This is a genomic window from Streptococcus oralis ATCC 35037 (assembly GCF_900637025.1).
GTDB lineage: Bacteria > Bacillota > Bacilli > Lactobacillales > Streptococcaceae > Streptococcus > Streptococcus oralis.
In genome coordinates, this window is record NZ_LR134336.1 from 1,868,529 (window position 1) to 1,926,199 (window position 57,671).

Annotated in this window: 48 protein-coding genes, 2 tRNA genes and 1 pseudogene (2 of these 51 cut by a window edge); 10 read left to right on the forward strand and 41 right to left on the reverse strand. The window is 40.2% G+C overall.

All coding sequences use genetic code 11. The features are described from left to right. Positions 1 to 926, forward strand: partial view of a tRNA dihydrouridine synthase DusB gene (dusB, locus tag EL140_RS09280; protein WP_000183305.1) — the 3' portion only. 55 nt of this gene lie to the left of the window's left edge; the window shows 926 of its 981 coding nt (coding positions 56-981); the start codon falls outside the window, past its left edge; its stop codon occupies positions 924 to 926. Positions 927 to 982: 56 nt separating this feature from the next. Here the strand turns inward: dusB and EL140_RS09285 are convergent, their stop codons facing one another. Further along, on the reverse strand, positions 983 to 1,669 hold the full coding sequence (locus EL140_RS09285) for a YoaK family protein (RefSeq protein ID WP_000752820.1): 687 nt from the start codon (positions 1,667 to 1,669) through the stop codon (positions 983 to 985). Positions 1,670 to 1,794: 125 nt separating this feature from the next. Then, complete coding sequence (locus EL140_RS09290) at positions 1,795 to 2,478, reverse strand: hypothetical protein (RefSeq protein WP_000730911.1); 684 nt, start codon at positions 2,476 to 2,478, stop codon at positions 1,795 to 1,797. 265 nt (positions 2,479 to 2,743) lie between these two features. On the opposite strand from EL140_RS09290, the gene EL140_RS09295 reads away from it, so the two are divergent. Beyond that, positions 2,744 to 2,974 carry a hypothetical protein gene (locus tag EL140_RS09295; protein WP_000933125.1) on the forward strand — a complete coding sequence of 77 codons (231 nt, stop codon included), beginning with the start codon at positions 2,744 to 2,746 and terminating at the stop codon, positions 2,972 to 2,974. A gap of 44 nt (positions 2,975 to 3,018) precedes the next feature. Here EL140_RS09295 and EL140_RS09300 read toward each other — a convergent pair whose 3' ends face one another. From EL140_RS09300 to EL140_RS09400, 21 genes and pseudogenes are all read right to left on the reverse strand, one after another. After that, positions 3,019 to 3,792: an NUDIX domain-containing protein gene (locus EL140_RS09300; protein ID WP_000763399.1), complete on the reverse strand. Its 774-nt coding sequence runs from the start codon at positions 3,790 to 3,792 to the stop codon at positions 3,019 to 3,021. Between the two features lies 1 nt (position 3,793). Continuing rightward, positions 3,794 to 4,573 carry a nicotinamide riboside transporter PnuC gene (gene pnuC / locus EL140_RS09305; protein WP_000860151.1) on the reverse strand — a complete coding sequence of 260 codons (780 nt, stop codon included), beginning with the start codon at positions 4,571 to 4,573 and terminating at the stop codon, positions 3,794 to 3,796. Between the two features lie 9 nt (positions 4,574 to 4,582). Then, positions 4,583 to 5,641 (reverse strand): AAA family ATPase, encoded by a 1,059-nt coding sequence (locus EL140_RS09310; RefSeq protein WP_000730569.1) that lies wholly within the window; start codon positions 5,639 to 5,641, stop codon positions 4,583 to 4,585. Between the two features lie 146 nt (positions 5,642 to 5,787). After that, a pseudogene (locus EL140_RS09315) lies at positions 5,788 to 8,220 on the reverse strand (ATP-dependent Clp protease ATP-binding subunit). A 1-nt stretch (position 8,221) separates the two neighbouring features. Then, positions 8,222 to 8,680 (reverse strand): CtsR family transcriptional regulator, encoded by a 459-nt coding sequence (locus tag EL140_RS09320; protein WP_001211261.1) that lies wholly within the window; start codon positions 8,678 to 8,680, stop codon positions 8,222 to 8,224. Positions 8,681 to 8,852: 172 nt separating this feature from the next. Further along, positions 8,853 to 13,310 (reverse strand): Spy0128 family protein, encoded by a 4,458-nt coding sequence (locus EL140_RS09325; RefSeq protein WP_000239559.1) that lies wholly within the window; start codon positions 13,308 to 13,310, stop codon positions 8,853 to 8,855. Positions 13,311 to 13,511: 201 nt separating this feature from the next. Next, positions 13,512 to 14,240, reverse strand: coding sequence for an ABC transporter ATP-binding protein (locus tag EL140_RS09330; protein WP_000136195.1), 729 nt, complete (start codon positions 14,238 to 14,240; stop codon positions 13,512 to 13,514). Then, positions 14,240 to 15,247: an ABC transporter substrate-binding protein gene (locus EL140_RS09335; protein WP_000754538.1), complete on the reverse strand. Its 1,008-nt coding sequence runs from the start codon at positions 15,245 to 15,247 to the stop codon at positions 14,240 to 14,242. Before EL140_RS09335 ends, EL140_RS09330 begins: the two co-directional genes overlap by 1 nt. Positions 15,248 to 15,285: 38 nt before the next feature. After that, positions 15,286 to 16,044, reverse strand: a complete 759-nt coding sequence (locus EL140_RS09340) for an ABC transporter permease (RefSeq protein WP_078232932.1) — start codon at positions 16,042 to 16,044, stop codon at positions 15,286 to 15,288. After that, positions 16,007 to 16,297, reverse strand: coding sequence for a thiamine-binding protein (locus EL140_RS09345; RefSeq protein ID WP_000647669.1), 291 nt, complete (start codon positions 16,295 to 16,297; stop codon positions 16,007 to 16,009). Before EL140_RS09345 ends, EL140_RS09340 begins: the two co-directional genes overlap by 38 nt. Positions 16,298 to 16,574: 277 nt before the next feature. Continuing rightward, positions 16,575 to 19,208, reverse strand: coding sequence for a DNA polymerase I (gene polA / locus EL140_RS09350; RefSeq protein WP_000358444.1), 2,634 nt, complete (start codon positions 19,206 to 19,208; stop codon positions 16,575 to 16,577). 129 nt (positions 19,209 to 19,337) lie between these two features. Next, complete coding sequence (locus tag EL140_RS09355; protein ID WP_042903068.1) at positions 19,338 to 22,400, reverse strand: SIALI-17 repeat-containing surface protein; 3,063 nt, start codon at positions 22,398 to 22,400, stop codon at positions 19,338 to 19,340. Positions 22,401 to 22,515: 115 nt separating this feature from the next. Continuing rightward, positions 22,516 to 23,637, reverse strand: coding sequence for an SH3 domain-containing protein (locus EL140_RS09360; RefSeq protein ID WP_000142559.1), 1,122 nt, complete (start codon positions 23,635 to 23,637; stop codon positions 22,516 to 22,518). 99 nt (positions 23,638 to 23,736) lie between these two features. Then, the gene (locus EL140_RS09365; RefSeq protein ID WP_001278165.1) at positions 23,737 to 24,003 is read right to left on the reverse strand and encodes a Veg family protein; all 267 of its coding nucleotides are present in this window, start codon (positions 24,001 to 24,003) and stop codon (positions 23,737 to 23,739) included. Position 24,004: 1 nt separating this feature from the next. Continuing rightward, on the reverse strand, positions 24,005 to 25,357 hold the full coding sequence (gene dnaB / locus EL140_RS09370) for a replicative DNA helicase (protein ID WP_000852477.1): 1,353 nt from the start codon (positions 25,355 to 25,357) through the stop codon (positions 24,005 to 24,007). Positions 25,358 to 25,400: 43 nt separating this feature from the next. Continuing rightward, positions 25,401 to 25,853, reverse strand: a complete 453-nt coding sequence (gene rplI / locus EL140_RS09375; RefSeq protein WP_000864211.1) for a 50S ribosomal protein L9 — start codon at positions 25,851 to 25,853, stop codon at positions 25,401 to 25,403. Beyond that, the gene (locus tag EL140_RS09380; RefSeq protein ID WP_000739979.1) at positions 25,850 to 27,823 is read right to left on the reverse strand and encodes a DHH family phosphoesterase; all 1,974 of its coding nucleotides are present in this window, start codon (positions 27,821 to 27,823) and stop codon (positions 25,850 to 25,852) included. The genes rplI and EL140_RS09380 overlap by 4 nt, the downstream gene beginning before the upstream one ends. 145 nt (positions 27,824 to 27,968) lie before the next feature. After that, positions 27,969 to 29,147, reverse strand: a complete 1,179-nt coding sequence (locus tag EL140_RS09385) for an acetyl-CoA C-acetyltransferase (RefSeq protein WP_000656055.1) — start codon at positions 29,145 to 29,147, stop codon at positions 27,969 to 27,971. Positions 29,148 to 29,228: 81 nt separating this feature from the next. Continuing rightward, positions 29,229 to 29,777: a ribosome hibernation-promoting factor, HPF/YfiA family gene (gene hpf / locus EL140_RS09390; RefSeq protein ID WP_000599114.1), complete on the reverse strand. Its 549-nt coding sequence runs from the start codon at positions 29,775 to 29,777 to the stop codon at positions 29,229 to 29,231. A gap of 79 nt (positions 29,778 to 29,856) precedes the next feature. Then, complete coding sequence (locus EL140_RS09395) at positions 29,857 to 30,519, reverse strand: ComF family protein (RefSeq protein WP_000995723.1); 663 nt, start codon at positions 30,517 to 30,519, stop codon at positions 29,857 to 29,859. Beyond that, positions 30,516 to 31,814 (reverse strand): ATP-dependent helicase ComFA, encoded by a 1,299-nt coding sequence (locus EL140_RS09400; protein WP_000867712.1) that lies wholly within the window; start codon positions 31,812 to 31,814, stop codon positions 30,516 to 30,518. The genes EL140_RS09395 and EL140_RS09400 overlap by 4 nt, the downstream gene beginning before the upstream one ends. Before the next feature lie 56 nt (positions 31,815 to 31,870). Here EL140_RS09400 and EL140_RS09405 point away from each other — a divergent pair, with 56 nt between their 5' ends. The 3 genes from EL140_RS09405 (at position 31,871) to cysK (ending at position 33,987) form a co-directional block, all read left to right on the forward strand. Next, positions 31,871 to 32,506, forward strand: a complete 636-nt coding sequence (locus EL140_RS09405) for a YigZ family protein (RefSeq protein ID WP_000395765.1) — start codon at positions 31,871 to 31,873, stop codon at positions 32,504 to 32,506. 14 nt (positions 32,507 to 32,520) lie between these two features. Next, the gene (locus EL140_RS09410; RefSeq protein ID WP_000863903.1) at positions 32,521 to 32,964 is read left to right on the forward strand and encodes a PH domain-containing protein; all 444 of its coding nucleotides are present in this window, start codon (positions 32,521 to 32,523) and stop codon (positions 32,962 to 32,964) included. Between the two features lie 96 nt (positions 32,965 to 33,060). Continuing rightward, positions 33,061 to 33,987, forward strand: a complete 927-nt coding sequence (cysK, locus tag EL140_RS09415; protein ID WP_001029449.1) for a cysteine synthase A — start codon at positions 33,061 to 33,063, stop codon at positions 33,985 to 33,987. A gap of 103 nt (positions 33,988 to 34,090) precedes the next feature. Here cysK and tsf read toward each other — a convergent pair whose 3' ends face one another. The 12 genes from tsf to yfmF form a co-directional block, all read right to left on the reverse strand. Further along, the gene (tsf, locus tag EL140_RS09420) at positions 34,091 to 35,131 is read right to left on the reverse strand and encodes a translation elongation factor Ts (protein ID WP_000808057.1); all 1,041 of its coding nucleotides are present in this window, start codon (positions 35,129 to 35,131) and stop codon (positions 34,091 to 34,093) included. A 78-nt stretch (positions 35,132 to 35,209) separates the two neighbouring features. Continuing rightward, positions 35,210 to 35,989, reverse strand: a complete 780-nt coding sequence (gene rpsB / locus EL140_RS09425) for a 30S ribosomal protein S2 (protein ID WP_000268475.1) — start codon at positions 35,987 to 35,989, stop codon at positions 35,210 to 35,212. A 224-nt stretch (positions 35,990 to 36,213) separates the two neighbouring features. Beyond that, the gene (gene pcsB, locus EL140_RS09430) at positions 36,214 to 37,422 is read right to left on the reverse strand and encodes a peptidoglycan hydrolase PcsB (RefSeq protein ID WP_000726991.1); all 1,209 of its coding nucleotides are present in this window, start codon (positions 37,420 to 37,422) and stop codon (positions 36,214 to 36,216) included. Positions 37,423 to 37,515: 93 nt separating this feature from the next. Next, positions 37,516 to 38,010 (reverse strand): rod shape-determining protein MreD, encoded by a 495-nt coding sequence (gene mreD, locus EL140_RS09435; RefSeq protein WP_001237915.1) that lies wholly within the window; start codon positions 38,008 to 38,010, stop codon positions 37,516 to 37,518. Between the two features lie 2 nt (positions 38,011 to 38,012). Further along, entirely contained in the window at positions 38,013 to 38,828 is an 816-nt protein-coding gene (gene mreC, locus EL140_RS09440; protein ID WP_001078972.1) for a rod shape-determining protein MreC, read from the reverse strand. A 60-nt stretch (positions 38,829 to 38,888) separates the two neighbouring features. Further along, positions 38,889 to 39,683: an energy-coupling factor transporter transmembrane component T family protein gene (locus tag EL140_RS09445; RefSeq protein WP_000377881.1), complete on the reverse strand. Its 795-nt coding sequence runs from the start codon at positions 39,681 to 39,683 to the stop codon at positions 38,889 to 38,891. After that, a complete protein-coding gene (locus EL140_RS09450; protein WP_000513207.1) occupies positions 39,676 to 40,515 on the reverse strand; it encodes an energy-coupling factor transporter ATPase in 840 nt (279 codons plus the stop codon). Before EL140_RS09450 ends, EL140_RS09445 begins: the two co-directional genes overlap by 8 nt. After that, a complete protein-coding gene (locus EL140_RS09455) occupies positions 40,500 to 41,327 on the reverse strand; it encodes an energy-coupling factor ABC transporter ATP-binding protein (protein WP_000835732.1) in 828 nt (275 codons plus the stop codon). The genes EL140_RS09450 and EL140_RS09455 overlap by 16 nt, the downstream gene beginning before the upstream one ends. Then, positions 41,324 to 41,869: a CDP-diacylglycerol--glycerol-3-phosphate 3-phosphatidyltransferase gene (gene pgsA, locus EL140_RS09460; RefSeq protein WP_000712147.1), complete on the reverse strand. Its 546-nt coding sequence runs from the start codon at positions 41,867 to 41,869 to the stop codon at positions 41,324 to 41,326. Before pgsA ends, EL140_RS09455 begins: the two co-directional genes overlap by 4 nt. A gap of 10 nt (positions 41,870 to 41,879) precedes the next feature. Further along, positions 41,880 to 42,701 carry a cytoskeleton protein RodZ gene (gene rodZ, locus EL140_RS09465; protein WP_001227974.1) on the reverse strand — a complete coding sequence of 274 codons (822 nt, stop codon included), beginning with the start codon at positions 42,699 to 42,701 and terminating at the stop codon, positions 41,880 to 41,882. Positions 42,702 to 42,736: 35 nt separating this feature from the next. Beyond that, positions 42,737 to 44,020: an EF-P 5-aminopentanol modification-associated protein YfmH gene (yfmH, locus tag EL140_RS09470; protein ID WP_000170121.1), complete on the reverse strand. Its 1,284-nt coding sequence runs from the start codon at positions 44,018 to 44,020 to the stop codon at positions 42,737 to 42,739. After that, entirely contained in the window at positions 44,017 to 45,267 is a 1,251-nt protein-coding gene (gene yfmF / locus EL140_RS09475) for an EF-P 5-aminopentanol modification-associated protein YfmF (protein WP_000424568.1), read from the reverse strand. The genes yfmH and yfmF overlap by 4 nt, the downstream gene beginning before the upstream one ends. A gap of 160 nt (positions 45,268 to 45,427) precedes the next feature. Between yfmF and yaaA the strand changes: the two genes are divergently transcribed. Beyond that, complete coding sequence (gene yaaA, locus EL140_RS09480) at positions 45,428 to 45,796, forward strand: S4 domain-containing protein YaaA (RefSeq protein ID WP_000455876.1); 369 nt, start codon at positions 45,428 to 45,430, stop codon at positions 45,794 to 45,796. Between the two features lie 2 nt (positions 45,797 to 45,798). After that, positions 45,799 to 46,890, forward strand: coding sequence for a DNA replication/repair protein RecF (recF, locus tag EL140_RS09485; RefSeq protein WP_000266691.1), 1,092 nt, complete (start codon positions 45,799 to 45,801; stop codon positions 46,888 to 46,890). A gap of 58 nt (positions 46,891 to 46,948) precedes the next feature. On the opposite strand, the gene guaB is transcribed toward recF, so the two are convergent. Together guaB and trpS are read right to left on the reverse strand one after the other, a co-directional pair. Beyond that, positions 46,949 to 48,427: an IMP dehydrogenase gene (gene guaB, locus EL140_RS09490; RefSeq protein ID WP_000073416.1), complete on the reverse strand. Its 1,479-nt coding sequence runs from the start codon at positions 48,425 to 48,427 to the stop codon at positions 46,949 to 46,951. A 159-nt stretch (positions 48,428 to 48,586) separates the two neighbouring features. After that, on the reverse strand, positions 48,587 to 49,615 hold the full coding sequence (gene trpS, locus EL140_RS09495) for a tryptophan--tRNA ligase (RefSeq protein ID WP_000165452.1): 1,029 nt from the start codon (positions 49,613 to 49,615) through the stop codon (positions 48,587 to 48,589). 195 nt (positions 49,616 to 49,810) lie between these two features. Here trpS and EL140_RS09500 point away from each other — a divergent pair, with 195 nt between their 5' ends. Both EL140_RS09500 and EL140_RS09505 read left to right on the forward strand, forming a co-directional pair. Beyond that, complete coding sequence (locus tag EL140_RS09500; RefSeq protein ID WP_000958789.1) at positions 49,811 to 51,433, forward strand: ATP-binding cassette domain-containing protein; 1,623 nt, start codon at positions 49,811 to 49,813, stop codon at positions 51,431 to 51,433. Between the two features lie 61 nt (positions 51,434 to 51,494). After that, positions 51,495 to 54,047: a YfhO family protein gene (locus EL140_RS09505; RefSeq protein WP_000834495.1), complete on the forward strand. Its 2,553-nt coding sequence runs from the start codon at positions 51,495 to 51,497 to the stop codon at positions 54,045 to 54,047. A gap of 21 nt (positions 54,048 to 54,068) precedes the next feature. Here EL140_RS09505 and EL140_RS09510 read toward each other — a convergent pair whose 3' ends face one another. Beyond that, positions 54,069 to 56,723, reverse strand: a complete 2,655-nt coding sequence (locus EL140_RS09510; protein WP_000472066.1) for a YhgE/Pip domain-containing protein — start codon at positions 56,721 to 56,723, stop codon at positions 54,069 to 54,071. 127 nt (positions 56,724 to 56,850) lie between these two features. On the opposite strand from EL140_RS09510, the gene EL140_RS09515 reads away from it, so the two are divergent. After that, complete coding sequence (locus EL140_RS09515) at positions 56,851 to 57,393, forward strand: TetR/AcrR family transcriptional regulator (RefSeq protein WP_000665080.1); 543 nt, start codon at positions 56,851 to 56,853, stop codon at positions 57,391 to 57,393. Positions 57,394 to 57,428: 35 nt separating this feature from the next. Here the strand turns inward: EL140_RS09515 and EL140_RS09520 are convergent. From EL140_RS09520 to comE, 3 genes are all read right to left on the reverse strand, one after another. Beyond that, positions 57,429 to 57,502, reverse strand: a tRNA-Asn gene (locus EL140_RS09520). 5 nt (positions 57,503 to 57,507) lie between these two features. Then, positions 57,508 to 57,579 (reverse strand) — tRNA-Glu (locus tag EL140_RS09525). A 51-nt stretch (positions 57,580 to 57,630) separates the two neighbouring features. Next, positions 57,631 to 57,671: the 3' end of a competence system response regulator transcription factor ComE gene (comE, locus tag EL140_RS09530; RefSeq protein ID WP_000866079.1), read on the reverse strand. It continues 712 nt past the right edge of the window; the window shows 41 of its 753 coding nt (coding positions 713-753); its start codon lies off the right edge, out of view — the gene reads right to left on this strand; its stop codon occupies positions 57,631 to 57,633.

Below are 57,671 nucleotides of genomic sequence, written 5' to 3' on the forward strand. Positions count from 1 at the left end.
CTGTTTTAGCGCCCATGGCTGGTGTCACCAACTCAGCCTTTCGTACCATCGCAAAAGAGCTCGGAGCTGGACTCGTTGTCATGGAAATGGTCTCTGACAAGGGAATCCAATACAACAACGAAAAAACCCTGCACATGCTTCATATCGATGAAGGCGAAAACCCTGTCTCTATCCAACTTTTTGGTAGCGATGAAGACAGCCTCGCACGCGCAGCAGAATTCATCCAAGAAAACACCAAGACCGATATCGTCGATATCAACATGGGTTGCCCAGTTAACAAAATCGTGAAGAATGAAGCTGGCGCTATGTGGCTCAAGGATCCAGACAAAATCTACTCTATCATCAACAAAGTCCAGTCTGTCCTTGATATCCCACTTACTGTCAAAATGCGTACCGGCTGGGCTGACCCATCTCTGGCAGTAGAAAATGCTCTCGCCGCTGAGGCTGCTGGTGTCTCTGCCCTTGCTATGCACGGTCGTACCCGTGAGCAAATGTATACTGGTCACGCTGACCTCGAGACCCTTCACAAGGTCGCTCAAGCTTTGACCAAGATTCCATTTATCGCCAACGGTGACATTCGTACGGTTCAAGACGCTAAACAGCGTGTCGAAGAAGTTGGTGCTGACGCAGTTATGATTGGCCGAGCAGCCATGGGAAATCCTTACCTCTTTAACCAAATCAATCACTACTTTGAAACGGGAGAAATACTCCCTGATTTGACTTTTGAAGACAAGATGAAAATTGCTTACGAACACTTGAAACGCTTAATTAACCTCAAAGGGGAAAACGTAGCCGTTCGTGAATTCCGCGGCCTCGCCCCTCACTATCTCCGGGGTACATCTGGTGCAGCCAAACTTCGTGGAGCCATTTCACAAGCTAGCACCCTAGCAGAGATTGAAGCCCTCTTGCAATTAGACAAAGCATAGTCTTACATCTACAACTCAAAAAAACGGCAAAGCTCAAAAATGAGTCTTGCCGTTTTTTATATATTTTCATCTTGTAAATCTAATTGCTTCACTCTAGCTATATAATAGGACATAATCAAAAACAAATTGAGGCTGACAATCCATATAGACCATTCATGAAGAAAATGCATCAATACAGCCAAGCTGATTGCGCCCACTATGAAACTTCCCACAACAATCCCATAATTTAAGGCCTGACGACGGTATTCTTGGATATTTCCTTCTCTTCTAGCAATGCGATACAAAGCAGTCAACATCTTTCGGTAATTTCCAGACGTCATAAAAATGACATAGGGATGATCTTCAATCAAACTGCCCGTAAATGTTAACATCATCATTCCTGTTCCAAAAGCGATGCAAGGAACTTCTAATAGAGGAAATCGTGAAAAGAAAGGGAGAATAAGAGTTCCAATAAATAAAGGGAGCAGCATCTTAACCCGCCAGTAAGCCGTTTTGCGGTATTCTTTCATGTGCAATGCAAACAGAAATCCTAGAGAAAAGAAAATAATGGAGCAGAATCGTAGCATCGTATTGATGACATTTGAGTCGTGCCAATCAGATATCAGTAGGAGAATATTCCCTGTCTGTGTCGCTACCAAACTATGGTATTGAATATGGCAAAACACATCCAAAGAACCACCTACAAATCCAAGAAATACTCCCATCAATCGTGTGTTTTGAGGTAAGATTAATTCATCTGCCATGTATTATCACTCGTTCTCCTTTGATTTTTTATTATACCACTTTCTCTTGGAGAAACTAAGTGAAAAACAGTTGACTCACTCTTTTACAGAACGATTTCTAGTAAGAGTTAAAACACCAAATTTTATTATTGAATCAAGGCAACGCTTGAAACTTTACCATCCGCACCTGTTGTAATTTGAATGATTTTTCCGCCACCGATTTTGGCATTATACTTGCCATCATCAAGAGTGTAAGAGTAGCCTCTGATAGAATAGTTTTCTTTCTTTCCATCTGCAGTTTCTACTGTAAACTGGCCCCCTGATGAAACCGTAATAGTTTCGCCATTTGCTCCCTTCCAGTTGCCTGCAGCTGCTGAGAAATCACCATCGACCATGGTTAAAACACCCTTGTAGCGTTTGTTGTGTTCTGCTTGCTTGTCTTGAAGTTGGCGGTCAGTTGTTGGATCATAGCCTGACTGGTTAGACTGAGCTTGAGAACCTTGCTGAGTTGAAGGTGCCTGAGATGGAGCTTGTTGACTAGGAGCTGCTTGTTCTTGTCTTGATTCAGGTGCTGGTTTCGCTTGTGACTGATCTGGCGTTGTAGAAGACTGACCTGAAGATGCCTGAACCTTTTCAGATGAAGCTGAGCTTGAAGATTTTTGTGTCTTGCTTTCTTTGCTAGAAGAGGCTGCTTTAGAACTTGATGATTGACTTGTCTTGGCAGAGCTACTGGTTTGAGTGGTTTCATTTTTATTTCCACAAGCTCCTAGTAGCAAGGTAGAAGCCAATACAGTCGCTGCCATCAATTTGATATAGGTTTTCTTTTTCATTTTTCTACTCCTTTGTAACATTTTTGAAATATTAAGAAATCTTTTTGTAATATAATTGTAACATTGGACTTTGAATCTGTCAACTATTTAGAGAAACTATTTTAAAAAATTTCTCTCTACTATTTCTATTCGTAATCGAAACGAAAAAATAGAAAATTTTTTAGATAAGAGTCCTATTTTTTACATCATCTTTGTGTAATCGCTTGCATTGTATTAGACAAAGGAATATAATAACATCGAAATAGAATATAGGAGGTGCACTCTTATGCTAAATAAGTATTACAAGTATCTTCCTTGGTTGATTTTGGGAGCTATTGGCTCTTATCAATCAGCCACTTACTATGCGCGAACTGCATTTGATGTCTTCTATCTGACTGCAATCTTTTTGATTGTTTATATCGCTTTGTTATTTTTACATGAGATCTATCTCAAGTATCGATACAAAGACTTCTTTACTCACATGTTGAGTAATCCTAAGAAAGATAGCCATTCATAAAAAATGATGATAAATAAAGAGGTCGGGAACTCTTCCCGACCTCTTTATTTCAATCGATAGGTTTTTCTTGGTTTCTTTTTGGGTACTCGTTTGAGTCCAACTTCTTCTACGTATTCGCCGTATTTTACGAGAAAGTTATTGCTGACAATTGGGCGACCGGGATTGATGAGATTGACCAGTTCAGTCCCTTCGTAGACAGTGAATTCCTCCTCCAGCAGATAGAGGAAGGTCGGATTCCAGTCGAGACGGCCTTGAATTCGTTTGATGGATTCTTGGATAATGGCATAATGGTCAAAGGCGAAGGCTTGCTCGTCCAGCTCCACTCCCTCTAGGAAACATTTGCCTGTCTGAAAATTGACATCTACAAAAACGACATCCTTGGCATCATCACCCGCCTGAACGAGGTCTAAGGCACGACTAGGTAGGTACACTAAGTGGGCAATGGTCACTGTCCAGCCCCGTGGATCACGACCGGGGGTCGATACCGTCATCAATTGCTCGATTTTCTCCAAAGGTAGATCGAGATTGACTTCTTCTCTCACCTCGCGCTGACAGGCATGCGCAGCATCTTCTCCCTTGTCCATAAAGCCTCCAACTAAGGCCAAACAGTTTTGATAAGGGTGGGCCTTGCGACGGATTAGCAAGAGTTTAATTTTTCCTTCGACAAAGCAGTAGGCTACCATATCCACTGTCACACTTGGTTTTTCATATTGAGGGAGTTCCTGCTTGTAGTACCAGTCTAAAAACTCCTCCTGACTGGCATGGATTTCATAATATTCTTTTTCCGTCATCCCGGCTGGAATCTTTATGTCTGCCATCTTATGCCTCCTTTCGAACTGCCTTGGTCCATTGGTACCATCCCACTAGACTATTGAGTGTGTAAACCCAGTACATCCCTTGGATGTGGATATTTTCACCCCACCAGAGATAAATACTAAAGAGATTGGTGGCAATCCAGAAAATCCATTGCTCACGGTAGAGACGTGTCATCAAAAGCTGACCAACGCCATTGGTCGCATCGGTAACACTATCACGGAAAGGGCGAGCACTATTGATACTTTGATAAGCCAAGCCCATACCAATCCAGATAATAGCAGTCAAGGCCAAGTACTTGAGCCAATCAAGAACAGATAATTTCTTAGCTTCAAAGTGGGATTCTTCTGGTTTTCCTTGGTCGTTGATACGATTGGACAACCAAGCATAGAGACCAATCGGCTGCATGACAAAGAAGTAAACGGTCGTCAAAACTTCTCCATAAAAAGTCGCGTTCATGGCCAAGATCAAGTAGATAGCAGAGTTAATGGCCCCAAAGAGATAATTGCTTGCACGCCCTTCTGCTACCAAGATAACACAGACAATACCAGTCCAAGATGCAAACAAGCTTAGCCAGTCATGACTTTCCGTATTTTGTGTGAATTCCAAGATCAAGGGAACACTTGACAAGGCGATGAGATACAACCACTGGAAAAGACTACGGCCGACAAAGAGATCTTTCCAGAGCAAACGCATGATTCCTACAAAACCAATCTTGCGGGCTTCCGCATGGACGTTTTTAAAGTTTTCGATAAATTGTGTGATTTTTTTAGTTACTGTTTTCATAATTTTCTCCTAATCTGCTTGGTAAATGGCATCAATAGCCACTTTGGCTACTTCATAATTGCCTAGGTAATCCTCCGCTAGATAAACTAGTGGAATAGTGGTTAAGTATCGCTCTCTCATCTGGTCCAAATGCTGGGAAAAACTGTAGCGAATGTGGTCCTCTGCCATGGTCATATCTCTAAATCCGTCATTGACATAGGAGCCGACAGGTTGCACGAAGAGAATCAAATCCCATTTTTCCTTGGCCAAGATAGAGGCAAAGAGATTGTCAAAGGTTTCTCCTGATAAGTCCTCTTGGTCCTCAGTCTCCATGTAATAGTCATAGTAGCCCTTGGTTACCAAGGAGTTGGTATCGGCTATCACAAGGCCTCGATTGGCATTACTATCGATTAACTTGGAGGTCTGGTCATACTGCCCTAAAAGGAGATAATAATAATCCTTTGGAGTCAATTCATCGTCGCGGACATTGTTTTTGATCTGGTACTCACGCGCGTATTCCAGACTAACGGGTGCATCGTAATACCTTGCCAAATCCTTGGCCAGAGTGGTCTTCCCATTGCTAGCACTTCCCATGATCAACACTTTCTTGGTAAACTGACGACGGAAGGGTTGAGCGATATATTTCCAATATTTGCTTGGATTTTCTCGAATCATAGTCGCTGAGATACCAAACTTTCTTTCTTGCAAGACGGTGCCAAATCCACGTTTAGCTAGTTCTTGCTGGTAGTCTGCTTCTCCCACAAAGAAAATCAGTTCTTGCTGGTTTTCATCATAGGAAATCTCCGCTAACATCTGGTCCAACCACTCCTGCCAGCCCATAGGGTAACGGGGAAGGTTGGTCTCATCCAGCTTGCAGACAGAGGTCAATTCGTCATCACGAAAAGCCTCTCGGATATAGCGAAATCGTTTTTGAAGACTTAAACCTACCTGCTCCCCTCTGTCTCCCTCATAGCCTGAAACGACTACCCAGACCTGGTCACACTGACGCTTCGCTCGCTGGATCAGATCGATATGACCCTGATGAAGAGGGGCAAAGGTCCCAAATACCACTGCTGTTTTCTTTTTCATAAACGTTTTACCTTTTTATAATTTTTGATATTTTTATTTTCTATGTTTTTATTATATACTATATTTTTGTTTTGTCAATAGTTTTTTATCATTTTTTATAAAAAAGTAGCAAAAAAAGAATCAGGACTGCTCCTGACTCTCCATTTTTAAGCAATATCAAATTTTAATTGACCTGCTTTGACACCAATCTTGAGAGTCTTGCCTGCCACTAATTCTCCCTTAAGAAGAAGTTCTGCCAACTTGTCCTCCACTTCTGTTTGCAGGGTTCTGCGAAGTGGGCGAGCTCCCATTTCTGGATTGTAACCGTGACTAGCTAGCAACTTCAGGGCCGAAGCTTGCAGTTTCAAGTCGATGCCTTTCTCTGCCAGGCTAGCAATCAATGGTTTAACCATAATCTTGACAATTTCCTGCATATGTTCGCTATCCAAGCTATGGAAGACTACCTTTTCATCAATACGGTTGATAAACTCTGGTCGATAAGTTTTTTTCAGCTCTTCAAAGATGCGTTTTTCTATATTTTCCTGGTCAAAACGAATGTCTTTCGCGCCAAAGCCGACCGTCTTGTCATCACGAAGGGCTGTTGCACCAAGGTTTGACGTCATGATGATAATGGTATTTGAAAAATCCACCTTGCGTCCCTTGCTATCTGTCAAGACACCGTCGTCCAGAACCTGCAAGAGGACATTAAAGATATCTGGGTGAGCCTTCTCTACCTCGTCAAAGAGGAGCACAGAGTAAGGTTTGTTGCGAACTTTCTCGGTCAACTCCCCACCTTCCTCGTAGCCCACATAGCCAGGAGGTGCTCCATTGAGACGGCTAGCCGCAAATTTCTCCATATACTCACTCATATCAAAGCGGATAAGGGCTGATTCGTCATCAAAGAGGACTTCTGCCAGAGCCTTGGCCAATTCGGTCTTACCGACTCCTGTCGGCCCTAGGAACATAAAGGAACCAATCGGACGCTTGTGACTACGAATACCTGACTGGTTGCGGCGAATGGCACGGCTAATGCTTGAAACAGCTTGATCTTGGCCAATGACACGTTTGTGCAATTCCGCTTCCAAATTAAGGTATTTCTTGGCATCCGTTTGCGTCAGTTTTTGGACTGGGATACCTGACAAGCGACTCAAGGTAGTCAAAATTTCAGATTCTGTTACCAAGTCTTTATAGACAGGGACTTCCTGCTCTTTTGCGATTAGCTGAGCAGCTTGTTTCCACTTGCCATCCATCAAGGCCTTGTCAGCTGGAGTCAAGTCGGATTCGTCTGTTTTCACATGCTTGGATTTGTTTTGCACTGTTGCTGCTGCTTCATCTAAGAGGTCGATAGCAGAGTCTGGCAAGTGACGACTGGTCAAGTAACGATGCGCCATCTTAACAGCTGTTTCAACAGCTTCATCTGTGATTTGCACACGATGGTGTTTCTCATAGGTAGCCTTCAAACCTTGCAAAATGATCATGCTGTCAGCTAAACTTGGCTCTTCAATCGTCACTTTGGCAAACCGACGAGAAAGGGCAGCATCTTTTTCGATGTGTTTTTGGTATTCTTCCTGAGTGGTTGCACCAACCGTTCTCAAAGTTCCACGAGCCAAGGCTGGCTTCAAGATATTAGCCGCATCCAGAGTCGAGTCAATACCGCTACCAGAACCCATGATGGTGTGGAGTTCATCGATAAAGAGGATCACTTTGCCATCTTCCTCTATATCCTTGATGATATTGTTCATGCGCTCTTCAAAATCTCCACGGAAACGTGTCCCCGCAACAACATTCATCAAATCAAGCTCTAGAACACGCATCTTGGCCATTTCCGCAGGCACATCCCCACTAGCAATACGCTGAGCAAGTCCAAGTGCTAGAGCTGTTTTCCCGACACCCGCATCTCCAACCAAGACCGGATTGTTCTTGGTCTTCCGACTCAAAATCTGAATCATACGTGAGATTTCCTTGTCTCGACCTATAACTGGCTCTAACTTGCCAGAGCGCGCTTGCTCCGTCAGGTCATGCGTGTAGTCCTCTAGACCACCACTTTGAGCTTGAGGCATGCCCATCATATTGGCCATGGAATTTTGCTTGTCAGTTACTGTGCGATGACGTTGACGCAAAGCCTTAAGATCTTCTCTTGTCCATCCTGCACGCTCTTCTAGATTGCGACGAAGAGCAGCAATTCTGACCTGATCTTTCTGGTCTTCATAAGAAAAGCCTGCTCTCTCCAAGATGCGAGTCGCCAAGGCATTGCCATCATGCAAGATTGCATATAATACATGCTCTGTCCCTAGCACCTTTGCATGGACCACTGAGGCCACATACTCTGCTTCTGCAAAGAGAACCTCCAAACGATGGGAAAAGGGTAATTCCGTAAAGGTTTCGTCTTGGCTATAGTCCGTTTCAGTCAGTTCCAACGCAACCTCTTCTAAACGATCCATTTCATAAGGATAATCATTTAGAGTTGCACCTGCCACACTGTAACTGTGATTGGACATGGCAATCAACAAATGTCATGACTCTAGATAACGGGCTCCAAAATGGCTCGCAACCATGTAGGCACTTTCGATACATTCATTCAATGCTTTTGAATAGTTCATCTTACTTCTCTTTTCTATCTACCTCTTGTAATAGCTGTCGGAGCATATTGGCACGGACAACTGAGGATTCTTCCCCTAGGACACGATCTGTTGCCACAGATGCCAGCAAGGTCATCTCCTGCTTGGTCATCAAGTCCTGCTCCACCAAAAGCTGGAGAATATCCTCATAGATCTCCTGACTAACTCGCTCACCAATCGAGTAAAGCAAATCGCGGAGCATCTCATGATGACTGGAAAATTCAATCCGCCCTATGCGAATGTAGCCTCCGCCACCACGCTTGCTCTCAACCAAGTAACCTCTGCTTTCCGTAAAGCGGGTCTTGATGACATAGTTGATCTGGCTCGGTACAACCTGGAAGGTATCTGCTAACTGGCTCCGTTGCAATTCCACAATACCAGACTGGTCTAAAATCGCCTTGATGTAGGCTTCGATATGATCTGATGTATTTTTAAATCTCATAGTAAATCAAACTCCTTCTTTGAACCTTGACCATCTTTGACTATTATACCGAAATTTTTGATTTTTTTAAAGGAAAAGGGAGCAAGTTGCGAAGATTATTATAAAATATCCAAAAACAAAAAGATGGGACCGTAAAACGGTCACCATCATTTTGCTTTATTCAAAGTTAAGATTAGTCAACTTTTTTAGCACGGTATACAAGTCCTGCCAAAGCTGCAAGAACTAGACCAAGAATAGTAGAGAATGCTGTAAAGTCTGCTCCACCAGTGTTTGGCAAATCTTTCTTAGGTTGTTCACCCTTAGGACCTTCCTTAGGTTCTTCTTTTTTCGGTTCAGTATACGTGTTAGTGAAGGTTGGGTTGTTACCTGTAACTGTTGTTACAAGTTGGCCTGTACCGTTGTCAACCACTTCAACTGTCACTTCATGTTTAGCAGTATCGTATGTCACATTTTCTTCCTTACTATCTACTTCAGTAATAGTGTAAGTGTGCTTACCTGCTTCGTTGTACTTAATAGCTTTGAAAGTAACAGTACCGTCTGCAGCGTTTGTAGCTGTCTCAACGACTTTATCACCTTCTTTAAGTTCAAACTTAAATTGACCTTCTACAAGCTTTTTATCACCTTTCAAGACTTTCTTAGCTGTGAAAGTTACTTGTGTTGAAGATGCAACATAAGTGTTGGTGAAGGTTGGGTTGTTGTCAGTTACAGTCGCAACAAGTTTGCCTGCACCGTTATCTGTAACGTTTACTGTTACATTGTGAGTAGATTTATCGTATGTCACACCTGCTTCGCTACCTGCTTTTTCTGAGATAGTGTAAGTGTGGCTACCTGCTTCTTTGTACTCAATACCTGCGAAAGCAACTGTACCGTCTGCAGCGTTTGTAGCTGTTCCGATTACTTTGTCACCTTCTTTAAGTTCAAACTCATATTTACCGGCTTCAAGAGCTTTACCAGTCAAGACTTTAGTAGCCGTGATGTTTACAGTTGTTGAAGCTGCTTTATAAGTGTTGGTGAAGGTTGGGTTGTTACCTGTAACAGCTGCCTCAAGTTGGCCTGTACCATTATCTGTAACTGCTACCTTAACTTCGTGTTTAGCAGTATCGTATGTCACACCTGCTTCGCTACCTGCTTTTTCAGTGATAGTGTAAGTGTGGTTACCTGCTGCTGCGTATTCGATAGCTTCGAAAGTCACAGTTCCGTCTGCGGCGTTTTTAGCTGTCGCAACGACTTTGTCACCTTCTTTAAGTTCAAACTCGTATTTATCAGCTTCTAGAGCTTTACCAGTCAAGACTTTAGTAGCCGTGATAGTAGCTTTTGCTGAAGCTGCTTTATAAGTGTTGGTGAAGGTTGGGTTGTTACCTGTAACAGTAGCAACAAGTTGGCCTTGCCCGTTATCTGTAACGTTTACTGTCACTTCATGTTTAGCAGTGTCGTATGTCACACCTGCTTCGCTACCTGCTTTTTCAGTGATAGTGTATGTGTGGTTGCCTGCTGCTGCGTACTTGATATCTTCGAAAGTAACAGTACCGTCGGCAGCGTTTTTAGCTGTCGCAACGACTTCGTCACCTTCTTTAAGTTCGAATTCGTATTTACCAGCTTCAAGGGCCTTACCATCCAAGACTTTAGTAGCTGTGATAGTAGCTTTTGCTGAAGCTGCTTTATAAGTGTTGGTGAAAGTTGGGTTGTTACCTGTAACAGCCGCCTCAAGTTGACCTTGACCGTTATCTGTAACGTTTACTGTCACTTCGTGTGTAGCAGTGTCGTATGTCACACCACCTTCGCTACCTGCTTTTTCAGTGATAGTGTAAGTGTGGTCACCTGCTACTGCGTATTCAATAGCTTCGAAAGTTACAGTACCGTCGGCAGCGTTTTTAGCTGTCGCAACGACTTTGTCACCTTCTTTAAGTTCAAACTCGTATTTATCAGCTTCAAGAGCTTTACCATTCAAGGCTTTCTTAGCTGTGATAGTAGCTTTTGCTGAAGCTGCTTTATAAGTGTTGGTGAAGGTTGGATTGTTACCTGTAACAGCCGCAACAAGTTGGCCTTGACCGTTATCTGTAACTGCTACCTTAACTTCGTGTTTAGCAGTGTCGTATGTCACACCTCCTTCACTACCTGCTTTTTCAGAGATAGTGTAAGTGTGGTTTTCTACTGCTGCGTACTCAATGTCTTTGAAAGTCACAGTACCGTCGGCAGCGTTTGTAGCTGTGTCAACGACTTTGTCACCTTCTTTAAGTTCGAATTCATATTTACCAGCTTCAAGGGCCTTACCATTCAAGACTTTCTTAGCTGTGATAGTAGCTTTTGCTGAAGCTGCTTTATAAGTGTTGGTGAAAGTTGGGTTGTTACCTGTAACAGCCGCAACAAGTTGACCTTGACCGTTATCTGTAACGTTTACTGTCACTTCATGTGTAGCAGTGTCGTATGTCACACCTCCTTCGCTACCTGCTTTTTCAGAGATAGTGTAAGTGTGGTCGCCTGCTTCTTTGTATTCGATTTCCTTGAAAGTAACAGTTCCGTCTGCAGCGTTTTTAGCTGTTGCAACGACTTTGTCACCTTCTTTAAGTTCGAATTCGTATTTATCAGCTTCAAGAGCTTTACCATCCAAGACTTTCTTAGCTGTGATAGTAGCTTTTGCTGGAGCTGCTTTATAAGTGTTGGTGAAGGTTGGGTTGTTATCTGTAACTGTTGCTACAAGTTGTCCTTGACCATTATCTTTAACATCAACAGTTACTGTGTGAGAAGTTTTATCATAGGTCACACCTGCTTCACTACCTGCTTTTTCAGTAATTGTGTAAGTGTGAGGGCCTGCAGCATCATAGCTGATTGCTGGGAAAGTAACAGTACCGTCTGCAGCATTCTTAGCTGTTGCGACTACTTTGTCACCTTCTTTAAGTTCAAACTCATATTTGTCTGCTTCAAGCGCTTTACCGTTCAAGACTTTAGTAGCTGTGATAGTTTCTTTAGCTGGTTTAGCTTTATAAACGTTTGTGAAAGTAAGGTTGTCAGCACCTGTTGCAGTTGCAACGAGTTGACCTTGACCGTTATCTTTAACGACTACTGTCACTTCATAAGCATTTGGATCGTATTCAACTCCGGCTACATCACCTGCTTTTTCAGTGATAGTGAATGTACGAGTTTCTTCTTTTGTGAACGTAAGTTCTGGGAATTGAATCTTACCTTTTGCATCGTTTGAAACAGTGTGGAGAACTGTTCCGTTTTCTTTCAACTCAAATTCAAATTGGCCAGCTTCAATAGCTTTACCGTTCAAGACTTTCTTAGCTTCAAGTTGAAGTTTTGCTTCTTTAGCAGCGTATGTGTTTGTAAATTCTTTCTTAGAATCTTCAAATTTGACGCTCGCTAATTTTTCACCCAAAACATCTTCTACTGTTACAGTCGCTTTAAGGACGTTCGCATCATAAGTGTATCCAGGTTTGTTATCATTAACTTCTTTAATGGTATATTTAAAAGTTCCTGCTTCTTTGTATTTGATTGCCTCGAACTTCACTTTACCATTCTCATCATTTTTGACAGTTTGTAAAATATTACCTTTGTCATCTAGAAGTTGGAAACTAAATGCATCTTTTTCAAGAGTTTTACCTTCAAGTTTCTTAGTTACTTCTAAAGCTACCTCATCCGATTTGGCGCCTCCACCAATACCGTCTGTTGTGGTAATTGGTGCAAAACCTTCAAAATCAATCGGTTGAGCTTCCTCGTTTGTAGTTACCGACACGTTATTTAGTACACGTTTAGTAACTTGGTCAACTGGTTTAGTCAAACGAGTACGGTATAGGATGAACAAACCTTTATGATCAAGAGTTCCATCACCGTTAGGTGTAATTGAGAAATGGTTCTTATCTGTTACTTGGACATGAGCACTATCCAATTTTGTTCTTCCGTAACCATTTTCCCAGTCTGGGAAGTAGTAACCAGTGATTTCACTTGCAAGAACTTGCCCATCTGGAATAGTATCTTGGATATTAACACCAGTGTAAGATTTTGCATAGCGGTTAACACGGATACGCCAGTTTACATAGTTAGGATCGTCTGAGTCTTGAACTCCCCATTTAGTAAATCCAGTTGGGTCAACGTCTGGAACGATACGAGTCAAATGGTAAACTCCTGCACCAGGAATGTTAATTTCATATTCCTTGTTCTTTTCAACATGGTCTGCCCATACCACAGTAAATGATGCAACAATTTGTTTGTTCTCATTAAACTTCTTAAAGTACTCTTCGTTTGTTACTGTAATCTTAGCAGTATTCGTTGCCTTCTCTGTTGTCAGCGATGCAATCGTTTCACCGTTCGGAGCTTTCAAATCTGTAGTAGAATCTACTTCGATTTTGAACTCATTTGGAACGTGATAAACCATGAAATCACCGTTATTCAGAGTTACATTGTCTGGGAATGCGTAAGTTGTTTTAAGATAGAACTTACCTTCACCATATTTGGCATGATCGACTAAACGGTTCGTATTAATCGTTGGCTCAGTAGTCAAAGTGTACTCTGATTCAGTTTTTTCGGCAGCACTAACAACGCCATTAAGTCTTAGTGCAGGCAAAAAGACCGACACAACCAGTAGCAAGGCCATCAAGCCATGAAAGAGTTTGCTAGTTCTCTTTTTCACCACATTATCCTCCTTATTATCTATAATGGTTCAATTATATTATACAGGTCTATAACAGAATGTCAACTATAATGTGCTAATTTTTATATTAACTTATCAGATAGATGGATAAGTCAGCCAATCCCACGTCCGCATAAGCTTTGAAACAATTAAATCCAAGCAGGGTTCTTGCTTGGATTTAATATATAATATTGTTCTAAGGATCTAAGTATTTAATCCCAATTCCGCTAAGATTTGACGTTTATAGGCAATTTTTTGGACTTCCTTGTCTTCGCTCTGGGACCAATCTAGTTTGACTTCAGAAACAATCTGCCCAGGCCGATTTTTTAGGATATAGATGCGGTCACTGAGATTGAGGGCTTCCTCGATACTGTGGGTGATAATCAAGGTCGTCAGCTGCAACTGTTTGTGAATCTCCAGGTACCAAGCGTGGAGTTCCATCTTTGTCATCTCATCTAAGGCACTAAAGGCCTCATCCAAGAGAAAGAGCTTGTGCCCGAAAAGGTAGGTCCGAAGCAAGGCTACACGCTGGCGCATCCCTCCGCTGAGTTCGTGAGGATACTTATCCCGTACAGCTGTCAACTGGAAGGTCGCAAGGATGTCATCCGCTCGGGCAATGGCCTCTGCCTTATCCACCTTTTGAATCAAGAGGGGTAGGATGATATTGCCAAGTACCGTCTTGTGCTCCAAGAGTAGATCCTTTTGCAACATATAACTCACGCGCCCCTTGGGATTTTCTTCACCGTCCAAGACAATTCGCCCCGACTGGACTTCTAAAATCCCAGCGATTAGGTTAAAGAGGGTGGTCTTTCCAACACCACTTGGACCTAGGATAGAAACCACTTCACCCGAAGTCACCTGCAGGTTGATGTCCTCTAAAATCTTTTCATCGCCATAGGCATAGCCTACGTGTTCTAGTCTAATTTCTGTCATTATTTTACAAATTCGTTAGTGAAGCCTTTGTCTGTCAAATCTTCTTTAAGGATACCATTTTCTTTATCCCATTTGTAGAAAGCATTCCAGCGAGCTGCGTCAAATTGTCCCCATTTTTCCTTGTCACTTGCGTATTCTTTTGACAAGTATTTTTGAGATTCGATGACAAAGTCACGTTTTTCCTGAAGTTCAGGTGCATTCTTGATAAGGATATCCGCTGCTTCTTCTGGGTGTTCCATAGCATATTGGTAGCCTTTTTTAATAGCTTGGATAACTTTGCGAGCTTCTTCCTTGTTGTCTTTCAGATAGTCGTTGTTTGCGATGATAACGGGTGAGTAGTAGTCAAACTCCTTGACGTAGTCTTTCAAGTACATGAAGTTAGCGTCTACACCTTGAGATTTGGCAAGGATACCATCCCAACCGTAGTAAATCCAAGCGGTGTCAAAGACCCCATTAGCAATAGGTGTGATCGAGTTTGAGTCGTTGTTTGGTACTTTTTCAACCTTTTCAAAGTCTCCACCTTGTGATTCTACCAAGGTTTTTAACATAGCAAGCTCAGTTGGGTCATTCCAAGTTCCGTATTTCTTGCCAACCAAGTCCTTTGGACTGCTGACATTGTCAGATTTACGAGAAATGATTCCTGATGTATTGTGCTCAACGATAGCTGCAACGGCAGTAATGCCTGCACCTTTTTCCAATTTCTTAGCCATGTAGTCTTGGAAATAGATAGCAAATGGTGCCTTGCCATTGATCACCAAGTCAGATGAGCTTTCTTCAGGTGGCAATTTCAAATCAACATCCACTCCAGCTTCTTTGAAATAACCTTTTTCCTTGGCAACATACAGCCCTGTGTGGTTAGTATTTGGCGTCCAGTCTAGGATAAAGTCAATCTTCTTGAGTTCTGCTTCTTTATTGTCCTTAGAAGCAGTCCCTTGACCACAAGCCACCAGCACGACAGCTACAAGAGCTGTCACAAGCGTTAAAAACACTTTCCATGTTTTCTTCATCTTCATTTCCTCTTTTCTTTTTCTAAAACATCCTTATCTTAGGGACGTTTCCATTTAATCACATATTTTTCACTAATATCGACCAATTTCATACCCAAAAGGCTGATAATCGACACCAGAATAATAATGGCAAACATGGTATCATACTGAAACAGTTTCTTGGACTGAATCATGTAGACACCTAGTCCTTCAAAGCCTCCCAACCACTCAGATACCACTGTTGTGATAAAGGCGTAGGAGACACTGACCCTCAGACCTGCATAAAAGTAAGGTAGACTGACCGGGATTTTAAAATGCCACAGGATTTGCCAAGGATTCGCTCGCATCAGACTAAACAAGGTCAGCATATCCTTGTCACAATGCCTAAAACCATCCAAAATGCTGACGATGATAGGGAAGGTTGTTGTCAGGATTATCAAGACAATCTTGGGCAAAATTCCATAGCCTAGCCACAAGACCAAGATAGGAGCTATAGCAATGGTCGGAATGGTCTGAACAACCACCATCATAGGGTAGATAAGATCATTGAGCCAAGTCAGACTGTCCATAAGCACAGCCATGATACAGGCAATCAAGACTCCTAAGACTAGTCCGAGTAAAGCCACTCTCAAGGTCGCCCAGCTATGGTGCCAGAGAAATTCTCTGTCACGAACAAAGGCCTGGAGAATTTCAAAAGGAGTTGGTAGGATAAACTTGGGTAAAAGTTTGAATATTCCCGCTAACTGCCAGATTGACAAGACTCCTAGAAAACCCAATAGACTAATGTGTCGTCTCAGTATACTTTTCAAGTTTCTCATCGATGCTTAAAATTTCTCCTACATTTATTTTGACATTTGCAAAGACATTATCTGCCTCCTGCCCAGCCACTTCAAGCGCTTCTTTGAGAATGCGCATGAGCTCATCAAACTCTCCTTCCAAAACCGTTTCAAATGGTGTCACTACCATGGTCGCGGACTGAGCTTGCAGATAAGCAATCACCTGATCGATAATAGCAATTCGATCAATCCCCTGTGATAGGGGCAAGACTTGCAAGGCAATGCTTGCTTTCATAAAAACCTCCTTTTCTCAGGTTTCCCTTTGACAAAAAGAAAAACCTTTGCCATATATGGAAAAGGTGCAGAATTCGGCTAAGTATCGTTCCCTACGCTGGCATTACCCAGATCAGGTGCGGTCGAAGTTTAACACTTCCTCTCAGACTGTACACAGACTCCCATATCTTATATGGAAATATAGTAACGCAAATACAAGGAAAAGTCAAGGAAACTGCTTACAGAAAACCATGAAAAAGAGTTTGAAGGCAAATGCTTCAAACTCTATCATAGCTTTCTTATTTAGCCTCGTACCAGGTTGCCCCTTCATTCTCATCTGCGATAAGGGGAACACTGAGCTGGATAGCTTCTTCCATGGTTTGTTTCACTAGATCTTTAACGGCTGCTAGTTCTGATTTCGGAACTTCAAGGACGATTTCATCGTGCACTTGCAAGAGCATCTTGGTCTGATAGCCACCTTCCACTAGAGCTTTGTCTAGCTGGATCATTGCAATCTTGAGAATATCTGCTGCCGAACCCTGGATAGGAGAGTTGATGGCAGTCCGCTCTGCAAAACCACGAATGTTGAAGTTACGCGAATTGATATCTGGTAACTCACGACGACGCTTGAAGAGGGTCTCTACATAGCCCTTATCACGCGCTTCACGTACCACTTCTTCCATATAGTTTTTGATTCCAGGAAAACGTTCAAAGTAAGTGTCAATGTAGGCTTTGGCCTTCTTACGACTAATACCAAGATTGTTTGCCAAACCAAAATCTGAAATCCCGTAAACCACTCCAAAGTTTACCGCCTTGGCATTACGACGGTCGTTTGGAGTCACATCTTCAGGACGTTCAATGCCAAAGACCCGCATGGCCGTTGAAGTATGGATGTCAGCTCCTTCTTGGAAAGCCTTAATTAAGTGCTCATCTTTAGAAATATGAGCCAAAACGCGCAATTCAATCTGTGAATAGTCCGAGCTGAGCAACACACTATCCTCCCACTCAGGGACAAAAGCTTTACGAATGAGACGGCCTTGTTCCAAGCGAACAGGGATATTTTGCAAGTTTGGATCCACACTAGACAAACGCCCAGTCTGAGTCAAATCCTGCACATAGCGCGTGTGGATCTTGCCATCATCCAAAATCCAGTCTTGCAAACCAATCACATAAGTGGATTGAATCTTAGCAATCTGACGGTAGTCGAGGATTTTTTTAACAATCGGAGCAATAGGAGCTAGACGCTCTAGCACATCCACGGCCGTCGAGTAACCTGTCTTGGTTTTCTTAGTGTACTCTAGAGGAAGACCGAGTTTTTCAAAGAGAAGCACACCCAACTGCTTAGGAGAATTGATATTAAACTCCTCACCAGCCAGTTCGTAAATCTCTTGAGTGAGTTGCTCAATGACAACCTCATTTTCAGCCTGCATTTCAAGTAGGGTTTCTTTTTTGACCTTGATACCAGCAATTTCCATCTTAGCAAGGACAAAAGCCAGAGGTTGCTCCATATCATAGAGGAGATCTAACTGTCCATGTTCACTGAGTTTTTCGAGTAAAACCGGCTCTGTTTCAACCAATACTGCAACCTTGCGAGCCAAATGCTCCAAGAATTTCTCTCTCTCAGGGATAGCTTTCTTGACCCCCTTACCGTAGAAAGTCTCATCATCGACTAGGTAAGTTTGACTATAGAGACTAGCAATAGTTGAAATTTCATTATTCTCGACAGTAGAGAGTAAGTATTTTGCCAAGCGACTGTCAAAAGCAGGTGCCTGCAGGTTCAAACCCAAGCGATTTAAAAGAACCTTCGCTTTCTTAAAGTCATACACTTTCAGAGATGTTTTTTCTAAAAATTCCTTGAAAATCGGCTCTTGCAAAAGCTCAAGTTTGTCTGTGGCGTAAAGTTTATCCCCACAGGACCAGGCAAAACCAACCAAATCATCTGTATGGTAGTTTTCCCCAAAGAGTTCAAAGTGGAAGATAGAGTCGGCACTCAGCATGTCTTGACTAACGTGGTCAACGATGGCGAAATCCAAACTTTCAGGCGCATCCGTTGACGAAATATTTAAAGCTTGTTTGAGCTGTTTGAAGCCCATCTCATCGTAGAATTTCCCAAGATTTTCCACATCTGGGCCATTATAGACCAAATCATCAAGGCCAATCTCAATCGGTGCCTGAGTCTCAATGGTCGCTAGTGTTTTAGATAAAAAGGCTTGTTCCTTATCATTGATGAGATTTTCCTTCATCTTAGAAGCCTTCATCCCATCAATATTTTCATAAATACCCTCAAGCGAACCATGCTCCAGCAAGAGCTTGATACCCGTCTTTTCACCGATTTTCGTGACACCAGGGATATTATCAGACTTATCCCCCATGAGGGCCTTAAGATCAATGAACTGAGCTGGCGTGAGGCCCATCTTTTCCATGAGATAGTCCGGCGTAAAGGCCTCAAACTCAGCCACACCTTTTTTGGAAATCTCGACCACCGTATGCTCGTCCGTCAACTGGATCAAATCCTTATCTCCACTGACGATAGTCACATCAAAAGAATCCTTCTCAGCCAAACGGCCTAGAGTTCCGATGATATCATCCGCTTCATACTGAGCCAACTCATAATGGCGAATCCCAAGGTGGTCTAACAACTCACGAATGAAGGGAAATTGCTCACGAAACTCATCTGGAGTTTTAGCACGGCCACCCTTGTAGTCTGCATACATCTCTGTTCGGAAAGTCGTCTTGCCTGCATCAAAGGCTACCAAAACATGGCTGGGCTCAACCCGCTCTAAGACATGATTCAACATGAGTTGAAAGCCATAGATTGCATTGGTATGAAGGCCATTAGCATTTTTAAAACGATCCAACTGCTGATAGAGCGCAAAAAAAGCTCGAAAAGCAACTGAAGATCCATCAATTAATAATAATTTTTTCTTGTCCATACACCCATTATAAAGGAAAGCAAGGAAAAATACCATCGGAAAGAGCTGAAAAACGTGGACTTGTCCCTATTTCACCATAAAAAAGAAAAGGACCATTCAAATCCTTTTCTTTTATTGATTTCATGCGATTTATTTATTAAATTTTCTCTTTGCAAATGGTAGCAAACCAAGAAGGAGACCAACAAATCCTAGTGATGCGACTGCTGAAGCATCTTTACTTCCTGTATTTGGAAGGAGTTGCTCATCCGTTGCTGCAGGCGCTTTATAGGTACGATCTTGTTCAGTTCCAAGAGTAGGGTTTGTAGCCAAAGGAGCTACACTGCCAGTGTATTCCGGAACTTCATTTACTGCAGGCTCAATCTTTTCAGCATAGGCTGGAATAGTAGCCACTGCCGGAGCACCACTTTCTCCATAAACTGGAACATTTGCTAGGGCTGGGGCACCACTTTCTCCATAAGCTGGAACATTCGCTACGGCTGGAGCGCCACTTTCTCCATAAGGCAGAGCATTGTTTACTATTGGTGTTCCGCTTTCTCCATAAGCTGGAACATTCGCTACGACTGGAGCGCCACTTTCTGCATAAGGCGGAGTGTTGTTTACTATTGGTGTACCGCTTTCTCCGTAAGCTGGAACATTCGCTACGGCTGGAGCGCCACTTTCTGCATAAGGCGGAGTGTTGTTTACTATTGGGGCACCGCTTTCTCCGTAAGCTGGAACGTTCGCTACGACTGGAGCGCCACTTTCTGCATAGGCTGGGAGTTCATTTACAGCAGCTTCTACCGCATTTGCACCTTTGTTGTATTCTGGCAACTCTGCAGTTGCAGCTTCTACTGCGTTCACCCCACCTTTAAAGTCTTCAATTTCAAGAACAGCTGACATGACACTACTTAGAGTCTTAATAGCATCCTCATAGTCTACTAAAGCTTGTTGCAAGTCTTTTACTTGACTATTCTTGTCACCAGAAACTTGTAAACTTGATAACTGCGCTTTAATCTTAGCAACTTGCTCTTCTAATTTACTTAGCTCAAGTTTTTTTGCATTACTATTTTCTTCCGCTGCTTCCTTATCTGCTGCAGCCAGTTTAGCTTGATCTTGGCTTGAGAAATCTTCTTGGCTCATCGCTTCGGCCGGTGTCACCTGATCACTGTCTTCTGCTAAGAAATCGTCTAACAAATCTGACGCTTCGATGTCACCTTCTTCGATGGCTTTCAAGATGCCGTCCTTGCCAATCACTTCTTTAGCCGCCTTGATGGCTGCTTCCTTATCAGTGATAGTGGCATCCTTGTTGATGTCGTCGATGGTTGATTTTTCAATTTTTTCTAGGGTAGCGATTAGATCTGAGCGAACTTTTGCTGCTTCTTCCGCCGCTTCCTTGTCAGCTGCAGTTAGCTTGGCTTGGTCTTGGCTTGAAAGTTGAGATTGAGTTTTTGCTTCGGCTGGTGTTACTTGATCGCTGTCCTCTGCCAAAAAATCTGCCAACAAGTCGGACGCTTCGACGTCGCCTTCTTCGATAGCTTTCAAGATAGCATCCTTGCCAATCACTTCTTTAGCTGCCTTAATCGCCGCTTCCTTATCAGTGATAGTGGCATCCTTGTTGATGTCGTCGATGGTTGATTGTTCGATACCTTCAAGGGCAGTCAACAATTCGCTGTGAGCCTTTGCTTCTGCAGCTTGCTTAGCTTCTTCCTCTTTCTTGGCTTCCTCAGCCGCTTCCTTGTCCGCTGCAGCGAGTGTAGCTTGGTCTTGGCTAGAAAGTTGAGATTGAGTTTTTGCTTCGGCCGGTGTCACCTGATCACTGTCTTCTGCCAAGAAATCATCTAACAAGTCGGACGCTTCGATGTCACCTTCTTCGATGGCTTTCAAGATGCCGTCCTTGCCAATCACTTCTTTAGCTGCCTTAATCGCCGCTTCCTTATCAGTAATAGAAGCATCTTTGTTGATGTCGTCGATGGTTGATTTTTCGATACCTTCAAGAGCAGTCAACAATTCGCTGTGAGCCTTTGCTTCTGCAGCTTGTTTAGCCTCTTCTTCTTTCTTAGCTTCTTCCGCTGCTTCCTTGTCCGCTGCAGCCAGTTTTGCTTGGTCTTGACTTGAGAAATCTTCTTGGCTCGTCGCTTCGGCCGGTGTCACCTGATCACTGTCTTCTGCTAAGAAATCGTCTAACAAATCTGACGCTTCGATGTCACCTTCTTCGATGGCTTTCAAGATGCCGTCCTTGCCAATCACTTCTTTAGCCGCCTTGATGGCTGCTTCCTTATCAGTGATAGTGGCATCCTTGTTGATGTCGTCGATGGTTGATTTTTCAATTTTTTCTAGGGTAGCGATTAGATCTGAGCGAACTTTTGCTGCATCAACCTGAGCCTCTTTATCAGCTTCATCTAACTTAGCTTGGTCTTCATCTGTGAATTCTGATACAGGTTCAGCTACTGTTTTGTGCTCGCTCGTATCTGCTGGCCAGTCTACAATAACATCACCAATCTCCAAATCCTCATCTGCGATAGCCTTCAAAAGATCTTCTTTACCAATCTCTTCTTTGGCTTCTTTGATAGCCGCTTCTTTATCGGTTATTGAAGCATCTTTTTTAATATCTTCAATTACAGCATTTTCAAGAGATTCTAGGGCTTGAACCAGAGCATCCGTCGCTTGAGACACTTGTTCTTTGGCATCTTTTTCAGCCTGGTCTAGTAGAGCCTTCTCCTCAGTAGATAATTTTTTATTAGTTTGAACTTCAGGACCTGTTACCACAGCCTTATCTTCTGCACCTTCTGGCAATTCAGCGATGATATTATCTAAGCTAAGCTCTCCAGACTCAAGAGTATCTGAAATATACATCTTACCGATATATTCCTTCACAGCTTCAGCTGCATCCTCTTTGTCCTCAATCGCTTCCTTATCCTTAATATCACTAATAGCCTGTTCCTCAAGTTCATCCAAAGCCTTCATCAACTCTTCTTTGGTCATTTTAGCTGGATTTGTCGCACCAGGATTAGCTGGACTAGCGTTTTCTGATCCCTTTTCAGTTTGAGCACCGCTCTCCCCTTCTGTTCCAGCTTGTGGTTGTGCAGGAGCAACTGCCTGCTCTTCTGCTTTCCCTTCATCTGCCTTAACTACTGAAGGCTGTGAAACGAGTACACTAGCACCCAATACAGCTGCACTTGCTAAACTTGTTAAAATAACTTTCCTCTTGTCCATTAGACAATGCCCCTTTATGGTTTTTGATATTATTATATTATACTATTCAAAGAACGTCAACTAATTCGATATCCATTTTAAAATTTTATGAACAAGAAGAAAGCCTGTATGATGTTTAAGAGACACTTCCTATTCTTGCCCCATCACTGTTGAGTCTATAGCCATCAATAATCGTATTAACAGCTAAGGCTCCCGAAGCATCGACATAGTAGTGTTTGCCCGAGACTTGGAACCATTGACTAGCTTTCATCCGACCAGATTCCTCTAAGTAATACCAAGTTCCCTTGTCTTTAAGCCATCCCATCTGCATCTCACCCGAAGCCTTCAGGTAATACCAGTGAGAGCCATCCTTAATCCAGCCAGTTGACATGACCCCATTTTCTTTTAAATGATACCAATTGCCATTGACTTTTTTCCATCCTGTCGCTAGCTTACCATTCTCTCGGTAATACCAACTCCCTCCTTCTTTTTTCCAGCCTTTCTCTGTATTGATTAGCTCTGCATACTGCACATATCTTCTAGAACCGCTATAAGACAAATAACCGAGCCACTTATAACCATCCTTTTCAATAACCTGGTCATAACTCACACTCTCACCAGCATAATAGTAGTCAATAACCGGTCCTGTGCTTGATGGGTGGTCCATAATAGGTGATTTCCCCGTGAATACTATTGTCCCACTAGACGGAAGCTCTGAGCTACGAGCATTCTCACCCGCACTATGGCTAGTAGATAAATCCTTGAAATGAATAAAACCTGTCATAGAACTAGCCTTGACTTTTCGACGGTTATACTTTTCTCGAACCCCATAGTTATACTCTTCGATTTCAATCGTATCCCCCGACACATTTGATACCCAGGCCACGTGCCCATAATAACCTTCTGTCGACCAAGCAATAGCCCCAACTTCTGGCTTAGTATCCACACGATAGCCTTCTCGCCTTGCACGATGTCCCCATTCATTCGCATTTCCATAGGCAGGAGGAATCTCAAAGCCATTTACACTACTCAAACGAAAGGCCGCAAAAGAGGTACACTGGCGAGAATACATCCGCCACTGATCGATTTCAACACTACCATTTTTGTAGTGAAGTGGATAGTCATCTCCACGCGCTACACTGTCGGCTTGAACCGATTCCCCACCAAACAAAAAGGTACTTGTAACAAACAAAGTAGCCAGCCCTACACTCAACTGAGTACATCTACTCTTCTTAACTCCTGATTTAAAAAACGTCATTCATTCTCCTTAATAATATAAATTTCCGAGGTTACCCTCGTTTATACTATTCGGGAGAAAAAGAAAAAAGTGAGCAAAGCTCACTTCATTTTAGGATTCTTAGTCTAGATAGCGAATCAAGTTCTTTTCTGTCAAGATATCTGAGTAGGTGAAGGATTCAACGTAGACATTGGCTTGTTTGTCTCCTTCAACATCCCCAAATTCAACGATAAATAGAGATGGATAAACCTCAATTAGCTTACCCAATCTATTTTTTTGGCGCTTACGGCCATTTTCCAAAGTCATTTCAACGACTTGTCCCTCATGCGCCTTGATCTCTTCTTTGATTTTTTTCATCTTGGCTACATCTGTAAATGCATCTGACATCTTATGCCTCCCTCTTTGAGATACTTGAAAATTTATTGTATTCTTTTTGGAAAATCAATTCCACCGTTCCACGAGCTCCACTACGGTTTTTCTCGATGATAACCTCAACCTTGTTATTTGGAATTCCTTCCTCTTCTTCACCTGCACGATCATAGTAGTCGTCACGGTATAGAAAAGCTACGATATCCGCATCCTGCTCGATAGAACCCGATTCACGAATATCAGACAAGACTGGTCTCTTATCCTGACGCTGTTCCACTCCACGAGATAACTGACTAAGAGCAATGACTGGAACCTTTAGCTCTTTAGCTAGAATTTTTAACTGACGAGAAATTTCAGAGACTTCTTGTTGGCGGTTCTCACGACCAGTCCCTGTAATAAGCTGTAGGTAGTCGATCAAAATCAATCCTAGATTGCCCGTTTCTTGAGCTAGTTTGCGTGAACGCGAACGAATTTCCGTGATTCGAATCCCTGGCGTATCATCGATATAGATACTCGCGTTAGCTAGGTTCCCTTGAGCAATGGTATACTTTTGCCACTCCTCATCAGTCAATTGACCTGTACGGATAGAATGGGACTCCACCAAACCTTCTGCTGCCAACATACGGTCTACTAGACTTTCTGCACCCATTTCCAGTGAAAAGATGGCAACCGTCTTGTCCAACTTAGTCCCAATGTTCTGAGCAATGTTCAAAGCAAAGGCCGTCTTACCAACCGCTGGACGAGCCGCTAGGATAATTAGTTCCTCCTCATGGAGACCTGTCGTCATATGGTCCAAATCACGATAGCCTGTAGCAATACCTGTGATATCCGTTGTTTGTTGTGACCGAACTTCTAGATTCCCAAAGTTGATATTTAGAATATCACGGATGTTCTTGAACCCACTACGATTGACGTTTTCGCTAACATCAATGAGTCCCTTTTCAGCCTGAGCGATGATTTCATCTGCAGGCTTAGAAGCCTCATAGGCTTGGTTGACAGACTCTGTCAACTTGGAAATCAAGCGACGTAGCATAGCCTTTTCAGCAACAATTTTAGCATAATACTCCGCATTAGCTGAAGTTGGTACTGAGTTGACAATTTCAACAAGATAGGACAATCCACCAATATTTTGCAGATCCCCTTGGCTATCCAAAATCGTCCGAACTGTTGTCGCATCAATCGCTTCTCCACGATCCGACAAGTCTACCATCGCTTGGAAAATCAACCGATGAGCATACTTAAAGAAGTCGCGAGAATCAATGTATTCTCGGACAAAAACGAGCTTACTCTCATCTATAAAAATAGCCCCCAGAACAGATTGTTCTGCTAAAATATCCTGAGGTTGAACTCGCAGTTCCTCTACTTCTGCCATCCGACTTTCCTTCCTTTTACAATCTTGTCAAGAAGTTGTAAACTTAACCTTCTTTTACACGAAGATTGATGACACTTGTAACATCTTGATAGATTTTCACTGGTACATCAATCAAACCTACTGCTCGAATTGGTGCTTGCACTTGAATATTGCGTTTGTCAATCTTGATACCAAATTGCTTTTGCAATTCTTCTGCAATCTTCTTGTTGGTGATGGACCCAAATGTACGACCATCTGGCCCAACCTTTTCAACAAACTCTACAACAGTTTCTTCTGCTTCAAGCTTAGCCTTGATGGCTTTTGCTTCAGCAATCATTTCAGCATGAGCCTTTTCTTCTGATTTTTGTTTTCCACGCAACTCACCCACTGCTTGAGCAGTTGCTTCCTTGGCCAGATTCTTTTTAATCAGGAAGTTTTGAGCGTAGCCAGTTGGTACTTCCTTAATTTCGCCTTTCTTCCCTTTTCCTTTAACATCTGCTAAAAAGATTACTTTCATTCTTCTTTCTCCTTTTCCTTTACTTCTTCCAAGATTAGTTGAGTCAATTTTTCTCCTGCTTCTGTTAGACTCATATTCTCGATTTGCGCGGCAGCTAGATTAAAGTGACCACCGCCACCCAACTCTTCCATAATGCGTTGCACATTGATTTTACTACGACTTCGAGTCGAGATAGAGATAAATCCTTGTGTATTTTTTGCTAGAACGAAGCTGGCTTCAATACCTGACATAGCCAGCATAGCATCGGCAGCCTTACTGATAACAACTGTGTCATAAGACATTGAGTCCTTAGCTCGGGCAATCAAGATATCTGAACCTAACTTACGACCTTGTAAAATGAGTTCATTTACCTCACGGTACTCTTCAAAATCTGTCGCAGCAATCTCCTGGATAGCAATACTGTCACTTCCCCGTGTTCTCAGATAGCTAGCCACATCAAAGGTTCGGCTCGTCACGCGAGATGTGAAATTCTTGGTATCCAGCATCATACCAGCCATCAAAACACTGGCCTGCATACGACTCAAACGATTTTTCTTAGAATTTTGGAACTGAATCAATTCTGTGACCAACTCACTGGCACTACTTGCCCCACTTTCAATATAGGTGATGACTGCATTCTCAGGGAAATCCTGATCACGTCTATGATGGTCAATAACAATAGTTTGAGTGAACAAATCATAAAAATCTTTTGACAAAGTCAAAGCCGTCTTGGAATGATCCACCAGAATCAATAATGAACGGTTTGTAACTAACTTCATCGCATCTGTAAGAGATAAAAGTTTCGTGACATCTTCCTTCTTCAAGAACTGAATAGCACGTTCGATATCTGCTGGCATATGGTCTGCATCATAGACAGCATAACTGTTCTCAATAATATTACTTGCAAACAACTGCATACCAACAGCAGATCCCAAAGCATCCATATCTAGATTTTTATGACCGACTACAAAAACTTGGTCAACACTTCGAATCTTATCAGAAATGGCTGTCATCATGGCTCTGGTACGTGTACGAGTACGTTTGATAGATGCAGCAGTTCCTCCACCAAAGTAGACAGGATTCTTGGTTTCGTTATTTTCCTTGACCACCACCTGGTCACCACCGCGAACTTCTGCTAAGTTCAAGTTGAGCAAGGCAATTTTCCCTATCTCTTCATGGTTTCCATCACCATAAGAAAATCCCATACTTAAGGTTAGAGCTAGTTGCCTCTGTTTTGATTCTTCTCGGAAAGTATCAATAACAGAGAATTTATCATTCATCAATTCCTCTAGTACCGTGTAATCTGTGAATACATAAAAACGATCCATCCCCACACGGCGAGAGAACATAGCATACTTACTAGCAAATTCTGAAACAAAATTGGCTACAAAACTATTTATATGACTGATATCGGAGTCAGATGTCGCATCCTCCAAATCATCATAGTTATCTACCGAGATGACTCCAATGACTGGACGGCTAGTTACCAATTCGACAGTTGCTTCGTACTCCCCAGAAACATCAAAGAAATACAAAACGCCTGAAGCCTTGTCCATATGGACAGCATATCGTGTTTCGCCCAAGGTAGCATACGAACCTGGATTCCCAACAGAAGCCTTGATGATGGTTTGAATTAACTCAACATCAATTTCCCCTTCTTCAGTCGTCAAAATCAGCTCAGCATATGGATTAAACCATTCTACTTCTCCACTTGACAAGTCTAATTTCAGGACTCCCACCGGCATTTGATCAAGCAAAGTACTCAAGCTATTTTCGGCTTGGTGATTTACATATTGGATTTGTTCAATTTCGCTCTTTTCATACTGTTTTTTTTGCCATACAAATAAAAGCAGATAAAGCAGTACAAATAAAAACAAAACAGTGATTGTTACAGCAAGATTATGTGAAAAAATAATCAGCAAAGTTAAGATTCCGAAAGTTGCAAGTCCTAGCAAGACCGCAGAAAACGGGATTAAATTATTTTTTTTCATTCTAAACCTCTTGCGCATTATTATATCACAAAAACCCTTAAAAAGCGACCTTTTAAAAGATGCAAGCCCTTCATTTCTCTAACTTCAGACACAAAAAGAGGAGGGAATCATCACCCTCCTACCCACGTGTTCAGAACACTAACACCTAACGTTCCACGATAAGGGCAGTCCCCATCCCTCCTCCGATACAGAGAGTTGCTAAGCCAGTTTTAGCATCACGTTTCATCATCTCATGTACCAGAGTCACTAAGATACGGCAACCGGAAGCCCCAATTGGGTGACCAAGAGCAATGGCGCCACCATTGACGTTAACAATATCTGTGTTGAAACCAAGTGTTTTACCAACCGCACAAGCCTGAGCAGCAAAAGCTTCATTTGACTCAATCAAGTCGAGATCTTCAACTGTCAAATTGCCTTTTTCAAGAGCCTTGCGAGTCGCATAAATCGGTCCACATCCCATCATCTTAGGATCCAAACCTGCACTTGCATACGAACGAATGCGGGCAATCACTGAAAGCCCTAATTCTTCCGCTTTTTCAGCACTCATCATCAAGACAGCGGCTGCTCCGTCATTGATACCGGAAGCATTTCCCGCTGTGACAGAACCGTCTTTTTTGAAAACCGGACCTAGCTTAGACAGGCTCTCCAAGCTAACATCTTTTCTAGGATATTCATCTGTATCAAAAACGATAGGATCGCCTTTGCGTTGAGGAATGACAACTGGCACAATCTCTTCTTTAAAGTGTCCAGATTCTATAGCTGCAACTGCTCGTTTTTGTGACTCTAAAGCAAGAGCATCTTGCTCTTCTCTACTGATGCCATATTCTTCAGCCACACTCTCAGCTGTAATCCCCATATGGTATTCGTTAAAGGCATCAGACAAACCGTCCTTAATCATAGTATCTACCACTTTCGAATCGCCCATACGGCCACCCCAACGGAAACTTGGCAAAACGTATGGCGCCTGACTCATGTTTTCTGCACCACCAGTTACGATAATATCTGCATCGCCACATCGAATCGCTTGAGCAGCCAACTGCACGGCCTTCAAACCGGAACCACAAACCTTGTTGATAGTAAAGGCTGGTGTAAATTCAGGGAGTCCTGCATGAACGCTCATTTGACGAGCTACGTTTTGACCTAAACCTGCGCCTAGGACATTCCCCATAATCACTTCGTCTACCTGCTCTGGTTTGACATTGGCTTTTTCCAAAGCATTCTTAATAACCAACGCTCCCAAATCAACAGCTGAAACATTCTTCAAACTTCCTCCAAAGGAGCCTATTGGAGTTCGTACTGCAGAAACAATCACCACGTCTTTCATAACTGCCCCCATTTATACCTTTTATAATATTGCAATACAAAAGTGGTTTACACTGGTGTAAACCACTTTAAAAATTCTATTTTATGATTCTTTTACTTCTAACAAACCAACTTCTCCATCTTCACGGCGATACAAAACATTAGTTGTTTGATCTTCTACATCTACATAGATAAAGAAATCATGTCCCAATAAATCCATTTGGAGAAGAGCTTCTTCTAAATCCATTGGCTTTAAATCAATTTGTTTTGAACGAACGACTTTGGGTTGCACAACATCTGCATCTTCAACTAGAGCATCTGTAAAGAGTTGACTTGTCGCAACTTTACTTTTATTCTTACGTTCGATTTTAGTTTTATTTTTACGAATCTGACGTTCAATTTTATCTGTTACAAGATCGATAGAACCATACATATCTTGGGAAATATCTTCAGCACGAAGAGTGATAGATCCAAGTGGAATTGTTACCTCAACCTTTGCTGTTTTTTCACGGTAAACTTTCAAGTTCACACGTGCATCCAACTCCTGCTCAGGTTGGAAATACTTTTCGATCTTTTCGAGTTTAGAAACTACATAATCACGAATTGCTTCTGTTACTTCTAGGTTTTCACCACGGATACTATATTTAATCATATAAGTACCTTCTTTCTAAACATTTTTGTTTTTCTAATTATATTATAACGCTTTCATTTTCATTTTGCAAATTTTTTCCTTATCTTACAAGGGAAAAAGTTTTAACTTCCAAAGCACCTGCTTCTTCCAAAAGTCGTTTCACACGATTCACAGTTGCCCCTGTTGTATAGATGTCATCAATCAGCAAAATCTTCTTAGGAAATGAGATACCATCTTTAATAAAAAATGGAATTTCAGTAGCTAACCTTTCCAAACGGCTTTTAGAAGAACTAGCGCTCTCTTCTCTTTTTCCTAATATATCTTTAAAAGAAAAGCCTGTTGCCTCAACCAAACCTTCGACTTGGTTAAACCCCCTCTCAAGCAATCTTTCAGGGCTTAGGGGAATCAACACAAATTGATATCCTCTATACTTTTTCAGCTCCTCAGCAAGAACAGAAGCAAAAACCTTTCTAAGCAAAAAATCGCCATCAAACTTATATCGACTGAAAAAGTCTTTCATAGCTTGATTATAGGTAAAGATTGCCTTATGATCAACCTGAATTCCTTCTTTACACCAAAGTTTACAATCTTGACACTTAGTTGACATGCCTGTTTTCATACAGTTTGGGCAATAATTCTCACCAATCCTCTCAAAACTAGAAGCACAAGCTGAGCAAAGATAACTGCAATCATCCTTCAAAAGGAAGAGACTGCTAAAAGTCAGCTCACTCTTTGTAGTCTGGCCACATAATAAACAGTTCATAACCCTGCCTCCTTATTCATCTGCTTGATTTCCTTGATTGCCTTTTTGATGGAAGCATTTAATCCATCATGAAAGAAGAGCAACTCACCAGTTGGTCTATCCATACTGCGTCCAACTCGCCCTCCAATCTGAATCAAACTAGACTTGGTAAAGAGACGATGATTAGCTTCTACTACGAAAACATCCACACAAGGGAAGGTAACCCCGCGTTCCAAGATTGTCGTACTGATCAGTATTGTTAGTTCTCCATCTCGAAAAGCTTGCACCTGCTCTAATCGGTCTTCTGTGACAGAAGACACAAATCCGATATTCTCATTCGGGTACTGCTCCTTCAAGATTTCTTTTAGTTTCTCGCCTTTTTTAATCTCTGATGCAAAAATCAGCAAAGGATAACCTGTTCTTCTCTGTTTCTCAATGTAGGTCTTTAACTTGGATGACAACTGACTTTTCTCTAAACAGTGATTAAAATCCGATAACCAGACTGGTTTAGGAATAATCAAAGGATTTCCATGAAACCGTCTCGGCAAGCTTAATCGTTTTAATTCTCCTGTGTGAACCTTCCTATCTAACTCATCTGTAGAAGTTGCTGTAAGGAATATCCTTAATCCATCCTCCTTTACACTATTCTTTACAGCATAGTAAAGCATAGAGTTATCAACATAAGGAAAGGCATCTACCTCATCCACTATCAACAAATCAAAAGCATGATAAAATTTTAATAACTGATGAGTTGTTGCAATTACTAAGGGAGTTCGAAAATAGGGCTCTGATTCGCCATGGAGTAGCGCTATATCACAAGCAAAGTCATTCTGCAGTCGCTTATACAGTTCTAAACATACATCAATTCTAGGGCTTGCCAAACAAACTGCACCACCATCATCAATCACTTTAGCTACAACTTGATAAATCATCTCTGTCTTTCCAGCACCCGTCACAGCATGAACTAAAGTCGGTTCTTTCTTTTCGACTGCTCGAATCAACCCCTCTGATAACTTTTCCTGAAAAGGGGTTAACTGACCACGCCATTTGAGAACATCTTGCTTTGGAAAATCTTCCTGCGAAAAATAGTATAAGGCTTGATCACTCCTGACTCGCTTCATCAGCAAACACTCCCTACAATAGTAGGCACCAATAGGCAAATGCCATTCTTCTAGAATACTACTATTACAACGTTGACAAAACAGTTTCCCTTTCTCTTTTCTCATTGCTGGAAGTTTCTCAGCCATCTGACATTCTTCTTTTGTTAATTCTTTCTCAGTAAACAAGCGACCGAGGTAATTTGGATTTACTTTCATACTTCTTTATTCGTAAAAATCTAGCACTTTAGGTAATTTTTTAGTACAATTAAATCATGGAATTTAGAACAATTAAAGAGGATGGGCAGGTCCAAGAAGAAATCAAAAAATCACGCTTTATCTGTTATGCCAAGCGTGTCTATAGTGAAGAAGAAGCTCGTGACTTTATCACTGCTATCAAAAAAGAACACTACAAAGCCACCCATAACTGCTCTGCTTTTATTATTGGGGAACGCAGTGAGATCAAGCGTACGAGTGATGATGGGGAACCTAGTGGTACTGCTGGAGTCCCTATGCTGGGTGTCTTAGAAAATCATAATTTAACCAATCTCTGTGTGGTAGTGACACGCTACTTTGGTGGCATCAAACTAGGTGCTGGCGGTTTGATTCGTGCTTATGCAGGTAGTGTGGCCTTGGCTGTCAAAGAAATTGGCATTATTGAAATCAAAGAACAGGCTGGTATAGCCATTCAGATGTCTTACGCTCAGTATCAAGAATATGGCAATTTCCTTAAAGAGCATCATCTCATGGAGCTGGATACAAACTTTACAGATCAAATTGCTACAATGATCTATGTTGATAAGGAAGAGAAAGAAAAGATCAAAGCTGCTCTTGTTGAGTTCTTTAATGGAAAGGTTACTTTAACAGATCAAGGTTTACGAGAAGTTGAAGTCCCTGTAAACCTAGTGTAAACGAAGGAGAAATTATGGCTTTTGGGAAATTTATTCAAGGACTTGCTGGAAACTTTAGCGAGGAGAACAAAGAGACTCTTATTAAAGAATATGGACAATATCTACTAGAGAATGAAGAAATTCAAAGTGGATATAAACTTATTCGCGATTCAATTATCTTTACAAATATCCGTATTATTTTTACAGATAAGCAAGGAGCCACTGGTCGCAAGGTGTCTGTTAAGTCACTCTTTTTGATGAACATTGTAAACGTTGAAATGGAAACTGCTGGAGCAGGTATAGATGATAGTGAGATTACAATCACTTACTTAGAAAATGTCTTTCTAAAAGCACATAATGAGCATCTGAGTTTCCATAAATTTGAATTCCCTAAAAAAACGGACATCCTCCCTCTTTACACCTATTTATTAGAATTGGCTTATCACAATCGATTAAAAATTAATGGCTTAGACCTTTGATATAAAAAAATCCTATCACTTTGATAGAATTTCTATATTTTACAAATAGCCTTAAGCGCGTTATACTAGTATCATCTTATACAAAGAGGTATATCTATGGCTATTTATAACAATATCACTGAACTAATCGGACAAACACCGATTGTTAAACTTAACAACATTGTTCCAGAGGGTGCTGCAGACGTCTATGTTAAACTAGAAGCTTTTAACCCTGGATCGTCAGTAAAAGACCGCATTGCCCTTAGCATGATTGAAAAAGCGGAACAAGATGGTATTCTAAAACCGGGTGCTACCATTGTTGAAGCAACGAGTGGAAACACTGGTATCGGTCTTTCATGGGTCGGTGCCGCTAAAGGATATAAAGTTGTTATCGTCATGCCTGAAACAATGAGTGTGGAACGACGTAAGATTATCCAAGCCTATGGTGCTGAACTCGTCCTCACTCCTGGTAGCGAAGGAATGAAAGGAGCTATTGCTAAAGCTCAGGAAATCGCCGCTGAACGTGACGGCTTCCTTCCACTCCAATTTAATAATCCAGCTAACCCAGAAGTACACGAAAGAACAACAGGAGCTGAAATACTGGCTGCTTTCGGTTCTGATGGACTAGATGCTTTTGTGGGTGGTGTTGGTACTGGTGGAACGATCTCAGGTGTTTCTCACGCTCTTAAAGCAGCAAATTCAAACATTCAAGTTTATGCAGTTGAGGCAGACGAGTCAGCTATCTTGTCTGGTGAAAAACCAGGACCTCACAAAATTCAAGGTATCTCAGCTGGATTTATTCCTGAAACACTTGATACAAAGGCCTATGATGGTATCGTCCGCGTAACGTCAGATGATGCTTTAGCACTTGGCCGTGAAATTGGTGGAAAAGAAGGCTTCCTTGTTGGGATTTCTTCAGCTGCAGCGATTTACGGGGCAATTGAGGTTGCCAAGAAATTAGGTACAGGTAAGAAAGTACTTGCTTTAGCACCAGATAACGGCGAACGTTATTTGTCTACAGCACTCTATGAATTTGAAGTGTAGCCTCCTAAATGCACTTAGCCCTTATTAAAGGGCTTTTTGTTTACTCATACAGACTCTACTCTCTAGACAAAAAGAAAAAGGAAGCAATTTGCTTCCTTTTCTATTAGTTATTCAAGGCTGCTGCCATTGTAGCTGCAACTTCTGCTTCAAAGTCGTTTGCAGCTTTCTCAATACCTTCACCAACTTCAAAGCGAGCGAACTCAACTACTGAAGCATTTACTGATTCAAGGTAAGCTTCAACTGTCTTGCTGTCATCCATGATGTATAGTTGTGCAAGAAGTGTGTATGCTTGGTCAACTTTAGTGTTGTCAAGCATGAAGCGGTCCATTTTACCTGGGATGATTTTGTCCCAGATTTTTTCTGGTTTGCCTTCTGCAGCCAACTCAGCTTTGATATCAGCTTCAGCTTGAGCAATCACTTCATCAGTCAATTGTGCTTTTGATCCATACTTCAAGTGTGGAAGAGCTGGTTTACCAACCATTGCACGGCTTTCGTTATCTTGGTCGATTACGTGGTTCAATTGTGCCAACTCATCTTTAACGAATTGCTCATCCAATTCTTTGTAAGAAAGAACTGTTGGTTTCATCGCAGCAATATGCATTGAGATTTGTTTAGCAAGCGCTTCGTCTCCACCTTCGATTACAGAGATAACACCGATACGTCCACCATTGTGTTGGTATGCTCCAAAGTGTTGCGCATCTGTTTTTTCAAGCAAAGCAAAACGACGGAATGAGATTTTTTCACCGATTGTAGCTGTTGCAGATACATATGCAGCTTCAAGAGTTTCACCTGAAGGCATTGTCAAAGCAAGAGCTTCTTCGTTGTTCGCTGGTTTTCCTTCAGCAATTACTTTAGCTGTTGCGTTTACCAAGTCAACGAATTGAGCGTTTTTCGCAACGAAGTCAGTTTCAGCATTTACTTCAACTACTGCTGCAACGTTACCATTAACAAATACACCAGTCAAACCTTCTGCAGCAACACGGTCAGCTTTCTTAGCTGCCTTCGCCATACCTTTTTCGCGAAGCAATTCAATCGCTTTTTCGATGTCACCGTCTGTTTCTACAAGCGCTTTTTTAGCGTCCATAACACCGGCACCAGATTTTTCACGCAACTCTTTTACAAGTTTAGCTGTAATTTCTGCCATTTTGATTCTCCTATATTTTTTAAAAATAGGAGAGCTGGGCTAGGCCCCGCCCTCCTAGGTAATTACTATTTATATGAATTAAGCGTTGTCGCCTTCTACAACTTCAACGATTTCTTCGATTGAGTCAGCTTGAGCTTCTGAAGCTGCAAATTCAGCTTCAACTGCTGCTGCATCTTCACCTTGACGTCCTTCGATGATAGCGTCAGCCAATTTAGCTGTGATCAATTTAACAGCGCGGATAGCGTCATCGTTAGCTGGGATGATTACATCGATATCGTCTGGGTCAGTGTTTGTGTCAACCATCGCTACAACTGGGATACCCAATTTTTTAGCTTCTTTAACAGCGATTTGTTCTTTATGTGGGTCAACTACGTACATTACATCTGGGATACGAGGCATGTCTTCAATACCACCCAAGAATTTTTCAAGACGTGCACGTTGTTTGTTAAGAAGTGCAACTTCTTTCTTAGGAAGAACGTCGAAGATTCCTTCTTCTTCCATACGTTTGATTTCTTTCAAACGAGCAATACGTTTTTGGATAGTTCCCCAGTTAGTAAGAGTTCCACCCAACCAACGGTGGTTGATGTAGTATTGACCTGAACGTTCTGCTTCTTCTTTAACAGCGTCAGCAGCTTGTTTTTTAGTACCAACAAACAATACAACTGCATCGTTAGCTGCCGCATCACGCATAAAGTCGTATGCTTGGTCAGCGTATTTTACAGTTTGTTGCAAGTCGATAACGTGGATTCCGTTACGCTCAGTGAAGATGTACTTAGCCATCTTAGGGTTCCAGCGACGAGTTTGGTGACCAAAGTGTACACCAGCCTCAAGAAGTTGTTTCATTGAAATTACTGCCATGAGTATTTCTCCTTTTTGTTTTTTTCCTCTCCTCGACTTCAACTTGCAAAACGACCCGAGGGCAACAGTTTTACAATTCATCAAGAATGAGTATTATCGTTTACACGACAAGTTTCATTTTACCACATTTTAGCGATATTTTCAAGTGGTTTTGATAGATTTCGGCCTTGCTTCCGATAAAAAATAATAAAAGAGGCTCAAATCGAGCCTCTTCGTTTCATTCATTAGTTTGGATAGATGTATGTTACGTAACCTTCAGAAGTTGTTGTTGGGTTAAACCATCCACGTTTGTTACCGATTGTACGATCTCCACCATAGTTTGATTCTGATACTTGAATGCTAGTTGATGATGAAACTGCTGTAACAACCGCTACGTGTCCATATCCACCGTCATTCCAACATGCAATCGCACCAACTTGTGGAGTTGATCCAGTACGGAATCCTGCAGCTGCTGCACTTGTAGCCCACTGCGCTCCGTTACCCCAGTAATCTCCAGCCCAAGGCGCTAATGTCTTAGCTCCCCAAGTACATTCTCCAGTTGGATAACTTGAAGCATTTGTACTGTATGTTGGACGCTGTCTTGTTGGAGTTGGTGCAGGTGCCGGAGTGTAGCTTGAATCATCATCTGATGAAGAGCTTGAAGTTGCTTGCACTTGATCTGAAAGTGTTGTATTTCCAGAAGCAACAACTGATTGTTGTTGGCTTGTTTGACGTGCTTTATAAGCCGCTTCTGCTTCAGCTGCCGCTTTTGCTTCTGCCTCTGCTGCTGCTTTTTGTTCCAACAAAGTAGCTTTATCACTTTCTGCAGTAGCTTTCTCTGCAGCAAGGTTTAACTCAGCAACTTTCAACTCTGCTTGTTTTGTTGTCAATGCTTGTGCATCGTCAGCAAGCGTTTGTTGGTTCGCAATGACAGTGTTGATTGCTTCATTATTTGCAACCTGTTTTTCAGCGATAGATTTCTTATCAGCTTTCTGTTGTTCCAACATTTTGTTGTTAGCTGATACAATCTCGCTCATTGCTGCAACACGTGAAATAGCTTCTGTAATTGATTTTGAGTTTACAATTGTATTGATGTAGCTAGTTGCAGCACCGTTTGTTTGTGCGCTACGTGCTTGTTTCTCCAAAGATTCATTACGAGCAACAATGTTCTTAGAAAGCTCTGTAATTTCTCCTTCAAGTTTTTTAGATTCAGCTTGTAGAGTTTCATTCTCAGCTTCCAAGTTCGTTTGTTGAGTTTGGATAGCTGTAACTTGCGTTTGGATTTCATCTACTTGTTTTTGAGCTTCTTTTTGTTGAGATGTCAAATTACTAATCTTACTATCTTGAGCAGCAATCTTTTCATCAGTTGTTTCAGCGTGGACAGTTGTCAATACTGCCGCTTGAGACACTAATACTGTACTTAATAAAAGTGACGCTAAGATTTTTTTCTTCATATTGTGTAGATACTCCTTCTATTTAAGACATTACTAGTATACCAAAAAAAGACATAATAAATATTACGCCTTTGTTACATTTTTATTTCTTTCTTATAGATAACATTTTTCAAAAATATATTGGAAAATAAGCATCCATAAAAAGTTTAAAATCATTGATGGGACAAGGCTATAGACGATGAAAACTGGCATCGATTCTACTGTCAATCCCATAGCAAGAGCAAGGAGGTAGCTCCCCATATCAAATAGGAAACTCATCACAACTATTGTTAACATTCTTGTCCAACGGTTTAGCAAAATTACACTATTAAATTTATGGAGCGAAGCTCCTATCAAGATAAATAGAAGTGTTGCAATTCCTATCAAGTGGAAAAAATAGATATCGTACACCAAACCCACTATACCGCAATAAGCTAGATAGAGATATTCTGAAACCTCAATTGTCTCAAACAAGAGAAATAAAAACAGAAAATGACTTGCTAAATGAAAGTGAGGGAAGAAGGATCCCGCTAATTGTCCAATATGTGCATCAATTAGTACAACAAAAGGGAGTAAAAAGAAAATACCAATTTGTTTTAACAGTCTCATTGCTAATTCCCCACTAACTCAACCACATGAAGATTTTTGGTGTCAGCACTTAACTTTACTGTTACCTCCTTTGTTAGATAATCACTGCTGTGTGTTGTAGCAACAACCTCTCCAACAGGGATATCCTTAACATTAAAGTTTCCGAGCCCCCCTGTAGTCACCTTGTCTCCCGCGCTAATGTCGCTGTTGCTGTTTAATTGACTAATTTTAAGCAGTTCAGATTCCTTATCATAACCAACGATAATCCCGTAAATTTCAGTAGAGCCATGCAGGATTTTAACAGAAATTTTGTCTGAATTTTCGGTGTTTGTCAATAGGTTGATCGTTGTTGAATGATCCTCCACCTTTGAAACACTACCAATCAAACCCCCGTTTGCAATGGCCAACATATTTTCAGAAGCTCCTTTTGAACTTCCCACATCAATTGTTAACTCTTGTTTCCAAGATACTGGAGCTCGCATAATCACATCTGCTGAAATGGTTTTTGTAGCCTGCAATTTTGACTTCATATCCAGCAACTGACGTAATTGTTCATTTTCATTTTTTAAACTTTCTGATTGATTAGACTCCACCTCTAGTTGATAAAGCTGTTTTTTTAGACTTTCGTTTTCATTGTAAGTCTGCGTCAAATGTCCCAAATCTGATTTAAAAGTATCAAACCACTGAAAGGGTTTTTGAACAATTCTATCTACTAAAGAAATCCCATCTCCTAGTTTCGTCACAATAGCGCTTGAATAGGTTGTCACTAATAGAACAGAAACTGCCAGAACTGTGACAAAAACGATGATTAGATATTTTGATTTTTTAAAACGGTTCATATTCCTACCTTTATACTAAAAACCTGCTACTGTGAGCTTCTTACCAATCCTACAAACCTGCTAAGATTTTAAGAAAAATAAGAAACATCCCAGTACCAAAATCACAAGAATTGCCAGTGTATCCTTTTGACTCCATCTCAATTGTCTATACTGACTTCTACCCTTTCCTCCCTGATAACCACGCGCTTCCATGGCTATTGCCAATGAATCTGCACGCTTTAAGCTCGTCGCAAAAAGAGGAATTAAAATCGGAATCATAGCCTTTACTTTTTGAACGATGCTACCTTCGCCAAAGTCAACTCCACGAGCTTTTTGAGCATTCATAATTCTCGTTGTGTCATCCATCAAGGTTGGAACAAAACGCAAACTCATTGATAACATGAGACCAATTTCATGAACGGGAACTTTCACGCGTTTCAGCGGTGCTAAAAGAGCTTCAACTGCAGCTGCCAGACTCAAAGGCATGGTCGTTAAGGTTAGCAAGGTTGAAAAGAAAATAATCAACACAAAACGACAGAAAATGATTCCTGCTTGTTGCAAAGCATAATCCGTTATTCTTATAAAAGAAAACTCAAATAGGACATTTCCACTTGAAATGAAAAAGAGCTGAAAAAGAGTCGTAAAAGCAATCAAGAAGAACATGGATTTTAATCCCTGAACGAAAAATGAGAGGGAAACGCCTGACAAAGCGATAAATATACCTGTCGCTATAAACAAAATGAGATTGGTGAGGGGATTATTAGCCCAAAATACAATCAAAATCAGCAGAATCATGGCAAGCAATTTACTACGTGGATCCAAGCGATGAATGATGGAATCCCCTGGTATATAACGCCCTAAAATCATACTATCCATTTAGCGACTCCTTAAACTCCTCTATCTTGATTGGCAGTTTTTTAAAAGCTACACCTCTATCTGCCAAACGTTTACAAAATGCTGTGATTTTAGGCACACCTAACTGCACCTTTTCCATAGAGGCTACATCTTGGAAAACTTCACTTGGTTTGCCACTTTTGACCAAACGCCCCTTTTCCATAACATAAACCTGATCAGCATATGCAGCTACATCATCCATCAAATGCGTTACCAGAACGATTGTCATTCCAGCAAGGTGAAGCTCTTTAAACAAGGTCATCAATTCTTTTCTGCCCAGAGGATCTAGTCCAGCTGTAGGCTCATCCAAAACCAAGACAGTTGGCTCCATGGCTAGCATACCTGCTATAGCCACACGTCTCATCTGACCACCCGAAAGTTCAAAAGGACTGCGCTCAAAGAGTGACTCATCGATGCCTACCAAGGCTAACTTTTCACGCGCAATTTTCTTGGCCTCTTCCTCAGAAACTCCAAAATTTTGCGGTCCAAATGCAACATCTTTCAAAACAGTCTCTTCGAAAATCTGATTTTCAGCAAATTGAAACACTAGACCAACTTGCTTTCGAATCTGACGAATTTCTTTATTGGTTGATGTAGGGGTAATGACGGTATCGAAAACTCGAACAGAACCCTTACTTGGTACCAATAGGCCATTTAAAAGCTGTAAAATCGTTGATTTCCCACTGCCTGTGTGCCCTACTAAAGCTGTATAGGAACCATCCTCAATCGTCAAAGAAACATCAGTCAAGGCTGATGAAGATAGGGGAGTTCCCTCTTGATAGGTAAAGCTCACATTTTCTAGAGTAATTCCCATAACTTGTCCTCTAGCTCTCCTTCTGTCAAATAGCCATCCGGCAACTGATAACCAGTCTCTCTCAAAGATTCTCTCAATTGATTAGTAAAAGGCTCATCCAACCCTATCTGGTCAAGATCATCCCGAGAAAAAAGTTCTCTTGGGCTGCTGGTTGACTCCACTTGGCCTTTTTTCATGACCAAGACACGGTCACTCATCGCAACTTCTTCCAAGTCATGTGTAATGGAGACGACTGTCATCTGGTTGTCTTTTCGAATCTCTTGAACTGTCTGAATCAGTTCTCGTCGTCCCTCGGGGTCCAACATACTTGTAGCCTCATCTAGAATTAAAATAGCTGGCCTCAGGGCAACAACTCCTGCAATGGCCACACGTTGTTTTTGGCCACCAGATAAACGAGCTGGTTCTCTCTTCTTAAAGTCCAGCATCCCTACCAACTCCAAAGAATCAGCCACTCTCTTCTTCATTTCTTCACGAGGAAGTCCCTGATTTTCTAAACCAAAGGCGACATCATCTTCAACAGTTGCCCCCACAAATTGGTTATCTGGATTTTGAAAAACCATACCAATTTGTCGGCGTAAGTCCCAAACATTCTCAGAGGACAGCAATTGCCCATCTATCCAGATTTCCCCAGACTCTGCTTCAAGCAAGCCATCAATCAAACGGATAGTTGTCGATTTCCCACTCCCGTTATGACCTACAATCGAAAGCCATTCTCCCCGTTTCACGTGAAACGAGATATTATTAACGTCATAATGATCCTGGTCTTCCTTATAACGAAAAGACAGATCTTTTACTTCAATAATCGATTTCATTTCGAACCAAATGTCCCTTTGAATACATGAGCGCTACCCTTGAAATAATCATAGCCAGAGTAGATAGTGAAAAACAAAGCGATATAAAGCAACAGCTGACCAATTAAATCCCAATGTAAGAGCAAAAAGATAATGGCAAACATCTGACTAAAGGTCTTGATTTTCCCTGGCATCGCTGCTGCTAGAACTGTCCCTCCCGTCTCAACAAGCAACAAACGCAAGCCTGTCACCGCAAGTTCACGACAGATGATAATAGCAACAACCCAAGCTGGAGCCATGCCTAACTCAATCAACATGATAAAAGCTGACATAACCAACAGCTTATCAGCCATCGGATCTGCAAATTTTCCAAAGTTGCTGACTACATTCCATTTACGAGCAAGGTAGCCATCAAGATAATCCGTTATACTAGCGACTGCAAAGATGATCGCTGCCAGCAAATGACTGCCTTGTGAATGGCCCAAAGTCAAAATAAGAATAAATAGAGGTATAAAGAGAATTCTACCAATAGTTAATACATTAGGAATTTGTTCTTTTTTCATTGATTTTTCCTTAATCTGTAGTAAATGTAAGTGTTACAGTTCCAGTCTGAGTTGTCAGCTTCGAAGTATCAATCGTTTGATTGTCCACAGTCACAGTAACTCCCTTCACTACACCTAAAGTAATGGTAACGGGATTCTTAGTTGAAACTGTTGTTTTTGCATTCTTATTGTCTGCGGATAGTGTCACACCACCCTCCAGCTCACTTCCTGAAACACTTACCCAACTAGTTGCATCTGAAACTGCCAGTTGAATCGTAGCCGTTTCCTTACTCGTTTTATACCGAGCTTCAATGCGGTTTCCTTCACCTGACACTGTAATAGTTGATTCCGTAGTAGAAGACGAGCTAGACATCTGACTACTAGAAGATGAACTAGATGAGGTTGTTGAACTAGTCAAGTTCACAACACTATAATTAGCTGAAGAAGGACTTGGCTGAGTTTGGATGTAGTTCCAGACATAGTAAGTCACAAAAATTAAAATCGACAAAGCAAATAGAACGAAATAAAACAAGGGGAGATAAGACATTTTTTTCTTATTTGACCGTCTGCGACCAGACAAGTCTTCTTCATCGACATCTACCTCTTCATAAGTAATCATACTACCTGAATCATAGGCGTCCAAAACAATTCTCTCATCCAACTCTACTGCCCAGGCATATTTTCTTAAAAAAGAACGAGCGTAGAAGGTGCTAGGAAGTTGATCGAAATCATCTGCCTCCATAGCTTCTAGAAAATGCAACTGAATTTCAGTTTTTTCCTGCAATTCTTCTAAACTCAATCCCTGGTTAATTCTAGCTAAACGTAGAACCTCGCCAATTGTTTTTTTTCTCATACGTACCATTCCTTCTTTCTAGTATTAGTCATCTTTTAAGCTGGAAAGATTGTAAAATCAACTAAATCACCATTATCAATCAAACGATGTCCAGCTTCTAGAACATCCTCCAAAGTAATTTCCTGTAAAATTTTCGGAAAATCAAAAATTGTTTCTCCGCGATCCATTGGATCGTATTGAGTTGCAATAAATTCCAAAGAGTTCATGCTACTGAAAAACTCACCAAACATCTCACTCTTAACAAGATCTAAATGCTCCTCGGTAATATCCGCATCACTACTAAAATGACGAATCGCTTTACGAAATTGATGTGACAGAGAAACAGGCTCTTTGGTGTCCATTGTCAATATCACAAAATGAAAGCGACTATTGACTTCAACCTCAAGTGACAATGACGCGTCTAACTTCCCAGACTCATATAACCTTTGAAAACGATCAGAAGTCCAACCAAACATCATCGTAAATAGTAATTTCAATAAAATATTGTAACGATAAGACTCAGCTTCTATTATTTGCCCATTACCTCTAATCGCAACAGCAAGTTTGGGTGAAGAAACTTCCATCCGAAGACTATCTGTTTGCTTCACAGGCTGCAAGGGTAGTTGCTCTTTTGAAACCGTAAACTGGTTTGAAACTTCCTTTCCCTTTTTCGAAAAGTATTCCTCAACAACTTTTACATCAATATTTCCAACTAAAAACAGTGACATGTTGACAGGTTTGTAAAACTCTGTAAAATTCTCTTTTAAATTTGAAACTTGAATCTCAGAAATTGATTTTTCACTTCCAACTATATCTGTTGCTAAAGGAGTATCAGGATAAAGGTTGGCTAATGTTGCAAAAAACAAGCGTGAATCTGGATCATCTTGGTACATTTCTCGTTCTTGCTGGATAATATCCTGTTCCCTTAAAACTGATTCTTCTGTAAAATGAACATCTCCGACTAACTCATCTAGCAAATCTAAATTCTCTAATAGATGGTCAATTGTTGAAAAAAGATAGCTGGTCTTAGTAAAGCTTGTAAAGGCATTACTGTCCGCACCTAATCGAGTAAAAGCAGCCATTATATCCTCAGAGTTTTCTCTTTCAAACAATTTATGTTCCAGAAAATGTGCAATTCCTGCTGGATGATGACGTAAACCTTTTCCCAAGCTTGTATAAGTTGCATCTACAGAACCAAATTGAACTGTTACAATCCCATAAACCTCATTGAAATCTTGTTTAGGGAGTAAAGAAACTATCAATCCATTTGACAATTGTGTTTTGTAGACTGTTTCCTTTACAGCAGGATAGTATTTTTCTTCAAAAGTAACCTTTGTCATTCTACTCCTTCCATAAAGTAAATCGCTTGTAACTTCAAACTGTTGGCAACTTTACAGACAGCTTCTTTATCAACACTCTCTAATTTTGCCACCAATCGATCCATATCAAAGCTTGATTTTCCCAATAGAGCATTCAAATAGACTCTTTCAACTAGGGTCTGTTGATTATCTTGAGCCATCAACAAAGATCGTCGAATCATCTCCTTGGTTTGTTCAAGTTCAAAATCTGTAAAGTTACCCTTTTTCAGATTTAGCAATTGATGATTCATCATTTTTCTAGCCTGATTTCGATTTTCTCTATCAATACCCGCATACATCCTTAACAGACCACTAAACAAATCCAATTGACTAGAGACTGTGTAGGCTATTCCAGCATTTTCACGAACGTTTGTAAAAAGTTTCGAATGTGCAAATTCACCCAACAAACCATTCATCACAAGCATGGGCAAATGCTCATCATCGCCATATTTTATAGGAGAATGATACCCTAATTCCAAAATTGATTGCCCAACATTCCTCTGAATCATTCCCTCTCGTAGAACATTCGAATAAGACTGATAATATTGGATAGGAACACAGTTCTCTCTAGCTGTAAGGGATAATGACTTCAGTGATTCTGTGATTTCTACTTCATTAAAATCACCTAAGAAAAAGAAATCAATACGATCATTCTTCAGAGCATTCTGAAAGCACGTGTAGCTACTTTCTGGAGACTCATTTGAAATGCTATTTCGTAAATCACTGTATCTCAATTGAAGACGCTCATCATGGAAGAACAAGCTATCCAACTCCTTATGAGCAAAATAAAATGAATCATCCATATCAGTAGCTAAACTAGCCAATAACTGTTTTCTTTCAATTTCAAATAAGGCTGGCTCAAAAGCACCATCTTGAACTAAGGGGGAAAATAAAGTCTGTTTTACTAATTCCAAAATTCGAGAAGTCAAGACATTCTTTTTACTTAAAAAATCATCCCTCACATAAGTAAATGTTAAGTCAAGAATATGTGCCTGTCCTCTACGATAAGCACTTGTGGAAATATCTGTTCCATATAAACTTGCCAAGTATCTGCGAAATGCTTGTGATGTGGGATAAGCTTGATTTGCCGTCTCCAACATACTCGCACTTAACATGCGTCCTGCTATTGTCTCAAGAGATAAGGGAGCAGTAAAACGAATAGTGATTTTATTTGTTTTAAACTTTTTGGATTGAACAAAATGTGCTGAAATTCCAGGCACTAATTCCATACCTTACCTCCTTACATATAGAGTTCTATTATACCACGAAAATCAAAATTTTTCTTGTTCTCTTTATAGCTTTAAAGAGTAAAATCGTTTTCATTTCAACTAACTTTCCTTCAGCTATTTCAAGGAAAATATGGTATAATACCAAAGATTGAGGTGAATTATGGAATACAAATTATTTGAAGAATTTATTACGCTCCAAGCCCTCCTAAAAGAACTTGGAATTATACAAAGCGGTGGTGCTATCAAATCCTTTTTAATAGATCATCAAGTTTACTTTAATGGCGAGTTAGAAAGTAGACGTGGGAAAAAAATCCGTATTGGAGATACGATTGATATTCCTGATTTAAAGATTGACATCACCTTGACACAACCAAGTTTAAAAGAGCAAGAAGAGTATCAAGCAGATAAGATTGAGAAAGAGCGAATTGCTAAACTTGTCAAAGAGATGAATAAAGGTATCAAGAAAGAAAAACAAAAAACTTCTTCATCGCCTAAAACCAAACAAGTTCCACGTTTTCCAGGAAGATAACCATGTGGCTCCAACATTTAACAATTAAAACCTTTCGAAACTACAAAGAGGCAAAAATTGATTTCAATCCAAAATTAAATGTCTTTCTAGGTCAAAATGCACAAGGAAAAACCAATATTCTAGAAGCAATCTATTTTTTAGCCTTAACACGTAGTCATCGGACTCGTACAGATAAAAATCTCATTCATTTTGATAACGAGCAACTCCATCTTTCTGGCTTGCTACAGAAGAAAACAAGCTCTATCCCTCTAGAAATTGATTTAACGCCAAAAGGGCGTGTGACTAAGGTCAATCACTTAAAACAAGCGCGCCTATCAGACTACATCGGACATATGAATGTTGTCCTCTTCGCACCTGAAGATCTCCAGCTAATTAAGGGAGCACCTTCTGTCCGTCGAAAATTTATAGACATCGAACTGGGACAAATTAAACCAATCTACTTGTCAGACTTGTCAAACTACAACCATATACTCAAGCAGAGAAATACCTACCTAAAATCTAGTCAGAAGATTGATGAAACATTTCTGTCAGTATTAGATGATCAGTTAGTAGAGTATGGTTGTCGCGTCATAAAGCATCGGATAAAATTCATTAAAGACTTAGAGAAATTTGGTCAAAAAAAACACTTAGAAATTTCAAATAAATTAGAAGAGTTGTCAATATCTTATCAATCATCTGTCAACTTCACTGATGACGAACAGCTAACAAATTCTTTTAAAATTGCTTTGGAGAAAAGCAGATCCAGAGACTTATTTAAAAAGAATACTGGAGTTGGCCCTCATCGAGATGACATTGCTTTTTATATCAATGGAATGGATGCTAGTTTTGGAAGCCAAGGTCAACATCGTAGTCTTGTACTTTCTATCAAACTAGCAGAGATTGAGCTAATGGAAAGTATTACCAACGAGTCTCCGATACTACTGCTTGATGATGTTATGAGTGAACTTGACAATACACGGCAACTAAAATTACTAGAAACCATCTCTCAATCTATCCAAACCTTTATTACAACAACAAGTTTAGACCACTTACAAAACTTACCAGAAAATCTTAGTATTTTCAACATCCAAAACGGTAAAATTTCTGTAAATTAACATTGACAACATTGTAAACAAAAAGAACTCCTGAAAATCAGGAGTTCTTTTTTACTACTTACATGGAGTAGTTTGGCGCTTCATTAGTGATTTGTACATCATGAGGATGGCTTTCTTTTAGACCAGCCCCAGACATTTCAATAAATTGAGCATTGTCGTGTAGTTCTTTAAGGTTAGCTGCACCACAGTAACCCATACCAGAGCGAATACCTCCAATCATTTGGAAGACAATATCAGCTGCTGCTCCTTTATAGGCAACACGGCCTTCAATTCCTTCTGGAACAAGTTTGTTTGCTTCATTGACAGAACCTTGGAAGTAACGGTCACTTGAACCTTTCTTCATTGCAGCGATTGATCCCATACCACGGTAGGTCTTAAACTTACGTCCTTGGAAGATTTCCGTTTCACCTGGTGCTTCGTCTGTTCCAGCAAACATTGATCCAAGCATAACTGCATTCCCACCTGCAGCAAGGGCTTTTACAATATCTCCAGAGTACTTGATTCCACCATCAGCAATGATTGTTTTACCATATTCACGCGCAACTGCTGCTGCATCATAGATTGCTGTCACTTGTGGAACACCAACCCCTGCAATCACGCGAGTGGTACAAATAGAACCTGGTCCGATACCGACTTTGACAACATCTACACCTGCATCATAAAGAGCACGCGCACCTTCAGCAGTGGCAATATTTCCAGCAATCAAAGTGCGGTCTGGGAAGTGAGCACGAATTTCAGCGATTTTACGTAGAACACCAGCAGAGTGACCATGGGCAGTATCAATAACAATGGCATCCGCTCCTGCTTCAAAAAGGGCTTCGGCACGTTCAAATGTATCTGAAGTAACACCTACTGCACCTGCAACTAAGAGACGACCAAACTCATCTTTAGCAGCATTTGGAAACTCAATCACTTTTTCAATATCTTTGATAGTAATCAAACCAGAAAGACGACCTTCTTCATCAACCAAAGGAAGTTTTTCAATACGGTGTTCTTGAAGAATGCTTTCAGCTGTTGCAAGATCTGTACCAACAGGAGCAGTAACAAGATTTTCACTAGTCATATGGTTTGAGATTGGCTGATTGTAATCTGAAATAAAGCGAAGATCTCGGTTTGTTAGAATACCAACCAATTTACGATTTTCAAGTGTCTCCACAACTGGAACACCACTGATACGGTAACGTCCCATCAGTTCATCTGCTTCAGCAATCGTGTGTTCTGGAGTCAAGAAGAATGGATCAATAATAACACCATTTTCAGAACGTTTTACCTTGCGAACTTCATCCGCCTGTTGCGCAATAGACATATTTTTATGGATTACTCCAAGACCACCCGCACGAGCAATGGCAATAGCCATTTGACTTTCTGTGACTGTATCCATGGCGGCTGTTATAATTGGGATATTTAAAGTCAGATTATCTGCCAATTTTGTTGTTAAATCTGCATCATTAGGCAACACATGACTTTCTGCTGGAATGAGCAATACATCATCAAAGGTAAAACCTTTTTTTAAAAATTTAGTATCCCAATTAGACATTAAAGTTTCCTCTTTTCTTTTTTTTTGAGCTTGACTCTTTTTGTATTGTATCTATCATACCATTCTATGAAAATTTGTCAATTATATTTATGGTAGAAATCATAAAAAAACTATCCCTGTGATCCTATGGAAGAGATAGTTTTACGATTCATATTTTATCTATAATTTAAAATAATTTAGTCCCATTGCTCCCTTAACTTCAGATAGAGTTTGCCCTGCAACCTCACGCGCTTTCTCACTCCCTTTTTGAAGCATATTGTACACTTCTCCCATATCCTTAGCAAATTCGATACGGCGCTCACGAATAGGGCCAAGTTCCCGTTCTAATATTTCAAGTAGATAACGTTTCGTCTTCACATCACCAAGGCCACCACGTTGATAATGTTCTTTCATATCCGCAATTTCTTGAGCATCTTCTGGACGACCAAACACATCTAGATAATGGAAAACCATGTTTCCTTCAATCTTACCTGGATCCTCAACCCGAATGTGGTCTGGATCAGTATACATGCTCATGACTTTTTTACGCAAAGTATCCGCATCATCTGCTAGATAAATACCATTATTAAGGGATTTAGACATTTTAGCATTTCCATCTAAACCAGGCAAACGCCCTGCTCTCTCATTTTCTGGATAAACACCTTCCGGCTCCACCAAGACCTCACAATTATAAGCATGATTAAAGGAACGAACAATCTCGCGAGTTTGCTCAATCATTGGTTTCTGATCTGTCCCAACAGGAACATAATTAGCCTTGAAGGCAGTAATATCTGCTGCTTGCGCAATCGGATAAACCAAAAATCCTGTCGGAATACTTTCTCCAAACCCTTTTTGAGCAATCTCTGTTTTTACTGTCGGATTCCGTTCCAAACGAGCTAGTGATACCAAATTCATATAGTACATAGACAGCTCAGCCAACTCTGGAATCTGGCTTTGAATAAAGATAGTTGATTTACTTGGATCCAATCCAACTGCTAAATAATCCAAGGCAACATTCCCAATCGATTCTACAATCGTTTGAGGATCTTTGGCGTGATCTGTCAATGCTTGTTGGTCCGCCAAAAAAACAAACATGTCATACTTGTCTTCTTCCTGCAGTAATACTCTATTTTTAAGACTCCCAACATAATGTCCAATATGCAGTTTTCCTGTTGGGCGATCTCCTGTTAAAATAATGGGTTTCGTCATTTTTTTCTCCTTCGAAATGGTCTCTTCAATTATAGCATTTTTTTGTTAAAATAACAGAAAATTATTTAAATCAAACAACTAACTCATTGTAAATAAACCTGTAAACTTAATTGACATAAAATTGACAAACAAAAATTTGAATATTTCTCTCTTTTCTAGTAGAATAAATGTATTACATATTATAGGAGAAAAACATTGCTTACAGTATCTGATGTTTCACTACGTTTTAGTGATCGCAAACTTTTTGATGATGTCAATATCAAATTTACAGAAGGAAATACATACGGATTGATTGGTGCTAATGGTGCTGGAAAGTCTACATTCTTAAAAATCTTAGCTGGTGATATTGAGCCAACAACTGGTCACATCTCTCTTGGTCCAGATGAACGTCTCTCTGTTCTCCGTCAAAATCATTTTGACTATGAAGATGAGCGAGTTATTGATGTCGTTATTATGGGAAATGAAAAACTTTACAACATCATGAAAGAAAAAGACGCCATTTACATGAAGGAAGATTTTTCAGATGAAGATGGTGTTCGTGCAGCCGAACTCGAAGGTGAATTTGCTGAACTTGGAGGTTGGGAAGCAGAAAGTGAAGCGTCTCAACTACTTCAAAACCTAAACATTCCAGAAGAATTGCACTATCAAAACATGAGCGAATTAGCCAATGGTGAAAAAGTGAAGGTTCTCCTTGCTAAAGCCTTATTTGGTAAACCTGATGTTCTTCTTTTGGACGAGCCAACCAATGGTTTAGATATCCAATCGATTACTTGGTTAGAAGACTTCTTGATTGATTTTGATAACACCGTTATCGTAGTATCCCACGACCGTCACTTCTTAAACAAAGTGTGTACTCATATGGCCGACCTTGACTTTGGAAAAATCAAACTCTATGTCGGAAACTATGACTTTTGGAAGGAATCTTCTGAACTCGCTGCTAAATTGCTAGCAGACCGTAATGCCAAGGCAGAAGAAAAAATTAAGCAATTGCAAGAATTCGTTGCTCGATTCTCTGCTAATGCTTCTAAATCAAGACAAGCAACATCTCGTAAAAAAATGCTTGACAAGATTGAACTAGAAGAAATTGTGCCATCTAGTCGTAAATATCCATTTATCAACTTTAAAGCAGAACGTGAGATTGGTAATGATCTCTTGACAGTAGAAAATTTAACTGTAAAGATTGATGGCGAAACTATCCTAGACAATATTAGTTTCATCTTGCGTCCAGGTGATAAGACAGCTCTTATTGGACAAAATGACATCCAAACGACTGCATTAATTCGTGCAATCATGGATGACATCGACTATGAAGGAACCGTCAAGTGGGGAGTTACTACTAGCCGTTCTTACTTACCAAAAGACAACTCGGCTGATTTTGCAGGAGGAGAGTCAATCCTTGACTGGTTGCGTCAATTTGTAAGTAAAGAAGAAGATGACAATACCTTCCTACGTGGTTTCCTCGGTCGTATGCTCTTTTCTGGAGATGAGGTTAACAAACCTGTAAACGTCTTGTCAGGGGGAGAAAAAGTACGTGTCATGCTTTCAAAACTCATGCTCTTGAAATCAAATGTCCTTGTACTTGATGATCCAACAAATCACTTGGACTTGGAATCTATCTCAAGCTTGAACGATGGATTGAAAAACTTTAAAGAATCAATCATCTTTGCCAGTCATGACCACGAGTTTATCCAAACTTTGGCAAACCATATCATTGTTTTATCTAAGAATGGCGTGATTGATCGTATCGATGAAACCTATGATGAATTCCTAGAAAATGCAGAAGTACAAGCAAAAGTTAAAGAACTTTGGAAAGATTAAATAAGACTTCAAAACTCAGTTGGGGTAACCAACTGAGTTTTCTATCATTCTACGAGGTAACATGAAATCATTTTTTAAAACATATTGGACCTATTTTGTTTCTTTCATCATTCCTTTAGTAATTATGACTGGAGTATACCTAACTCAAGGTATCTACTGGAATAGCGATGCATCTCCACTATTAGGAGACGGTTTCCATCAATACGTTATTTTTGATGTAGCTTTACGAAATATTCTGCATGGAAATGGTAGTTTGTTTTACACCTTTACAAGTGGCCTCGGACTGAATTTCTATGCTCTATCTAGTTATTACTTGGGTAGTTTTCTTTCACCCCTAGTTTACTTTTTTAATCTGTCGAATATGCCAGATGCTGTCTATCTAACCACTCTCTTAAAATTTGGATTGATTGGTCTGTCAACCTTCTTTAGTCTAAATAGATTATTTAAAGATATCCCAAAATTTTTAAAACTTGCCTTATCTACTTCCTATGCTTTAATGAGCTTCACTGTCAGTCAGTTAGAGATAAAAACCTGGCTAGATGTTTTTATCTTGATTCCTTTCATTATAACTGGTTTACACCTACTTATAACACAAAAGAAGCGCCTACTATACTTTACAAGTTTGTCAATCTTATTTATTCAAAATTATTATTTTGGGTATATGACAGCATTGTTTCTTATTTTCTGGTATCTCTGCCAAATTTCTTGGGACTTTAAAACTCGAAAATCATCTTTTCTTGATTTTGTTGTTACCTCCTTTTTAGCAGGAATGGTTAGTTTGATTATGACTCTTCCTACACTGTTTGATTTACAAACTCATGGGGAGAAGTTAACTGCCATCACAAAATTAAAAACAGACAGTAGCTGGTATCTGGATATTTTCGCAAAACAATTCATTGGATCTTTTGATACAACTAAGTATGGATCTATACCAATGATTTTTGTTGGATTGCTTCCCTTTATTTTGACCATTCTATTTTTCACAATAAAATCCATTAAGTTTCACGTGAAACTTATCTATGCAATTTTTTTTACTTTTTTAATAACAAGCTTTTACATAGAGGCACTTGATTTATTTTGGCAAGGGATGCATACCCCAAATATGTTTTTGCATCGCTATGCTTGGATTTTTTCCACTCTGTTAATTTATACTGCAGCAGAAGTCTTAAATCGTCTGAAAGAACTGAAGCTATGGAATCTATTTGTCTCACTTTTTCTTGTACTAACAGGATTTTTGGCCACTGTCTATTTTAAATCACACTATTCTTTTTTAACTGATTTGAATATCCTACTCACTCTTGAATTTTTACTAGTTTATGCTCTTTTACTTCTTGCAGTCATTAGAAAATTTATCTCTGTAAATCTATTTGCAATCCTTTTGTCTTTATTTATAACAGCTGAGATAAGCTTAAATGCATCATCTCAAATGGAAGGAATAGCTAAAGAATGGGCCTTTGCTTCTCGTAGTGCCTATAATAGAGATATCACCGCTATGGAATCCATTCTAAACCAAGTTGACAATCCATTTACACGTACTGAAAAACTGCAAATTCAGACTGGAAATGACAGTATGAAATTTAACTACAATGGAATCTCTCAATTTTCGTCTGTACGAAATCGCTCAGCTAGCACTAGTTTGGATAAACTGGGATTCAAATCCTCTGGAACCAACCTCAATCTCCGTTATGCAAATAACAGTCTTTTAGCAGACAGTTTATTTGGAATCCAGTACAATATTTCTGAAACTTCACTTGATAAGTATGGCTTTCAAGAAATTTATCAAAAGGATCATTTAACCTTATATAAAAATCAACTCTCTTTACCCATTGCCTTTGCCACTCAATCTATTTACACAGATGTAAACTTTAACAATCACACTCTAGATAATCAGGCTTTATTTATAAACCAGCTTGCTAATCTCAACTTAGATTACTTCTCCCAAATAGCATCTGATAAAACAGATACTTCAGATGGTTTAACCAGCATCACAGGTTCTGCTAATGAAGATGCAAAGATTGATTATCAAATTGAGGTTCCTCAAAATAGTCAAGTCTATCTCTCTTTTTCAAATCTTCATTTTACAAACGATAAGCAAAAGAAAGTTGACATCATTGTCAATGGAGAAAAGAAGACTTTTACAACTGACAATGCATTTAATTTCTTTAATTTGGGTTATACTGAAAAACAACAAACTTTCAATATCAGTGTTAGTTTCCCTGGAAATTCTCAGGTGTCATTTGAATCTCCAACCTTCTATCGTTTAGATACTCAGGCTCTTACTGAAGCAATCCAAAAGATTAAAGAACAACCTGTAGAAGTATCCACCTCTAAAAATAAAGTCTTTGCTACATATGAAGTCAAACAAGATACCTCTATTTTCTTCACTATTCCTTATGACAAAGGTTGGTCTGCATACCAAGATGGGAAAAAACTTGAAATCAAGCAGGCTCAGACTGGTTTTATGAAAGTTGATGTTCCAAAAGGAAAAGGCACCATTACACTTTCCTTTATCCCCAATGGTTTTGTTATTGGAGCAGCCTGCTCACTAACTGCCCTTCTTCTTTTTTGGATCTATAATCACAGACGAAATTTATCTAAGACAGAAAAAGATTGACCAATTTCTTGGCCAATCTTTTTAATCTTCTTCCATTTTCTTAGGTTGGTAAGCTAGCATACCTAAAGCAGTAAAGAAAGCTAGAGTTATAATAAGGAAAATCACTTGATGATGAATATTTCCTGTCATAGAGATTGTTTGTCGTAAGCCTGATACAGAATAACTCATTGGTAACCAAGGATTGACACCTTTGAAGAAATCATTTGTCAAAGCAAGGGGATAGGTCCCTGCACTTGATGCTAACTGTAATAAAAGTAAAATAAGAGAGAAGAAAGCTCCAATACGGCTATTCCAAGTTGTTAAAGCTGTCACCATAGACATGAAAGCTAAACTTGTGATTATAATTAGAATCAAGGTCCTCATCTCATGGTTCGCAGTCAATCCAATAAGATGGACACCTCCATAAACTAAAACACCTGCTAAGACAGCTATAATCCCATTTATTTCAGAACGAGACTTCAACCAAGCCCAACGGCTCTCTGGATGACGTCCAGAAGGCAACTTAGCAAAAATCATATTGGTAGATATAGCAGCAACAAAAAGAGCAACTGATATCATATAAGGAGCCATGGCAATCCCATTCACAGGAACTTGGTCGTTGTCTGTTTTTGAAAGAACTAGAGGTTCAGATAATGTTTCTGCATTTTTAGATTCTGTTGAAGCTGATTTGAGTTGATTATTAGCATTGCCTAATCCTTGTCCTAATGAATCAACTCCTGTCTGTAAATCTTCAAGCCCAGAGGTTAAGGTTGTTCCACCAGTTGCTAGTTTTCCAGCACCATCTGCAATCTTCATAGCGCCACTTCCTAGTTGGGATGCTGCAGAAAGTAACTGTGTTGATTTGTCTGTTAATTGACCAGAGCCAAATTGTAATTTAGTAATACCTGCTATCAGCTCTGGACTCTTATTATTCAATTGAGCAGAACCAGATGACAAACTTTCTATACCTGATACTAATTCTGGAGCTTTTCCAGCTAACGCATCTACTCCAGCTGTCAAGGTTGATGTATTTTCTGTCAACTTACTTGATCCAGAAACTAATTTATCTAGACTAGTTGTTAAACTTGTATTCTTTTCACTTAGTTGATTAGCACCAATAGAAATAGTATCCAGTCCTTTAGTATAGTTTACAACACCTTTTTCAATTGACTGACTTCCAGGAACTAACTGATTATTTACAGAAGTTTGTAATGTTGTAAATCCATTTGACAAGGTTGTCAAGGAGCTAGATGCTGCAGGTAAGAGTTGATTTGCTTTCGTCTGCACATCAGATAGATTAGATACTTGTTGTTCTGAATTCTCTATACTTTCTTTTAATCCTCCTACTGTCGTTAAAATTGTTTTTGCTGACTCAATAGTAGAATTAGAATTTTTAGAAATAGCTTCTGTCAGTTCTTTCTTTTGTTCCTCTGTAAGAGATTGATAAGTAGCTGTTGATTGAAGGTTAGCAATAGTTTTCTCTTGTTCTGTCTGACTTTTGGTCACAATATCCTGAGCAAGAGTTGTTAGATTTGGCAAAGCTTCTGACAATGTACTTTTCAGTTGAGTATTATCTGATATTGTAAGAGCTTGTAGTGTTTTATTTAGTTCTCCTAAGCTTGTTGCCAATTGCGCTATTTCTTCACTTTGTTGAGATGAGGACTCTAATTGGCTTGAAATTTCTTTAATACCAGTATTTAATTGCTCCATTCCATCCCTTAGTGTATCTGATTGGTTGGATAATTGACTTGTTCCGTTAGAAAGTTCTTTCACACTACTTGTATAAGCATTTACACCAACTGAAAATTGATTGAGACCTGTATCCAGTTGTGAAACGCCACCTGTATAGGACTTTATACCTGTATTTAGCTGATTTACACCTGTCACCAACTCAGGAGTTTTTGAAGATAATTGACCAAGTCCAGTGTCAACTTGTGAGACAGCATTTGTATAACTTTGTAAACCATTATTAAAAGTTCCTAAACCAATATGTAATTGCTCTATAGCAGACACATAGCTAGATAAGCCTTTTGTAAATTGATCCGCTCCATTTGAAAAAGTTACACTTGAGTTAGCTAGAGTATTAAGATTTGTCGTCAATGTTTGACTTCCCGTTACCAACTGATCGGCTCCATTAGCCAATTGTTCACTTCCTTCAGCTGCCTTATTTATTCCAGACTTCAAATCATTCATTTTTTGAAATAAAGCCTTAGTGTACGTTTCAGTAACATTAGTAGAGACGGTTTGTTTTAATTGTGTCATTGCAGAATCACTCATCTTACTTGCAATAAAGCTATGCCCACTTGACGTCTGATAATCAATCTGCATCTGTTCAGGATGATTCGTTAGGATAGAAGTAGCTTTTTCAGATAGATCACTTGGTAAAGTCACTACCATGTAGTAGTCACCATCTTCTAGCCCTTTTTCCCCTTCCTCTTCATTAACAAAGTGAAAATCTAAAGCCTTATTTTCTTTTAAATTAGACACCATGTCTTCACCAATTCTCATTGTCTGTCCATTATAAGAAGCTTCCTTATCTTTATTGACAACTGCCACAGGTAACTCCGATACTTGACCATATGGATCCCACATGGACGATAAAAATATAATGTTGTATAAAGCTGGAATGAGAGAAATCCCTATCATTACAATGATAAAGGTCGGTTTTTTAAATATTGCTTTCCATTCTTTAAACATGTTTCCTCCTTTTTTACACATATTGTCTAAAATTTTGATATAATAGATTATACATCAAAAAATCTAAATTACAAGGTAAAAAATATTTTTTTAGACACATAGTCTATTTTGTTTACAAGGAGGAATTATGAAAGAAAGTAACAAACGTTTAAAAACAAAACGAATTATCGAAAATGCCATGGTTCAATTATTGATGGACCAGCCCTTTGATCAAATTTCTACTGTCAAGTTAGCAGAAAAAGCCGGAATTAGTCGTTCCAGCTTTTACACTCACTACAAGGATAAGTATGATATGATTGAACTCTACCAAAGTAAGCTATTTCATACCTTTGAGTATATTTTCCAAAAACATGCTCATCACAAAAGAGATGCTATTTTAGAAGTATTTGAATATTTAGAGTCTGAGCCACTCTTGGCTGCACTCTTATCTGAAAATGGGACAAAAGAAATCCAAAATTTCTTGAGAAATAAGCTTCACATTATGCTTAGCACCGACCTTCAGAAACGCTTTATGAAATTACAACTCACTCCAATAGAATTAGAATACAGCAGTATTTATCTAACAAATGCCCTATTTGGTGTTTGCCAGACTTGGATTGCTCACGGAAAAAAAGAAAGTCCGCAAGAAATGACAGACTTCCTTATGAAAATGTTAGGTGATGTCAACTAAAAAAGAACACCATTGGTGTTCTTTTTTTTATCTGACTCCGCCAGTAGGACTCGAACCTACGACATCATGATTAACAGTCATGCGCTACTACCAACTGAGCTATGGCGGATAAAATAGTCCGTACGGGATTCGAACCCGTGTTACCGCCGTGAAAAGGCGGTGTCTTAACCCCTTGACCAACGGACCATCTATCTGTAGCAGATATAACCATTATATCAATTTCTTACTAATTGTCAATCACTTTTTAGATTTTTTCTCTAGAATATCTTTTAGTTTGC

Excerpts from the sequence above, each read along its gene's own strand:
- EL140_RS09285 (WP_000752820.1), bottom strand. The coding sequence starts at position 1,669 with ATGGCAGATGAATTAATCTTACCTCAAAACACACGATTGATGGGAGTA.
- EL140_RS09290 (WP_000730911.1), bottom strand. The coding sequence starts at position 2,478 with ATGAAAAAGAAAACCTATATCAAATTGATGGCAGCGACTGTATTGGCT.
- EL140_RS09295 (WP_000933125.1), top strand. The coding sequence starts at position 2,744 with ATGCTAAATAAGTATTACAAGTATCTTCCTTGGTTGATTTTGGGAGCT.
- EL140_RS09300 (WP_000763399.1), bottom strand. The coding sequence starts at position 3,792 with ATGGCAGACATAAAGATTCCAGCCGGGATGACGGAAAAAGAATATTAT.
- pnuC (WP_000860151.1), bottom strand. The coding sequence starts at position 4,573 with ATGAAAACAGTAACTAAAAAAATCACACAATTTATCGAAAACTTTAAA.
- EL140_RS09310 (WP_000730569.1), bottom strand. The coding sequence starts at position 5,641 with ATGAAAAAGAAAACAGCAGTGGTATTTGGGACCTTTGCCCCTCTTCAT.
- EL140_RS09320 (WP_001211261.1), bottom strand. The coding sequence starts at position 8,680 with ATGAGATTTAAAAATACATCAGATCATATCGAAGCCTACATCAAGGCG.
- EL140_RS09330 (WP_000136195.1), bottom strand. The coding sequence starts at position 14,240 with ATGACAGAAATTAGACTAGAACACGTAGGCTATGCCTATGGCGATGAA.
- EL140_RS09335 (WP_000754538.1), bottom strand. The coding sequence starts at position 15,247 with ATGAAGAAAACATGGAAAGTGTTTTTAACGCTTGTGACAGCTCTTGTA.
- EL140_RS09340 (WP_078232932.1), bottom strand. The coding sequence starts at position 16,044 with ATGAGAAACTTGAAAAGTATACTGAGACGACACATTAGTCTATTGGGT.
- EL140_RS09345 (WP_000647669.1), bottom strand. The coding sequence starts at position 16,297 with ATGAAAGCAAGCATTGCCTTGCAAGTCTTGCCCCTATCACAGGGGATT.
- polA (WP_000358444.1), bottom strand. The coding sequence starts at position 19,208 with ATGGACAAGAAAAAATTATTATTAATTGATGGATCTTCAGTTGCTTTT.
- EL140_RS09355 (WP_042903068.1), bottom strand. The coding sequence starts at position 22,400 with ATGGACAAGAGGAAAGTTATTTTAACAAGTTTAGCAAGTGCAGCTGTA.
- EL140_RS09360 (WP_000142559.1), bottom strand. The coding sequence starts at position 23,637 with ATGACGTTTTTTAAATCAGGAGTTAAGAAGAGTAGATGTACTCAGTTG.
- EL140_RS09365 (WP_001278165.1), bottom strand. The coding sequence starts at position 24,003 with ATGTCAGATGCATTTACAGATGTAGCCAAGATGAAAAAAATCAAAGAA.
- dnaB (WP_000852477.1), bottom strand. The coding sequence starts at position 25,357 with ATGGCAGAAGTAGAGGAACTGCGAGTTCAACCTCAGGATATTTTAGCA.
- rplI (WP_000864211.1), bottom strand. The coding sequence starts at position 25,853 with ATGAAAGTAATCTTTTTAGCAGATGTTAAAGGAAAAGGGAAGAAAGGC.
- EL140_RS09380 (WP_000739979.1), bottom strand. The coding sequence starts at position 27,823 with ATGAAAAAAAATAATTTAATCCCGTTTTCTGCGGTCTTGCTAGGACTT.
- EL140_RS09385 (WP_000656055.1), bottom strand. The coding sequence starts at position 29,147 with ATGAAAGACGTGGTGATTGTTTCTGCAGTACGAACTCCAATAGGCTCC.
- hpf (WP_000599114.1), bottom strand. The coding sequence starts at position 29,777 with ATGATTAAATATAGTATCCGTGGTGAAAACCTAGAAGTAACAGAAGCA.
- EL140_RS09395 (WP_000995723.1), bottom strand. The coding sequence starts at position 30,519 with ATGAACTGTTTATTATGTGGCCAGACTACAAAGAGTGAGCTGACTTTT.
- EL140_RS09400 (WP_000867712.1), bottom strand. The coding sequence starts at position 31,814 with ATGAAAGTAAATCCAAATTACCTCGGTCGCTTGTTTACTGAGAAAGAA.
- EL140_RS09405 (WP_000395765.1), top strand. The coding sequence starts at position 31,871 with ATGGAATTTAGAACAATTAAAGAGGATGGGCAGGTCCAAGAAGAAATC.
- EL140_RS09410 (WP_000863903.1), top strand. The coding sequence starts at position 32,521 with ATGGCTTTTGGGAAATTTATTCAAGGACTTGCTGGAAACTTTAGCGAG.
- cysK (WP_001029449.1), top strand. The coding sequence starts at position 33,061 with ATGGCTATTTATAACAATATCACTGAACTAATCGGACAAACACCGATT.
- tsf (WP_000808057.1), bottom strand. The coding sequence starts at position 35,131 with ATGGCAGAAATTACAGCTAAACTTGTAAAAGAGTTGCGTGAAAAATCT.
- rpsB (WP_000268475.1), bottom strand. The coding sequence starts at position 35,989 with ATGGCAGTAATTTCAATGAAACAACTTCTTGAGGCTGGTGTACACTTT.
- pcsB (WP_000726991.1), bottom strand. The coding sequence starts at position 37,422 with ATGAAGAAAAAAATCTTAGCGTCACTTTTATTAAGTACAGTATTAGTG.
- mreD (WP_001237915.1), bottom strand. The coding sequence starts at position 38,010 with ATGAGACTGTTAAAACAAATTGGTATTTTCTTTTTACTCCCTTTTGTT.
- mreC (WP_001078972.1), bottom strand. The coding sequence starts at position 38,828 with ATGAACCGTTTTAAAAAATCAAAATATCTAATCATCGTTTTTGTCACA.
- EL140_RS09445 (WP_000377881.1), bottom strand. The coding sequence starts at position 39,683 with ATGGATAGTATGATTTTAGGGCGTTATATACCAGGGGATTCCATCATT.
- EL140_RS09450 (WP_000513207.1), bottom strand. The coding sequence starts at position 40,515 with ATGGGAATTACTCTAGAAAATGTGAGCTTTACCTATCAAGAGGGAACT.
- EL140_RS09455 (WP_000835732.1), bottom strand. The coding sequence starts at position 41,327 with ATGAAATCGATTATTGAAGTAAAAGATCTGTCTTTTCGTTATAAGGAA.
- pgsA (WP_000712147.1), bottom strand. The coding sequence starts at position 41,869 with ATGAAAAAAGAACAAATTCCTAATGTATTAACTATTGGTAGAATTCTC.
- rodZ (WP_001227974.1), bottom strand. The coding sequence starts at position 42,701 with ATGAGAAAAAAAACAATTGGCGAGGTTCTACGTTTAGCTAGAATTAAC.
- yfmH (WP_000170121.1), bottom strand. The coding sequence starts at position 44,020 with ATGACAAAGGTTACTTTTGAAGAAAAATACTATCCTGCTGTAAAGGAA.
- yfmF (WP_000424568.1), bottom strand. The coding sequence starts at position 45,267 with ATGGAATTAGTGCCTGGAATTTCAGCACATTTTGTTCAATCCAAAAAG.
- yaaA (WP_000455876.1), top strand. The coding sequence starts at position 45,428 with ATGGAATACAAATTATTTGAAGAATTTATTACGCTCCAAGCCCTCCTA.
- recF (WP_000266691.1), top strand. The coding sequence starts at position 45,799 with ATGTGGCTCCAACATTTAACAATTAAAACCTTTCGAAACTACAAAGAG.
- guaB (WP_000073416.1), bottom strand. The coding sequence starts at position 48,427 with ATGTCTAATTGGGATACTAAATTTTTAAAAAAAGGTTTTACCTTTGAT.
- trpS (WP_000165452.1), bottom strand. The coding sequence starts at position 49,615 with ATGACGAAACCCATTATTTTAACAGGAGATCGCCCAACAGGAAAACTG.
- EL140_RS09505 (WP_000834495.1), top strand. The coding sequence starts at position 51,495 with ATGAAATCATTTTTTAAAACATATTGGACCTATTTTGTTTCTTTCATC.
- EL140_RS09510 (WP_000472066.1), bottom strand. The coding sequence starts at position 56,723 with ATGTTTAAAGAATGGAAAGCAATATTTAAAAAACCGACCTTTATCATT.
- EL140_RS09515 (WP_000665080.1), top strand. The coding sequence starts at position 56,851 with ATGAAAGAAAGTAACAAACGTTTAAAAACAAAACGAATTATCGAAAAT.